The sequence below is a fragment of the Candidatus Kryptoniota bacterium genome (assembly GCA_036567965.1).
Taxonomy (GTDB): domain Bacteria; phylum Bacteroidota; class Ignavibacteria; order Kryptoniales; family JAKASW01; genus JAKASW01.
The window spans coordinates 1-57,671 of sequence record DATCTN010000016.1; the positions used below are offsets into that span (position 1 = coordinate 1).

The following is a 57,671-nucleotide window of genomic DNA, read 5'->3' on the forward strand; positions in this document are numbered from 1 at the left end:
TCACCGCATCCAGCTTGAACTGCCGGTCGTACGTCTTTCTCTTCTTCTCTGTCTCCATTTCCAGTCTCCTCTACGAGGTCGTAGACCTCCTTCACGAAGTTACTGGCTTTTCTCCTTGTCTACAAAACGGGGTAAGGTCCACCTATAAACACCCACTCGCTTTCAGCTCATCAACTAACTTCCATACCGGCATATCAAGGGAGATTTTCAACTTCTTCCCGAAGTGAGATTTGAGTTTACTTCTTAATTCTCGCTCACTTATTTTAAACAAGTCGTAAAGTGTACCATAATCTGACATAAACCACGGCTGTAAGCGAGCATCAGGCTCGATTATCTGTACTAGATTTTTTATCTCTCGCTCGCGTTTGATAACTCCCTTCTGATATTTCGGGTTAGGGTGCTTGTGCAGAATCCCGATACAACGAGCCGTACTTTTACCTCTCGATCGGAACATAAAGACTGTCCTTCCAGGAGAAATTTCCGGATAAATCGTATCCGTTTGTTGAATTCTTGATCCAAAATGTACCGCTCAATCCACGAATGACTTTCACGCTGTCTTTGCCACTCAGAGAATCAGGAAACGAAAATTGTTGCGCAAATCGGTGCGAGTCATTCATGCTCTCCGGACCTATGTAATCGATGATTACGTTTACGCCGTAAGAATTCTTCATGAAAAGCGAAATGTTGTCTAATGCGCCAGGAGAATTTTCAAAGTGATATACCAGTGAAAAGGTCACGAAGGTCCGCAGGTTGTTTGTGCTCGAATCTCTTTTCACGCTCGCATTTGTTCCAATGCTGTCAACGATGAACACTCCTGTTTTTGAAGATGGCGTGATTATGTTATCCCCTTTATTACATGACGTAATAAAGATCGATCCTGCAATTGACAATATGAAGAGGTGTTTATTCATGGGAATCCGATAGTTCAGTTGACCTGCTGTGCACAACTGATAGTATTATTCTTCCTTTTACTTCTCTCCTTGTTGGTTTCACAATGTACTTTCATCGCAGGCATTCGTGTTCAAGGAACATGTCGAATAGTTGATGAAGAGAAGGAAAGCGTCCGCAATTACTGCACTGAAATGAAAAACTTCAGCGAATCGATTGGTGGAACATTCGGCTCCCAACCACGATGTTCGACCATTACTACTAAACATGTTCCTGGCTTCATCGTACGGAAAAAGAAACTCTCGACGGTAAGGCCGCCAACCTGATTCCAGTTACCACTTTTGGGTCTGTAATTTGTGCTATCGATTCTTGCGACGATCGAATCGCTCACTGAATAGTCCCACTGGTAACCGGCATCAGCCGATAGATCCAACTCCAAAAGGAACCTTTGATTAGTACTATATGCAAGGGTCTTTCCACTGATAGTTGAATCCAGTTTCGGTTCAGTTGGAGAAAGAGAGTTACCGCTCTTGTTACAGCCGACGAACGTTATTAAAAGGACTGATACGATTAGAGTATATCGCATAGGACCTCCCAATTACTTGCTGAAGTGGCCACAAATCCCTTTCCACAACTTTAACGGACGCATGAAATTAAGTCAAGTCCGATGAAATGGGTCCCAACCAAAGTCCTTTTACATAAGTGTGCTACCCACATGGGTTTTACATGTAGGGTGGAACAGGTCCAGGCAGATATTCTTTTTGGGAATCTTGAACAAACTGTACGCAGTGTCAAGTTGCAATTTCATAAAGGGTGATGACAAGCTTGATATTTGAGCAATGGGCAGTTAGATTAGCTCGTCAGGCAAAAGGGCTGTACATCTTCCGGAACTCCTCTTTCCAGGGAGTACGAAGATAATTAGGTATCATCTACATGTAAACCAAAACGTGCGGGCGAGAACGATAACCCTTTAAACATACACTCCTGACAAGTTTGGAGTATTTGATATATATGATCAATGACGACACCTTCGTTTTTGGAGAGAGGTTCCCGAAAAATCACATAAGCGTGAAACTTAGAAGGAGGTTAGAAGTGAAGAAGAATCTACTTTGTGCTGCAGCGGCAATTATGTCGCTTTTCGTGTTCTCGTCGTGCACAAACGACAATCCGGTGGCTGCAGCTGACCCCAGTGGCACAATAACCACCAATATCAATTATTATGCAAATCCAACGCCCATTACATTGTACCAGGGTCTAGCAGACGATGGTCCTTATCAGGGTGGTTGGGGAGTACAATGTCCTTATCTCATGATAGTAGCAGGAATGAATGTCTCGTTGAATTTTGTGTTCAATGTTGGCATAAATGGGGTTCTCGATTTTTCAACCAATCAAGGTACTACCTGGTATAGTGGTGGAACTGAGGTGGCGGACGTTGGAAAAGTAAATGGTTTAGGTGATGTTACTACTAAACCAACATCTGGTTGGGCGTCTACTTGCGCCATTCAAGTAGGACACGGCTACGTTATTAGATTTAAGAAATCCAAAAATTATGCAACAGCTAACCTGCCATATTTGTATGCTCGAATATATGTTGTGGAATGGGTGGAGGATGTGTCGAATGAGATTATCGGGGCCAAAATGAAATATCAGGTTCCGTTTTAGAGAGAATTTTTCTCTTGGCTCTGGAAGTTTGTCCGGTATGGAGAGAAAGGGATGAAGAGTCGAGGAAAAGAAAGCCGGTAACTGCGCACTTTTGAAATGGAGACGGGCGCGTATCTCTTTGCGGCGGCGAATAACTATCCTGAGCCTACTACCAGCGTCTGGATACGACCTCTGTTGCAAATGATTACTTCTATCCAAAATGGATTAGCAGGGGAGCCTCAACTTTTTTCGCTTGGGCAAAACTACCCGAATCCATTTAACCCAAACACCGTGATCAACTATCAATTAGTAGAAAACAGCTTTGTGAGGTTGAAGGTTTACGATATTCTGGGCAGAGAAGTCAAATCACTTGTCAACGAACGTCAAACCGCAGGGAGTCACAACGTGACATTCAGCGCGAGCAATCTTCCCAGCGGAGTCTACTTCTACAGGCTTTCCGCAGGATCCTCCGAAGGAGTCCTTCGTGACCTTACGGGACAAGCAGGAACCTTCACACAAGCCAAGAAGATGATCTTGACAAAGTAACCTTAGTTTGATTGACGATTGTAGGAGTTGAGGAGGCGGATCGCAAGGTCCGCCTTTGTTTTGGAAAGCTAGTAGAGGCCCGAACAACTCAACCCAGAACCCCATTTCGCTTCATAAAATCTGCAACGAATTTTGTCCCAAAGATATTTGTGTACGATCGTTGACAGATGCTTGACCGCGTGTGCACTTTCGAGGGCTCCGATATTGGATGGATTCGCATTCGGATCAAATATATCCACGCTCGTTTGATTTTAGAGAATAGAAGGACAATCGTACAATTAACCTTTCCGTTCTGTAGGGTACTGTCGAATTCAGAGTGACACTGCAAGCGTTCTCTACGAATTGACGTGCCCCCAAAGTAATCGAGTGTATTATTAGTGCGAACGTCGGATCACTGACTTCATGTTGGTACATCATTCAGGGGCTGTTCGTGCCGGATATTCCGAAACCTACACGGGGTGGTTACCTCTTTGTATCGCTGTCCGCATTTAGGTGGAGTTGGGTATCGCTTTTGTGGCAGTTTCTTCATCTTTTCTCGGCGCGGGTATTGAAGCATATATTCCAGAAATGTTCGGCGAAGAATGATCTGAAAGACCAAAAGGTCATTTAGTTGATGTGACATGCCGAATTAGTTCTTTAAGCTGTCCTGTCGATCCAAAGAGCGGCGTGCAAAATCCCTCTTAGCTAGGGCCGCGGGTGGATTGGTTTATTAGATTCTGGAATGACATTTGGAACAGGTCAACCCCAGGCAACATAAACGTTGGTGGAATTATCTGACAGGTGTCTATCGGATGATATTCAGGTGAAAATGGTGCGAAGATCGCGGACTTACAGTGTGTTCATAAAAGAATCAAAGGAGTGCGGACGCCATCAAGACGAGTAAACGTGCATTGCTAGTGACGCTTAGACTATCTATCGGAGAATTGTTTAAGCGAGAAGGCCAATTATGAGGAGGAGGCATGATTAGAAGGATTTTCGTTTTTGCATCTCTCCTGGTTATCTTGACTCTCTGTATCTCCTGCCAACAAACGGCATATGGACAAATCAGGACGCCGGAGAAGTATTCGCTTTTGACGGCAGGTTCCGATCAGGAGATAACTTGGAACACACAAGGGGATTCGGCCAGTATTATACTCCTGCAATTCTCGACAGATGGGGGAGCCAACTGGGACTATATCGGCACCTCCGGAGTGTTAGCAGGTACGTATAACTGGGTCATTCCTGTCACAATCAATTCATGGGACTGTATGATCAGGATGGAGCAATACAATGGTAGCCGTTATGAAACAATTGCGTCGACTGGGATCTTCTCAATTAATGCCCTGGATCCAAGTGCTTATGCTCAAGGGGTTTTCTCCCACCATCCGATAATTCATCGCAGTGACATCGTCAGAAGCCACACCCCGAATGGCTGGGGACGAAAGTAGCCTATTGAACAGGGTGTACCAAAAAGCCGAGATAACATCCCTCCACGACACGTGGAAAGCTATTGGTTTCAATCAGAGAGCACGAGTCGTCCGTAACCGTAATAAATAGCAGACCCACACCGACCTTACAGTGACGTCCTGATAAACGCACACCTCAATGAAGTGCGCGCTTTACTACCTTCACATTTGTACTCGAATCGGGGAGAGCTCAACGGGCGGTCGCCTTTCAATTGAAATCCGGGCGACTTCCTGCAAGTACTTAGGGCTGAAGAGTGGTAAGTCCGCGCCTTACAGACAATAATACTCTGACTCGATTTGAATGGTTCTCCATTGTTCACTTTCTTTTGTCATCTTGAGACCCGACGATTCGCAGTCGGGTCGAAAGATCTGGAGCTCCTCAAGGCCAATCAGACTCCATGGCAGGGCATCATAAAGATTGGTACGAGGTACAAGACTCATTCCTTACTTTAGTGCCGTTAGGCACGACCTATTTGTAAACCGCGATAAAAAATCTAATTACAGCTCCGTTAGGAGCGACCTGTAACGAACCACAATCGTTCCGCGACGCTTATCGAACCCTCTTTTCGCGGTAGTATCTCAGTTTATAATCCATTGTCATGCTCCGATCCAAAGGATTCCGTTGGAAAGGAGTCCTTCGGACTGAACTTGTCCCGCCATGCGCCTACGCACCAGAGCGCTTCCGCCTGCACTTCGTTCCGGCGGACGGGCCGGCGCGTAGACGTGTCTCCCGCGTTTTAATTTAACCACAGAGACACAGAGGCACGGAGATTGTACGGAGCTTTAATCAATATTCTTCCCTCCGGTGTCTCAGTGTCTCTTGAGGCTTAACCACAGAGGCAGAGAGGACCCAGAGAATGCACGAAGCTTTGATCATTATTTCTCCCTCTGTGTCTCCGTGCCTCTCGTGGTTTAATTTAAACCTCGCCTCCCTTCTTGTAACAACCCTTCCAGACTTTTACATTACGAAAGAATTTCAAAAGGAGGCTTTGCATGTTCATCTTCTACGCAATCATTGTCTATAGGCATAGCAGGCCTATCATGATTTGCCATGTGTTCAGCCACTCCTGATTTGCAATTGTATCGGCCACTCGATAAAATTCAAAGGTTTTTGATCTAAGGGCGATCCACACAACTTAAGAGGAATTGGGCACTCTGTAGATGACTCGAACGAAGAGAGTGATGTGCAGTAATGAGCTCGCTCTTATCAACGATACTAAGAAATTACTCCAATCGATACTCTCCGGCAAACAATTCGAAGTTGAGTTGAACTCCCTCGTCCATCTCTGCCATTCGCTGGCGATCCCTTATGTTGCAAAGCGGCTGAACAAGGACTCGATACTCAGGGGAACACTCGGCCTCGATGTTTCCGACTTCGCGTACGATTGCATCGCCGACCTCTTCGCGTTTTCGGGAAGCGGACAGTTCCCGCATTTCCATGCATACTTCGCCGCGTTTCCTCTCGCATCCTTGAGCGACGCGGAGGCTGTTTCTCATTTGAGGCGGCTTGTCTTCTCTCATGCGAACCAGGGAATATTTCGTCTCTATAATCAGGTCGATCCGACATTAGGTAAGATCATAAGGAACGTAAAGCTCGCCCTGCAGGAATTCACGAGCCTCGAGTTGGTCGAGCAGTTCGGCGAGCAGCGCCTTGCTCCTTCGGGATGCGATCAACTCATTCAATTCCGTACTCTCGATGCTGTCGAGCTTGAGACGGGGCTCGGCAAGTATCTCCATGGCACGGAAAATATTCCGTTCATGCTCGGCAAGCTGGCGCTTTTTCTTCGGGAGCAGGAATACACTTCGCGCGTCGTTTCACTGACAATCGTGGCCATTGTGTTTCGATCTCTCTACAAACGTGCGGCTGATGTGGACCTGAACCAGGACATGGAGAAGGTGGAGACGGTAAGCGATGACTTGAATGGAGTCATTCGAAAAGCCGTAAAGAGCACAATGAAGAGAGCACAGAATACCTATGCTAGAAAGAAGAATATGGACGTTGGCCTGCTGGAAGTTTATTTCAGAGTGATAGAAAAAAGATTCGTGCTGATTCACTCAGGCGACGGCGTTGAGGTAGGACTGCGGGAATTGTTGAAGGAGCATTTCCCTGACATGTCCGCCGACGAGTATAAGAAGAAACATAGAAGCAGACTGGAATATCTCTCGAGGCTGACAGGACTCGAAGTTGGCAAAGAACTCAGGGAGATCTAGATTTTCAGCGACCTCAGAGACATGAAAGGACTATATAAATAGTGAAACATATCGAAGAACATGTTCTCGAGCTCCTTGTGCTGGGAGAGCCGTCTGCGGTAAAGCTGGAGAAGGAAATTCGAGCACACCTCGATGAGTGTTTGGGGTGCAGAGCAATTTACTCCGAAATACACGCCTACTACGATGATGTGAAGCGAGAATATGCGAAGTCGAATGAACCGCACAAATCGACGGCGAGCGCGATTGTTCCGAGGAAGAGGGAGGTGGAACCGTATCTCGAACCCGTTCACACGTCAGATGTAGTGTTAAGCGAAGTGACGGTGCCGACGATTTGGCGAAGAGTCGGAAATTTTACAAGAAGTCACCCAGCTGTAAGTTTTTTCTTTGGGGTTATGCTTATTACCCTGTTGGTCATCGGTGTTAGGTCCTTTATAAAAGTGTCTGAAAATCCGTCCTACTTCTATTACAACACAAAGACGAATGATGTAGATATATACAGCAGTGACGACAAACTGCTATGGTCTATACCTGCGTATGATGCTGCTATCTATAAGTACAATGACGCCAGCCTTGACCTTCATCAAACGATTTTAGCAGATCTTAATGGCGACGGAAAGAACGAAGTCATTACCACTGCACAACCCCGCAACGGCCAGAAGCCAAGTCATATGAGAATGTATGATTGGAAGGGTAATCTTCTTCAATCGTTCATATTCAAAGTCCGAAATGTCACGTTCAGGGGTGAACATTACTATTCCCCTTTTGAGCCGGACAAGTTACTGTCGATCAGGATGCCTGACGGCATTAACAATCTGTTCGTTTACGCAACCGGCGGCCGATCTCCTTCCTTTCTGGCGCGACTCGATTATAATCTGAACGTCATCGGAAAATACTGGCACTACGGCAATTTCACGCCGTTTTCTATTGACGTAAAGCATCATGGAACCCAGGAGATCGCAATTACCGGGACAGACGATTTGCATGATATGAGCGGGGGTAAGTTTAATTTCCTGGCAATCTTGGACCCTTCGAAGATAATCGGGGATAAGGAATGTCTGGAGACTCCTGGATTCGGATTTGAACCTTCAGAAGCGGAGCTGTACTACATCAGGTTTCCTAAGTCGGACATAGAAACATCACAAGCGGTAGGTGGCAGATCATATGTCATGAGGCAAACCGGCGATAGTCTTATTCATGTCAAAGTCCAATCAGTTCCGGACGATGCCCTTTCCGGGTCATGGGGATTTGAATTCCTCTTTTACGAGGGGGACATGAGCGTCAGGGATGTGAAGTTCGCGAGCCCCACTCCCGAGACTTTTGAGACGCTCAAGAAAGAGGGGAAGGTTCGTGGAGTGTTTGGCATGCACTACCTTCAAGCATTGAAAAAAGGCGTCGAGTACTGGAACGGCGCGAGATGGGTGCATGTACCTACGATGATACAAAGGGGACCGTTCGCCGCTAATTAAAGATAATCTCTCCCGAGCGGTTTCAAATTCCCACTTTTCAGAGAGTCCTGCCATTGAATCCCGATAGCACCGGCTAGCTTCCACTCCTTAACGTTTACCATTTTCAGCAGGGTGGTTTATCTGCAATGACAAGAAGTAAGAATAAGACTCGGGTTGGTTTCACTCAGACGTTGCAGACTATGGACGACTATAAATTCCGTTGTAGCCGATGTGGATCGGGGATCCAACATGCGGACGATCCCATCGTCATCGTTGCACTTAATGAATTGTACAAGAATGCCGAATTTGCGATTTGCCGTGACTGCATGACTCAGGAAGAAAAGGAAAGGGCGCTGGATGTCATCGTGCAAAAACTGGTCGATTACTACGCCTCCCAAGGAATGGAGGCGTCAATAAGAATTGGCCAAGGCGGGCGCCAGCGGTCGAACCAATTGTGAGTACTTGCGACAACTAAACGCTGGTAGCTTCCGCCCATTCATCCATCGGCATGATCGGAAATCCAAACGCAGCTTATCTCTTCAATGGGAGTACAGATTACATTCTGGTTAATAAATCGAGCACTTTTCCTGATAATGCTATCACGATTACCTTCTGGTTCGACAGAGAAGGAATTATCCCGACAGGATTATAGAATTATGTTTCAAAAGAGGACGCGTTTCAATCTTACCTTTATTCAGACTCTACGATAAGCACGGGTGTTTACCTTGGTTCACCGGGTGCCTAGGAAATTCTAAATTGAGGTGGTAAAAATCATTTGAGAAATTTTCAGCAGAGTACTTCCTTTGTTAGGAATAGTGTGTAATGATCTGCAGCAATGTAAAACTAAGGGAGGATTCCGTGAAAAGATTGACAGCAGTTGTTCGGTACCTGACCGCCATAACACTACTTTCATCTCTCGAAACTCTGGCACAACAGACATTCAATGTTGCTGACTACGTGGGTTATGCGGACGTTTATGTTGCGGACTCGACAGATAACTGGTCTCATCTGCTTCGTAGGTTGCAGCAAGACAATGACAATGGGTGGACTGATGGCGCTACATCTTGGTCGAGATTTGAAACATGGAGAAGCCAGGCTGCAAGCGGAGGTACAATGGAACAATTTGTAATAGATGCTCCAACTTCCGATTACGACATAGCCACGGTGGGAGATTTCACCGTTTACGGTCTCAGGACAATTCAAGGTTTCTTTGGTCTGAGAGATGGTAGATCCACGGATTATGCCGATGTAAGATTCGTAATACAAGTAGAGACAGATAGCCTTCATTATGTCACTCTTATTGATAGTACCGTTACTGCTGATGAGCCTGCTGGATGGAGAGCATTTAGCATGGACGTTTCTTCGTACCACTTTGGGAAAGTAAAGCTGAGATTTATTACTGATCCGAATGGCGTCACGTGGGAGGATTGGTCAGAATGGGCTGATGTCTCGGTGTCCGCTGATTCCGTAGTCTGGGGATCTATTGGAACAACTCGAAATGTAACATTCCAAGCTGATATGTCAAGACTTATTGCGGCCGGGTTCAATCCGTCGAATGATACAATAAGCGTGTGCGGAGGCTGGCCACCGTTAAGCTGGTCTAACAACATGCTCATGTCACAGGACTTGTCTAAGCCCAATATTTACAAGCTGACGGTTACGACACATCTCCCTATTGGAGCAAATTTACAGTACAAATTTCATGCGAGCCCGGAAGGGTTGTTCATAAGCTATGGCTGGGATACACTTTCAAATAATCGGTACCTCATTTTCCCGGATTACGACACGACGCTAGCTGCAGTAGATCCTGCAATCTGGTTTCTCGCCGAAACACCTCTTTCCGTTTCCGCCACGAACTTCAGAGCAGTTTCATCAGATGGCTCCGTAGTTCTATCCTGGCAGACTCAATCGGAAATTAATAACCTGGGCTTCAATATTTTCAGAAAAGATTCACAAACTGGCACCTCTTCTCTGATTGCTGGTTACATTTCAAATAAATCTCTGCAAGGTCTCGGTACATCCACGACTGGCAGGAGTTATTTTTATTCCGATGGGCATGTTGCTTCTGGGCACACTTATGAGTACACGGTCGAAAGTGTGGCTTCAGACGGAACCAAGAAAGATTATCCTGCGATACAAGTGACGGTTAATGTTCCAAAGGTTTACGCTTTGTACCAGAACTATCCCAACCCATTCAACCCGACGACAACGATCAGTTATGATCTCCCGAAGGCTAGTCATGTGACAATAACGCTGTATGATATGCTCGGAAGAGAAGTGACGACGATTGTCGATGCACAGAAGGACGCTGGATCATACCTGGCAGTGTTCGGTGGTTCTCGGTTTTCCAGTGGTGTTTACTTCTACAAGATAAGTGCGGGTCCGTTCACGCAAATCAGGAAAATGGTTTTGATGAAATAGCCGCCTCCTTCTATTGCTGACCCTTGGTGCTCAGATCCAGTATGTCCCCTTCTTCAAAACGGGGCTGAGGGCATCTTGAGATGTACGGAAAGCCTTCGCTTCGCAGCAGCGCTACAAACTTATTTCCGTAGAGCACAATAACTTTGAGGAATATAAAGTGAAGATCGCCGGGGCGACTGCAATACTAAAACCAAAAGAAAAACTTCTCAGCAAGCCAGGGCATTTGCAACGAATGGAGATGGACAGGAGTTTACAGGAACTAATCAGTCGAGGAGCATCTTATGAAGATACCAGTTTCAATTCCCTTGTTGGTCCTAGTAAGCATCTTACTTCTATCAGTTAAGTCAAGTGCCTATCGAACCGTCGCCCCTGCCTTCAATAGGAATAACGAAGTATTTTCTACACGACTCCACAGCGGCAAATCCTGTGGCGGAAATATTATTCATCTGCTTCCGACATCGAATTATCCAATTCGAAGATCCGTTCCCAAGCTGGGAGATGTCGTGGGGAATGAACTGAGGGGTAAAATGATCAATCCGGATAAGGCGACGAGCTACACAACTCAACTTTATTTGCTTGACACTGTGGTCGTCTTTTCCACTGACTCGGAACGCTATGCTTACTCATGGGATGGCGGCGGGAAGATTCTTACCGAATCAGACCAAAAGCTGGAAAATGGTCAGTGGGTAGGTATAGCGGATTATTCTTCTACATATGACCCGGATGAAAAATGCCTTACCTCCTGGTATGAACAGTGGCAGGACGGTCAATTGACCTCCTCATCTTATCGTGATACGTATGAATTTTATGCCAATGGGGAAATGCTTACGGAATTGGTTGAGACATGGAACGGCACTCAATGGACCAATGATAGTCTTAAGACCTATAGTTACGATGCGGCAGGCAATCATATTGGAATACTCATACAGTTATGGGAAACAGGTCAATGGGATAATTCGTTTCGGTATACGTATTCATATGACAGCACGGACAAGAACTTCGCGGAGTTGATGGAACAATGGGATGGTGTCCATTGGATCAATAACCGTCGGGATTTCTTCAGTGATTCTACCGACGAAAAAGGTGATTCCATTCATACAGACGTGTATCAGATTCCGGTGGACACCTCGTGGGGTGACACTTCGTGGGTCAATTATTCGCGCTATACCTACACGTATGCTCCCACAGGGACACTGCTCGGGTTCGTTCAGGCATTCTGGGGGACTAGTGGGTGGTTTAACACGGTTACGGGTTCATTTCTTTACACACTTACGTATGATCAGCAGGGCAACATACTTACAATGTTGGACCAGTACTGGACGAGCGGGCAATGGACTGATCTCTCCCTAGACACATACACGTATGATGCCGTGGGACATATGCTTACTGATTCAGAGGCGGTGTTGATGGGGGGAACGCAATGGACTCCGAGGGCAAAATATGTTCAGACTTGGGATTCTAATGGAAATTTGCTTACATGGACATTTGAACCTTGGGGAAACTCACAGTGGACGAACTATGAGCGGGACACTCTTGGTTATGATTCAGATGGGAACCAAATACTTTATCTGCACCAATCGTGGACGGGTTCTTCCTGGTTGACCTCCGTCGGCAGTGGCGCTTACGATTATTCAGAAGTTCTGAACATTAATGGCTATTATTTTCAGTATCATGGAGATAAGGTTACATATAGCTACAGTCTTACAACCGTCACCGCCGCGTCTTCCAAAAGCGACAAGGTCCCGATTGAATTTTACTTAAGTCAGAACTATCCTAATCCTTTCAATCCGACCACTACAATTTCTTATAATCTGCAGAAAGCGGGGCATGTGACCTTGAAAGTGTATGATGTTCTGGGAAGAGAGGTCGCGACACTGTTTGATGGCTTCAAGACTGCGGGAAGCCACACCACATCATTCGATGCTTCCGCGCTGGCGAGCGGTGTATACTTTTATAGAATTGTCGCCGGTCAATTCGTTTCAACAAAGAAAATGCTCTTGATGAAATAACCCATTCTCGACATAACTGTATTAATGAGGGTCCCGCCACATAGCTTGGCGGGACTTTCTTCTTTTTGACTTCCCGGCTTGCTTTGAAATAGGATCCGTATTCTCTCTACATCTCCATAGAGCATCCGTTCGAGCGGATGCTTCACGGTGCATAGAACCCGTCGTGTAACGGACGGGTTTAAATTCTTAAGCTAGCCGTCCGTTTCAACGGATGGCGTGAGAAAGCCTCTCACCTTGCAGGCAGGAGCAGGAGGTTTTTAGGTTTCACCCTCCCAGATTAAACCGTCGTTGCGAAGTCGGCCCGCTCCTCCGGCCAACGGCGGACGACGAAATCCGCTCGACGAGTCCCTACGGGTCTATCGACCCGAAGGGTCGTAGACGAGTATTCGACCTCCGCGGCCAATCCCCCCGGACTTGACCACCAAAGGTAAACGCGCCCGCAATTCGGCAAAGCGTTGGACACGGCTCCGCCTCACTAAGTGCCGTCAGGCACGACCTATTTGTAAACCGCGATAAAAAATCTAATTGTAGCTCCATTAGGAGCGGCCTGTTTGCCTGACTCCATCAACCATCTCACCAGAGTCACATCTGATGTAACATTCGCAGAGGCTTTGAGAAGATTCCTCGTCGTCACCAGGCTGATTCCCACAAGACTCCTCGGAATGACAATTCTTAGTTTGTTTTCTTTCCGCGAAAGGTCCGCCTTGGGTCGAGAGATCTGGGGCTCCTCAAGGCCAATCGGACTCCATGGCAGGGCATCATAAAGATTTGTATGAGGTACAAGATTCATTCCTTACTTTAGTGCCGTTAGGCACGACCTATTTGTAAACCGCGATAAAAAATCTAATTACAGCTCCGTTAGGAGCGACCTGTAACGGGTGACAAGCGTTTCGCGACCCTTGTCGAACCCTCTCTCCTTGTAACAACCCCTCCCGACTTTTACATTACAAAAAGAATTTCAAAAGGAGGTTTTGCATGTTCATCTTCTACGCAGTCATCGTCATCTTAATTCTCCTTATCATGTGGGTAGTCGGAAAGTATAACACCCTCATCACACTTCGCAACCAGGTCACCAACGGCTGGAAACAAATCGACGTCCAGCTGAAAAGAAGACACGACCTGATTCCTAACCTTGTACAGGCAGTCAAGGGAGAAATGCAGTTCGAACAGGATACACTCCAAAAAGTTATAGAAGCCCGCAACTCCGCCATCTCCGCGAAAGGAGTCGCCGATTCTGCGGGCAAAGAAGATTTACTCTCGGGCGCACTCAACAAATTGTTCGCGCTTGTCGAGAACTACCCGAACCTGAAAGCGAACGAGAACGTGAAGCAGCTCCAGGAAGAAGTGACGAGCACAGAGAACAAAATCTCATTCGCAAGACAGTTCTACAACGACATCACCACAAAGTTCAACATAGCCCAGCAGGTCTTTCCGGGCAACATCGTAGCGACGATGTTCAATTTTAAGGCATCCGAACTCTTCGAGATAAAGGCGGAAGCCGACCGCGAAGTCCCGCCCGTCGATTTATCACTTCGCCACTAACGGCGGCTTTAAAGCCGCCGATAATCCGGAGACTATCTGGTGGATGATGTCAGGAACATCTATGAAGAGCAGGCGCACAACAGGCGGGCCACCATTCTTATCATGGCGGCCTTCATCCTTTTCTTAGGGCTCCTCGGTCTCGGGTTCGACGTGTTCTTTCTCGACACGGTGAACGAGGATACATTCTTTCCTATCGGCACCCTTATCGCCATCGCGATCGGTGTTATCACGGCATCGTGGAGCCTGCGAAGCGGCGCAAAGGCGGTACTCAACTCGACTCATGCTGTCCCTGCCGACCCGGCTGATCCCAAACAGAAACAGCTTCTCAATGTGGTTGAAGAGATGAGCATCGCTTCCGGACTGCCGAAGCCGCAGGTCTACATAGTACCCGATCCCGATCCCAACGCGTTCGCGACGGGGAAGGACCCCGGTAACAGCTCGATCGCAGTTACGCAGGGGCTTCTCGATACGCTCAACAGGGATGAGCTCCAGGGTGTAGTGGCACACGAGATGAGCCATATCCGCAATTACGACATCCGGCTCATGACTGTGATCGCGGCATTGGTAGGAGCGATACTTCTCCTCTCCGACTGGGCAAGGCGCGGCATGCTCTGGGGCGGCGGGAGGCGCCGCTCCCGGAGTTCGGGCGGAGCGGTTGCTATTGTCCTCCTTGTGATCTGGATTATCGGGGTCGTACTTGCTCCGCTTATAAGTCAGATCATGGCGATGGCAGTTTCACGCAAGCGCGAATATTATGCGGACGCTTCGGGCGCCGAGCTGACAAGGAACCCGCTCGCGCTTGCAAGTGCGCTTCAGAAACTCGATGACGCTTCCGCGCCGACTGAGTCGATCAAGCGCGGCGCGGCTCACCTGTGCATCGTCGATCCGCTCGGGCGGAGGATGAACGCGAAAGAAGGACGCGCGGCGGATCTGTTCGCCACGCACCCGCCGACATTCAGACGAATCGCTCTTCTTAAGGCGATGGCGTACGAGACGAAGCCGGGCGCGCCGGAACAAAAGCTGGCACAGCCGGGGACACCACAAGCACCCGCTCAGTAAGATATACCTGTAGCCGCGGATGAGCGCCCCGTCTCCCGTGGGCCGGGTCTTCGACTTGCGCCATCCGGCCATATATATTTATTTCGGACCGGACTTGAGGTTTATCCCTCACCTCGTGCGGGGTCCGCGCCTTACAGACAATGATACTCCGGTTCGATTTGCAGGATTCTCTCTTGTCCAATTTCTTTTGGTCGTCCAAAAGTCCCGCAGTATGCCTACGCGCCGGAGCGCTTCGGCGCGCAGGTGCGGGATCCCTTACATATGAAAGTATTACTGAGCGGGAAAAATGGACTGAAAGTCCGCCTAAGGTCGATGACACGTCTACGACCCTTCGGGTCGAAAGACCCGTAGGGACTCGTCGAGCGCATGCACATATGGGGGACATTAGTACCTTCCGGCACCTGTCGCGACCTTAGTGAGGATGTCAAGACAGAGGCAAGTAAAAGAGAATCATCAAGTTTTAGGGCATATTACTTGTCCACTTTCTTTTGCTCGTCCAAAAGAAAGTGGACTGAAAGAAAAGGACGCCCCGCGAAAATGATCCCGACTATCGTCCCGTCCAAATATTTGTGTGTCGGGATGCCGCAAGGCGGCATCGGGACCGTCCCGTGCTCAGTTGTATGCGATTTTTTGAATAGCGATGTCAATACCTACGTTTGACAAAAAATCGCTGTAACCAGTTGTGGAGCTGAAATAGAGTGTTCCCCTTCAACAGGACTTCATTTTCGCAAGGGGATGATATACGTTCTGCGTGAATTAGCAGAATATGACTAATGAATGCTTTCGACATGATACTACGTGTTTGTGGACTGAGGGATTTACTTTACCGCATGGGGTGTCAGGGATCTTCTTGGTTAAGTTGCAAATAATGTTCGAGAAGGCATTCGAAAAAAATGGCGATTAGGAAATTTCCTCCGGTGCTCTAACCTAGCCCTAACAAACAAATCGCCGACGCCGATAGGCGGAGGCTTGATTTGTTTCCAACTCAAGCGGAAATTTCCAGCCATTTTTTCCGAGAGCCTTGACTTTTTCTTTGGTACTTTCTTTTGTGTCAAGACAAAAGAAAGTACATAAGCAATCATCGTGTCAAGTACAGTGTCTCTTGTCCACTTTCTTTTGTCATCTTGAGACCCGACGATTCGCAGTCGGGTCGAAAGATCTGGAGCTCCTCAAGGCCAATCGGACTCCATGGCAGGGCATCATAAAGATTGGTATGAGGTACAAGACTCATTTCTTACTTTAGTGCCCTTAGGCACGACCTGTTTGTAAACCGCGATAAAAAATCTAATTGCAGCTCCGTTAGGAGCGACCTGTTCGCCTGGCTCCATCAACCATCTCACCAGAGTGACATCGAATGACAATTCTCCGTTTGTTCCTCTTCCGGGAAAGGTCCGCCCTTTGGACGGAGATCCGAAGTCGCAAAGGTCGCAAAAGGTAATATATTTATTCTCTGTTTCCTCCGTGCCTCCGTGCCTGCACGCCGGAGTATCATCAGGGTTGGTTCCGGCACGCAGGCGTGTCTCAGTGGTTAAACTGAACCACAAGCATCGGCATCCATTGTCCGCCACATTATTTTCTGGCGGAGGACGCCTCGTCAAATCAGGAAACCCCGAAGGGGTCTACAGATTTTGAAGCCGTCGAGTTCATTCGATGGCAGACCTGCATACACTTATTGTTTATGTTGACGGATTAAGCCAAATTACTTACCAGGGCCGGCTGATATAGTCAACAACAGCGATAGTGGGATTTCCGTTTGCATCGTCCCGCTATTTTCCGAATTCGTACTCCGTAGAGAATGTTCGCCTGGGATCGGATGATCCCGGAAGGCTCTACAGTTTCGCGCGTTTGAAGTCGATGACGACGCCAACGGGATGTCAGGGAGCATTAACCCAGCGTTGTGCTGGTGCAATTCCAGCCTGTAATTAACGCCGCAAAAGAGTGAGGAGGGAACAAACATGAAGAGACTCATACCGGGTCCGGAGTCTACACAGGGGCAATTCACAAGTTTTGCCGAAATCTTAAACCATCTCAGGAGGACACTTCTGAAATCCTCCTTACTATCCTTCGCTATCACAGGTCTGCTTGTTTGTTCTGTTCATGCTCAAACCATCTGGAGCAGCAGCAACGGAACGATCACATTTACGAAGGCAAATTACGCCGATTACACACAGGCGGCTAGTCAAGACCGCATCACAGACAATGTATGGATTACACGTGCGGACAATCAACAGATTTTCAATATCAAAACGGAATCGTCGGCTGATGGCCACGGTGGGAGCTCACCGGCAGGAACTGAATGGGCAATTGGGACAACAGCGGACTTTTCTTCGCTGACGTTTACATCGTGGGGAGATGCGATTACATGGGTTCCACCCCTCATGGTAGGCAAGGACATGGTCGTACATCTCATTGCTGATAATATCTATATCGACATCAAATTCCTCTCGTGGAGCCAGAATAGCACGGGCGGAGGATTTTCTTACGTTCGTGCCGGTGGACCACTTGAAGCGGTATCAATACCGGCGCCGCTCTTCTCAGGGACTTCGGAGACGCTTTCGGGTCAAGTGTTTTCTTCAGGGTCGGCGGCGACTGCATATGTACTCCTTGGAACCGCGAGCGGCAATTATACCGACAGCGTTCTGGCTGCACCGTCATCCATTGGCGCCGGCACCCAGACCACGGTGTCTGCCGATTTCTCCGGTCTTGATTCTACGAAGACCTATTACTTCTGCACATCCGCATCTAATGGCGTATTGTACAAGCGGAGCGCGGAGCTCAGGTTCTCTCACCCAAAAGTCTGGAGCAGCAGCAACGGAACAATCATATTCACGAAGGCAGCTTACGCCGATTACACACAGGCGGCTAGTCAAGACCGCATCACAGATGATGTATGGATCACGCGTGGGGACGATCAGCAGATTTTCAATATCAAAACAGAATCCTCAGCTGACGGTAACGGCGGAATCTCACCGGCGGGAACAGAATGGGCGATTGGGACAACTGCGGATATTTCTTCACTCACGTTTACGCCTTGGGGGAATGCGATTGGATGGCATCCACCCGGCATGTTGGGCAAGGACATGGTCGTACATCTTACTGTTGATAATATCTATATCGACATTAAGTTCCTCTCGTGGACGGGAAGGGCCGCCGGTGGTGGATTCTCGTATGTGCGCGCAGTGGGACCGTTTGAAGTATCGTCCGTGGCTCCGCCGCTCATGACAGGTACTTCAGAGACGCTTTCGGGTCAAGTGTTTACTTTAAGTTCAGCAGCTACGGCTTACATTCTGCTTGGAACCAGCAGCGGTAATTATACCGACAGTCTGCTTGCGACGCCGAACTCGGTTGCTGCCGGCACCCAGACAACGGTGTCTGCCGATTTTTCTGAACTCGATACTACGAAGACATATTACTTTTGTGTTGCTGCATCGAATGGAACATTGTACAAACGAAGCGCTGAGCGAAGTTTCTCTCATTTCGTTGGAACCATCTGGAGCAGCAGCAACGGAACAATCATATTCACGAAGGCAGATTACGCCGATTACACACAGGCCGTCAATCAAGACCGCATCACAGACAGTGTATGGATTACACGTGCGAACAGTCAGCAGGTTTTCAATATCAAGACAGAATCATCGGCTGATGGTAACGGCGGAATCTCACCGACAGGAACAGAATGGGCAATTGGGACGACGACAGATCTGGCTTCGTTAACGTTTGGGACGTGGTATAGCACCGTCTGGTCTATCGGTGGTCCGCTGTCCGCTGTTGGTCACGACATGGTGGTTCACCTCATAGCGGATAATATCTATATCGACATTAAGTTCCTCTCGTGGACTTACGGCAACAACGGTGGTGGATTCTCGTATGTGCGCGCCGGGGGACCGCTTGAAGTATCTTCTACTACACCGTCACATGCGACACGCACTTCAGTTACAGTGGGCGGCAAAGTTTTCTCTTTGAGTTCGACAGCGGTGGCTTACGCATTATACGGAACTACCAGCGGCGCTTATACAGACAGCGTGCTTATGACGCCGTCTCCAATCACAGCCGGCTCCCAAACAGATGTCTCTGCAAATCTTTCAGGCCTGAATAATTCAACCGCGTATTATTATTGTACTGCTGCCTCCAATGGAACACTTTATAAGAGAAGCGGCGAGACAATCTTCGCGACTCAGACTACCGAGAATTATGCGTTGGAGTTTGACGGAACCGATGACTACGTATCGCTGCCGGCAAATTTATGGAATAACAACTTCTCTAATGGTACTGCGATAAGTGTCGAGTACTGGTTCAAAGGAACCTGGTTAAGCTCGCCGTATCGGGCTCAGGATTACAGCGGCAATTACTTCGTTCCAGGTTGGGAAAATACCAACGACGGGAATATCTATCATATCATTTCTAACGACGGCGGCACCACCGATGGGGTTTTGATTGGATCAATTTCGACGTTGAACGACAATCAATGGCATCACATTGCAATGACGTGGCAAAAAGCCGGCCTGTTTACGAGCTATCTTGATGGCGTACAGGTGGCGCAACGCGCTGCAGCAAATGTTGATCTTCCCGCGATGAATGTCACGAATTATTTTGGGGCGTATTTCGGAAATGCTGAATTCCTTAGTGGCCTTCTTGACGAAGTGCGAATATGGAATGTCGTCCGGTCTCAAGTCGAGATTCAGTCCACCATGAACGACACCCTTACGGGCACCGAAACAGGGCTTGTTGGTTACTGGCAATTCAACGAATCAGGAACGACCACGACCGCTTACGAACAGATGGGACTCTACAATGGTACCCTGAATAACTTCGCATTTAGCGGCGACGGCTGGGTCACCGACTCGGACCTCGCGCTTCCTGTTCAAGCCACAGACTTTGTCGCGAAAGCAGATATCGGTTCTGTCACGCTTTCCTGGAAAACCGGCTCCGAAGTGAACAACGCTGGATTTAACATCCTCCGCCGGGACGCCGGCATCGGTGCGTTCATTTCAATCGGAGGCTACACAACCAATGCAGCGCTTAAAGGAATGGGCACCAGCACTACCGGAAGGAGTTACACCTTCACCGACACAAAAGTCAGATCAGGCGCTGTCTACGACTACAAGATTCAGTGCGCAACCGCGGACGGGATTGCCAAAGACGTTACGACACTGACAGGCATCCAGGTTGAAATTCCAAAGGATTATGCTCTCTACCAGAACTACCCGAACCCGTTCAATCCGAGTACCACGATACGTTTCGACTTGAAGGAATCATCTACAGTGACTCTTGAGGTCTACAACATGCTTGGACAGAGGGTGATGAAACAGGATTACGGGACAATGAACGCTGGACGATACAACGAGAATATAAACATGGGTCGGTTTACCAGCGGGGTGTATTACTACCGGATTGATGTGTTGGGATCTGATGGACAGAAGTTTGTTTCGATAAAGAAGATGCTGGAGATGAAATGATTTCATCATTTCATCGGAAGTCCGCCGCGCTTTTTGGCGGAGTGTTGATGAAGTAGAGATTGAACTCACCACTTTTCCCCTCGATGGCCCGCGGCTCGAGCCGTGGGTCCCGCAGGGGGAGAGGTGGCGCAACCCCCATTCTCAAGCAGGAATAAAGACCTGGAGGAAAATGAAAACGAGTAAACGTTTACTTCATCTATTCCTGATTTGGAGCCGACCGGGCGCATCTGCCCGATTCATGTGCGCGAATGCGATGCGGCTTTTGAATCCGTTCATCCTCTCTTTAGGTATCCCGGGTTTGCTGGTATTTTCTGCAGAAGCACAGACTACCTGGAGCAGCAGCAGCGGCACAATCACGTTTACAAAGTCGGATTATGCCGACTGGACACAAGCCGCGAATCAGGACCGGATTACGAGCGACGTATGGATCACGCGTGCCAACAACCAGGCCATCTTTAACATTAAGTCGGAATCGTCTTACGATGCCACTCATAATACCTCACCGGCCGGGACAGAATGGGCGATCGGGACGACGGCGGATATTCACTCATTAACGTTTAGTACCTGGTATAATACCGTTCAGTCGGTGGGAGGTCCGCCATCCTCTGTTGGCAAGGATATGGTCGTTCACCTCATTGCCGATGATGTATATATTGATATTAAGTTTCTCTCATATACCGGTGGCAATAAAGGCGGGGGATTCTCGTATGTTCGTGCCGCTGAGACTCCCCTTCCGGTCCAGGCGACCGGCTTCAAAGCGATTTCGGATATCGGCTCGATCACCATTTCGTGGAGGACGGAATCGGAGGTTGACAATGCGGGATTCGTGGTGATGAAGCAGCAATCAGGTATTAGCAATTGGCAATTAGCTGGAAGCTATAAAGCTGACCAGAATCTCGAGGGACTGGGCACGAGCAGCACAGGAAGAAATTATTCGTTCACCGACAACAAAGTCGTTTCGGGAAGGACATACGGCTACAGGGTCCAGAGTGTATCGACGAGTGGAGTCGTCAAAGGCTTATCCACAATTTCTGTTACAGTAGATGTACCGAAGACGTTTGCACTTTATCAGAATTATCCGAACCCGTTCAACCCGGAAACAGTCATCAGTTATCAGTTGTCAGTCGCGAGTAATGTGAAGCTGGAAGTGTACAATGCGATTGGAGTGAAAGTCGCGACGCTTGCTAATGGAAAACAGGATGCAGGAGTATACGACGTGACGTTCGATGGAGCTGGATTTGCGAGCGGAGTGTATTTCTATCGCATTGTCGCAGCAGGGGACGGCGGACAGACGTTCGTCTCGACAAAGAAGCTTATACTGATGAAGTAAGATTGGGATTCTCTTTCAAGAGAATCTTCCGAACGTCTTTTCCCGAAGGGTCCTGCGGCCAACGCCGGCGCGCTCTCCCAAATCAAACCGTCGTTGCGAAGTCGGCCCGCTCCTCCGGACGGACGCGGTTGAGTGCCTTACGATGCCGACCATGCGCATCCAGAATGTATGGGGTTGCTTCGTCGTCCGCCCCAAACACATTTGGACGGACTTCTCGCAACGACGAATCGCGCAATTACGCAACGCGGGCATGAAGTCCGGTCCGAAACCAATTTATATGCCCGAATGGCGCCCATGGCGATCACCCGCGGCTACAAGAGCGAACGGCGCGGCTGTCTCCCATTGTCATTCCCGTCACCGCCCTGCGGGATCTCCCGCTCTGACATCATAGCCATTCAAATGATGCGGGATCCCGCTTCGCGGTGACCGACATATAGAATATTTCGGTCGGGACGTGCTCTTAACGGGAATCCATTTCTGCTACTACCAACTGCGTCGAAACCTTGCTTACGTGGAATCCTTGCGAAGGTAACTCGGATTTTACGTAGACACCTCGCCGTAGGCGAGTCCGCGCGCGGCGTGACTTCGCAAGGTGGCTCTGCGCACCGAAGCCGCAAACGTCGCAAAAGGCAATGTGTTTATCCATTGCGTCCTCTGCGGTTAAAAGAAGTCGAGGCTCGCCCGGCGAATTGAATCTGAGCCCCTCTGTTTGCACTATTCCAACCCGTAATTATATTCCCTTAACCAGGAGGCTGATATGGGCGATCAAGCCGAAGAAGAGAAACAGGGCGGACAGGTAGCGAAGACTCGCGCCGAACTCCAGCAGGAATTCATGAACGACCTCCAGACAAACGAGAGGTACAAAGCCTTCTTCGAACAGTACACCTCGCATAGTGTGGAATCGTTCATTGAGAGTTACGCCAGTCTTAAATGCGACATCATCGAATACGGGAAGGCAAGCTACAAAAGGGAAGAGGGAAACGCCGAGGACGAGGAAACAACTGCCGCCACTTATCTCTGGCAAATCCAGCAGCGGAAACTCTTCGACCTTCAGTGCCGGTGGCGCGCCGGACTCATAGACCTTCCTGAGATAGAGACGATCTGGGACTTCGATTACTGGGGAGACATGATCCAGGCCTGTCCATTCATACCACCCATCACACAGGAAGAGTTCAATCTCTATCTCGACTATATCATGAGTGACTATTTTGAACCGAGGACGTTTTATTACCACAATTGGCAGAACTACGACACGTTCAAAGCATTGGCTGATGACGATGAATGGGAAGGTTATCCTCAATGGTACGAATACTACGAACGCTTCGCGGGCCCTGCAGACTGGAGGCTTCTTCCGGACGTGCGCGGAGAAAGGGATCACGAATACTTCCATCTTGGAGTATGGGAAGGGTGCGAATCGGTGAGCCACGCCCCGGCCGACAATAGACCGATTCTGGGAACCTGGGACGAAGATCTCCTTGAAGAATTCATAAGAAAGTTCGAGTCGCCGGAAGTTCTGCGATACATGCAGGCATGGAACAGGAAGAGGGACCTAGATGAAGACGATGACCTGGAGATGGCAGTGTACACGCTTCAGCACACTGAAGAGCATGTACCGATGGAGTTCAACGAAAACTGGCGTGATGCAATCATGGCCGCAGCCAGACTGGCCAGGCAGCTCGAGATTACAAAGCGCTGTAAGAGAGCATACGAAGAATACCTCCGCCGCGAGGAGCTTGGGCTCTGCCATGAGCTGCTTCAGGACGAAAAAGATGTGAAGACTCATGAGAAAAGCAGAAGTTACTATCTTGAGATGGTGAGAAAGGGGAGGGAATTGAAGGGGGATAAATCCAAGGACATGTGAGGAGGCTGCGTAGCGGTCGGGGGAAGGCGTACGAGATGAACCCAGAGGCGAAACAGGAGCAGCCGAACTTGTAGCCGCCCTCGCGCATATCTAGTTATTTCGGGCCTGATTTTATGTCCGCTTGGTTGCTGCTGCCGCAGCAATTTGAATCGTGCCGCGAAAGTGGTTATAATGTCAAAAGTCAAGGGATTAGATTTCATTGGAATAGCAGGTGCGGAGTTTCTAATGTCCTTATCGTGCAGCATTCTGGTTCAGAGTTGAACGATGTTATTGCCCGTAAGTCATAACTACCATTATCTCAATACGGATGTGAGCGTTGTTAAAGACGAGAAATTGCTCGCGCTCTTCGGTGAAATTGAAGGGCTTCGGAAAGAAAAGCTTCAAGGCTTTGTTCTGCACTTTTTGACACAATCCCTGCACCCTTTCAGTAAGAACCAGAAGCGGACGCCATTCAAGAAATCCGAATTCTCGACAGAGGAATATTTGAGAAAGAAAGTTAAGGAATTGAAGGAATCAGAGGTCTACAAGTTGTGTATTGATTTGGTCTATTTCTCCCAAAAAGGTCACATAGACGACTATGATGGTACGCAGGTTTATGTCGTGCTGAACAAGACAATCCCTGACATGAAAAAGGGAAGAAAGCAAAGAAAGACAAGCTAGTGGACGGGAAATCTTCAGACGTTAAGCGACAACAACTCGACAGGCTGAAAGTACTCTTTCCTGAAGTCATCTCCGAAGGGAAGATCGACTTTGAAAAGCTCAAGCTTACTTTAGGCGAAGATATAACGGTCGACAACGAACGATATGTGCTCAACTGGGCAGGCAAGTCCGACGCGTTCAGAGCAATTCAGACTCCAACCACGGCGACGCTGAAGCCTCAGCGCGACCAATCAATTGACTTTGACACGACGCAGAACATCTTCATTGAGGGCGAGAACCTCGAAGTTCTGAAGGTGCTTCAGAAATCGTACTACGGAAAGGTGAAGATGATTTACATCGATCCGCCGTACAACACGGGCAACGACAGCTTCATCTATCCTGACAAGTTCAGCGAGAGCAAAGACGAATACTTGAAGCGCATTGGCGACAAAGACGAGGCAGGATACCTTACGAAGGAAGGCTTCTTCAGAAAGAACAGCAAGGAAAATGGGCAATATCATTCCAACTGGCTCTCCATGATGTACCCGCGCCTCTTCCTCGCGAGGAATCTCCTGCGAGAAGACGGCGTAATATTCGTTTCCATTGACGACAACGAGGTACACAACCTGCGGCTCATGATGAACGAGATTTTTGGAGAAGAGAGTCTGATTGCTTCGTTTGTTTGGCATCGAAGGCAAATGGCGGATAGCAGGAATCAGGATCGTGCTTCAACTGACCATGAATATGTGCTTTGCTACAAGAAGGAAACAGGAGTACTTCGCGGAAGGGATATTGACACCGGGAAGTTCTCGAACCCCGACAACGACCCACGCGGGCCGTGGTTCAGTGCTGACTTGACAGGCCTTGCCACGAAGGACAAAAGACCTAATCTGCACTATGATGTAGTGAATCCTCGAACCGGCATAGTTCATCACCCGTCTACGACGCGTGGGTGGTCAGTATCGCAGGAGAAATTTCAAAAGTACATCGAGGAAGATAGAATCCTATGGCCTGCTAAACCAGACGGACGGCCTCGCTTTAAGAAGTTCTTCAATGAGGTTACCGAATTCCAGACGGGCTTCTCTACAATGTTAAAAGTTGGGTTTACAACTGATGGCACCAGAGAGATACAGGAAATTTTCGGAGGGAAAATAATGCCCTTCCCAAAACCCGTGGAGTTGGTAAAAACACTTATACAACAAGCGGCATCGGGAGCCGATATTGTCTTAGACTTCTTCGCAGGCAGTGGGACAACAGCGCAGGCTGTCATGGAACTCAACAAAGAAGACAGCGGGAATAGAAAGTTCATACTGGTACAACTTCCCGAAAAGACGGACGAAGACTCGGAAGCGTATAAGGCGGGCTATAAGACGATTGCGGATATTTGTAAAGAGAGGATAAGAAGAGCAGGACAAAAGATAAAAGGCGAAAAGGCAAAAGAGGAAGGGTTGTTCAAGGGAAAGGAAGTTGATACCGGTTTCAAGGCGTTCACACTCGAACCGTCGAACTTCAAAGTTTGGAGAACGGATACAATGGACAACGGTGATGATCTGGTTAAGCAGATGGACGCCTTTGCCGATCCAACACGTGCAGGCTCAGAGGCAGATGCCATGGCGTGGGAAATACTTGTGAAATCGGGCTATGAGTTGACAACGAAGTTGGAGAAGTTAACCGTCGGCGGTGTCCCAATCTATTCGATTGCTGAGGGCGAAGTTGCGCTTGCACTCGAAAAGATCTCTCGCGACGCAATAGTTGAGATCGGTAAGATGAAGCCAAAGAATTTCATTTGTCTCGACCGCCTTTTCGCCGGGAACGATCAATTGAAAACAAATACCGCATTGCAGATGAAGGATGCGGGGGTGGAGTTTAGGACAATATGAATCGTGATTTACGTGATTCTCATGAATTACATTATTACTTTGATTGTGGAGGATGAATGGAAGACAACGATCTCCAACATATATTCGAGCAGGGGTCTGCGTGGCTCCGTATAGATTTTCATTTGCACACCCACGTAGACAAAGAATTCAAATACAATGGCACTGAGAGTGACTTTATTAATCAATACATCGAAAAACTAAAGAGCGAAAGCATTTCTGTTGCAGTTATTACTAATCATAATAAGTTTTCGCTTTCGGAGTATAAAGCCCTAGCAAAAAAAGGAAGAAAGGAAGGAATTTACGTCCTGCCGGGAGTTGAACTCTCGGTAAATGACGGTGCTAATGGAATCCATACCCTCGTAGTTTTCGATCCAGGCCAATGGTTAGAAAACGCAAACGACCTTATTAACCAGTTTCTCACGACCACTTTTTCTGGAAAAGTTAACTATGAAAACGAAAATGGGAGATCAAACCATGGTCTAACTCAAACCATTGACCTGCTGAACAAGTTTCAAAAGAACTATTTCATTCTAATGGCCCACGTGGAACAGCAGAGCGGTTTCTTAGAAGAGCTTGATGGTGGAAGAATAATTGAGTTCGGAAAGGATCCACTTTTTAGAAAGGCTGTCTTGGGTTTTCAAAAGGTTCGAAGCAAAGAAAAGTTGGATCGCCTAACGCAGTGGTTCAATAATGAGTTGCCAGCTCGTATCGAAGGGTCAGATCCAAAATCGATAGATGAAATTGGGAAGGGTGAAAAGACATTCATCAAGATTGGCGCATATGACTTCGATGTGGTGAAGTATGCTTTGATGGATTGGAAATATCGAGTTGGGAAGGAAATTCCTTTACTGAATCAAGCGTACGTAAAATCTATTTCTTTCATCACCAGCAAACAGGACATCAAACAAATATGTCTTAGCCCTGAAATGAATAACTTAATCGGGATACGAGGTAGCGGAAAATCTACGCTCCTTGAAACGCTTCGTTATGCGCTGGACATAATGTTAGATAATACTCGTGTTGACGAAAAGTATAAGAATGACCTTATTTCAAATTTTCTCGGTAGTGGGGGGAAAACAAGAACAGAAATAGTCGATCACCAAGGCAATTCGATAGTTGCTGAAAAGATTCTTGGAGATAGAACGAACGTGTACGTGAATGGGACGCTAAATCCTAGTTTGAAAATATCCGGCATCTTGAAAAAGCCGCTATATTTTGGGCAAAAGGACTTATCCAGTATCAAGGGATCGAATAGCATTGAAAGTTTGATTAATCAATTAATCGGTGAGAAAGTCAAGGGTCATCGCCAGAGGATCGAAGACAAGAATTCTGAAGTTGTGAATATTCTCAATGATATTTCGCGGCAGAACAGAACCCTTGCTCTTGGACCTGATCTCGAATCCCAAAAAGCAAGTTTGGAACATACGCTGAAGGCGTTTTCTGACAATGAAGTTGACAAGAAGCTGAACAAACAGGTTGAGTTTGATAAGGATGCTAGCCGTCTTAAGAATCTGATAGACTTTGAACGTGATATTATGTCCGGCTTAGAAGAATTCATCTCCAATTATAGCGGTAGCTTTAAATCTTACATTGGCTATCAATCGAAGGAGAACGCCGACATTATCGAGAGTGCCCATCAATCATTTACCAATTTTTCTAACCTCTTCAATCAGTTGTCTGCTCTCCTATCTCAAATGAGAAAAGAACATATAGCCCTTTCTTTGATTGAGAAGCAATTCCAAACGAAATATGAGGATCTGAAGGAGGAGTTTTCTAAGATCAAGAGAGAAATAAACCTACCAAATGTTCAAGCAGATGATTATGTGAAGTTTAGAAAAGATTTGGAAAACACTAATTTCAAATTAGGAGAGCTTGAAAGGGTCAAAGCTAGATACGTTGAGATGCAAAGACAATTGGTAGTCTCTCTTACAGAGCTTCAATCGCTTTGGAACGAGGAATATGTTGTTGTTAGCGAAGAAATTCAAAAAATAAACATGGATCAGTCTTCAATTAGAATTGAAATGAAATTCAAGGGAGATAAGGGTCAGTTCAAAGAATTCTTAAAAGACAACCTACGGGGAACAGGCATAAGAGATACGAACATCCAAACGTTAGTAGAGAGCTACTCTGATCCCATTGAAATTTATCGGGACTTGAACGAAGCATCGAGTACTACAAAAGTGAACAATATATTATCAGGTGGTGGTCAATTGGTCTCATTCAAAACTCGGTTTGAAGAAAATCTCCCAACGTTTTTGACATACCGCGTTCCCGACTACTTTGAGATATTTTATAAAGCCAAACCGCTTGCTGAACACTCTCTAGGCCAGAGGGCTTCTGCCCTGATTATTTTCCTTCTGTCTCTGAAGGAGAATGACATTATCATCATAGACCAGCCTGAAGACGACCTTGATAATCAGACGATCTATGACGACGTGATCCGAGTCTTGCGGGATCTCAAGACTAAAACCCAGTTTATATTTGCGACACATAATCCGAACATACCTGTTCTAGGTGATTCGGAACAAATAATAAGTTGTCGCTACGAAAACAAAAAAATTTCTGCGATCATCGGAAGCATTGACAATATAGACATTCGAAAACACATCGTGATGATTATGGAAGGTGGAGAAGAGGCATTCGAGAAAAGAAAGATGATATACGAACTATGGAACCAATAGAATTACTAGATTTAATAAGCAAAGGTGAGAACAGTAAAATTCAATTCAAAGAACGTGTCCTTGATGCTTACAGCATAGCTACAGAGATGGTAGCTTTTTCCAATTCAGCGGGTGGATTGATAGTCGTAGGGGTAAATGACAAGACAGGTACTTTGAACGGACTGACCTTCCAGGAACTGCAGGTCACGAATCAATTGCTGTCGAACGCAGCTTCCGATAACGTCAAGAGACCAATAACAATCTTCACTGAAACAGTTTCGGTCTCTGGAAATAATTTGGTGGTAGTTCAAATTAACGAAGGAAGAGACAAACCCTACAGGGACAACAAGGGAATTATCTGGATTAAGAATGGCTCAGATAAACGAAAGGTTGTTTCCAACGACGAGTTGCTTCGATTATTACAGAGTAGTGGCAATATCGCTGCGGACGAACAAGCTGTTGAGAATACAACGTTGAACGATATTGATACGGACTTCTTTAAGAAATTTGTCGAAAGGAAAACGGGAAAAAAACTTGATGAGTTAGGTCAACCATTGCCAAAGATCTTAAGCAACATGGGATTTGCATCAGGTGATCAACTTACGCTTGCTGGGTTGCTGTTGTTTGGCAAGAGACCACAGGCATTTAAGCCTATGTTTACTGTGCAGTGCGTTGCGTTTGTCGGCAACGACCTATCTGGCACCGAATTCAGAGACAAGGCAGAGCCGATGGAAGGCAACTTGGATCTCCTCTTTGAAAAATCGATGTCCTTCATCATTAGAAACCTGCGCAAGATTCAGGCTGGAGGCTCATTTAACACTATTGGAGAATTGGAGATTCCGAGAGGTTCAATAGAAGAATTAGTGGTAAATGCTCTGATTCATCGCGACTATTTCATCCGAGCAGATGTCAAGATCTTTATCTTTGACAATAGGATTGAAATAATTAGCCCGGGTAAGTTACCTAATACACAGACTATTGATAAGATAAAAGCCGGAACCTCAATTGTGCGCAATTCGATCCTTTTCTCAAATGCAAGGTATGTCCTCCCCTATGTAGGTATCGGTAGCGGCATACCTAGAGCTTTGAGTTTCTACTCGGATATCGAATTCATTAATGATACGGACAGGGAACTATTTAAGGTAATGATTCAGAGACCGCAACCTGTTTGAATGAAACTCCAATTCGATTCACATCAGGATTTTCAAATACAAGCGATCCAGTCTGTCGTTGACGTATTCGAAGGACAGCCTTTGAGCGCGGGCGACTACGAATTCTCACTTCAACAAGCGGATACAAGTCTTGCATTCACAGAGAATGGCGTAGGCAACGCGATCAGACTCACCGAGCAGGAAATATTAAAGAACGTCCGCTCTCTCCAGAAACGAAATGGAATAGAAGAGTCCTCCCAATTAAAAGGCGTCAACTTCTCCGTTGAGATGGAAACTGGTACGGGCAAGACGTATGTTTATCTTCGCACCATCTATGAACTCAATAAGACTTACGGCTTCAAGAAGTTCATTATCGTCGTGCCGAGCATCGCCATCCGGGAAGGGGTTCTCAAAAATCTCCAGATTACACATGAGCACTTCCAAAGCCTTTACAATCGCGTTCCTTTAACATACACCGTCTATGACTCCAAGAATGTCTCAGCTTTGCGCGGCTTTGCCTTGAGCAATACGATCCAGGTACTCGTGATCAACATCGATTCTTTTGCCAAGGATGAGAATATCATTAACAAGCCGAATGACAAGCTTACTGGGAAGCGACCGATTGAATTCATTCAATACACAAATCCTATTGTCATCGTGGATGAGCCGCAGAACATGGAGACTGACCTCCGGAAGCAGGCAATCGCTAACCTCAAACCATCATGTACTCTTAGATATTCCGCAACGCATCGGGATGTTTATAATCTTGTCTATAAACTCACTCCTGTGAAAGCCTATGACCTTGGATTGGTAAAGCAGATTGAAGTCGATTCGGTAGTCAGCGAGGACAGTTTCAACCAGGCGTTCGTGAAGCTGGAAGGAATAAAAACACAGAAGACGAGGATCAGTGCAAAGCTTACTTTCGACTATGAGGGAGCCAGCGGAGTTCTGCGCAAAACCGCGTACGTCCGTAACGGCGACAACATGTACGACCTTTCGAACAAACGTGAGATGTACCGTGAAGGATACGTTGTCAATGAGATTAACGCTGAAGAAGGCTTCGTCGAGTTCTCAAATGGGACAAGACTTGAAGTCGGACAAACATTGGGCGGTCTGCGGGACGACATAATGAAAGTCCAGATCAGAAAGACGATCGAAGAGCACTTCCGAAAAGAGGCGATCCTTAAACCTAGAGGAATTAAGGTATTGTCGCTCCTTTTCATAGACAAGGTGAAAAACTACAGGTCGTATGATGAAGGAACAACCTCAAAAGGAAAGTTCGCATTGTGGTTCGAGGAGTTGTTCGATGAATACGCGAACAAAGAGGAGTACAACGGGCTCATCCCTTACGACGTGGCGCGGGTTCACAACGGCTACTTTGCCCAGGATAAGAAGGGGATCTTAAAGGACTCTCGTGAAGGCAGAACATCCGAAATCGATGCAGAAGCTTACGAACTGATTATGAAGGACAAAGAAAGGCTGCTTGACTTGAATGAGCCGCTTAGATTTATTTTCAGTCATTCCGCGCTAAGAGAAGGCTGGGACAGCCCGAATGTCTTCCAGCTTTGCACACTCAATGAAACCACCTCGGAGCTTAAGAAGCGTCAGGAAATAGGAAGAGGGCTGCGGCTTGCAGTAAACTCGGATGGGAATAGGGTATTCGACAAGGCTGTAAATAGGCTGACAGTTATCGCCAATGAGAGGTATGAGCAATTCGCAAAGAAGCTCCAGAAAGAAATTGAGGATGATACAGGCGAGAAATTCGAAGGACGAATAAAGAACAAGAACGATAAGAAGAAAGTAACTCTCCGCAAAGGTTACGAAGTAGACCCGATGTTCATTGAGCTGTGGCAGCACATACGTCAGAAGACCACGTACAGAGTGGAATACCAGACCGAGGAGTTGATCCGCGAAGCCGCCAACCGGGTCAGCAAGATGGAGGAGATCCTTCCCCCGCGAATTGTTGCACAACGCACGACGGTTGTCATGGATTCAGGCGGCTTGTCGGGAGAGATCGCCTCAACCAAGTTCTATTCGCCCGAATATGGCACCGTGGCGATCCCCGATATCGTTGGATACATTGAACAAAGAACTCATCTTACCCGGTCAACGATAAGGGAGATTCTTCGCAAGTCTGGAAGACTCCTCGATTGCCTGAAGAATCCTCAGCTGTTTCTTGAAAACACAGTTCACGAGATAAGGACCAAGTTGGAATCCATAATGGTCGAGGGAGTGAAGTACCAGAAGATAGAGAACGAATACTATGAGATGCGGCAATTCGCGTCGGACGAAATCGAGGAATACCTGACGAATCTTTACAGTGTTAAGAACAAAGAGAAGACCATCTTCGATAACATAGAGATAGATTCGCTTTCAGAGACTGAACGCAAGTTTGCAAAGGCGTGCGACGACAGCGATGACGTAGAGTTCTTCTTGAAGCTTCCGCGCTGGTTTGAGATAGAAACGCCGGTTGGAAAATACAGACCCGATTGGGCTTTGATGTTGAAGAAAGAAAAGCGGCTTTACTTCGTTGCAGAAACCAAATCGACGCTAGATAAATCCAAGCGCCTTGAAAGCGAAAACCAGAAGATCGAATGCGGGAAGAAACATTTTGCCCAACTCAAGGAAGTTCATTTTACAGAGGCGACAAAGCTTGAAGACGTAGAAAGGGAGGCGAGTCAGCTCAAGTAGGGCAAGCCGTCGAACAAGCTTATGGCCGCATGCCTGCAATCCAATAGTGGGACCGAAATCAAAGGAGGATATCATGCCAAGTTACACAGTGCGAGTCGAACTGCACACCGGTACTGAGCAGGATTATGAAGAACTTCACGGTTACATGGAAGCGCAGGGGTTTGAGCGCACGATTACCGGTGATGACAAAAAAGAGTGCAAAATGCCACCGGCCGAGTATGTTATGCGAAATGTGGGAATCGGCATTGATATCGTCTTATCGAAAGCGAATAACGCTGCTGCACTTACGTTCAAATCTCACGCCGTTTTAGTTTCAGAGACGACCCAATGGAAGTGGATCAACCTCGACACAGTCTAGCATTACGAGCAATAAAGGTTCGTTCGACAATTTACTGGAGGGAAAAATGCTTTACTCGATCCATGGGCCATATGAGATTCCAAGGCAGAACACAGTCGTAGATCGTAGCGCCGAAGCCTTGACCGACCTCTGGCAAGAGATCGAGGATAACTACGAGGGACTCCCAGAAGGATGCGGTTGCTACCTTTTCGCGTTGAGGGCCGGAAAGGGGATTACCCCATGGTATGTCGGCGTCGCCGAGAAGCAGTCCTTTCAACGAGAGTGTTTTTCACCTCATAAGATCAGTATCTATAACGACGTGCTTGACGAATGGAAGGGGACGCCGCTTCTGTACCTTGTGGCGCGAAATACTCCCGAAGCGCGATTCTCAGCGCCAAGCCGCAGGGGGCATCCATCTGCCAGGTATTTGGAATTAATTCTCATCAGCAGAGCCATGGAGAAGAATCCAGAGCTCATGAACAAGAGAGACACCAAGCTCTTGCGAGACATGGTTGTTCCGACCATTCTCAATTCCCCTCCGGGCCGCCGCACTCTGGATGAAGAAGAGTTTCTATTGGCCTTGCAGTAGGCATGGACTTCTAAAATTGGAGTTGCTGACTATGTGCGGCACATGCGGTCGCATATGGGAAACCGCAATTGCCATGAATCTTGTGGGTGCTCCGCACGTGCACGAGCTGCTGCCAGGAAGCGATCACAACCGAACACACTGTGATAACGGTAGGCCCATCGAAACCATGAACTACTACTTCATCGAGCAGCCACGAACGGGCCAGATTTATTCCTTCTCAGTGCCGACAGAGAGTTAAGTGAAATAAATGTGAAGGCACTAAACGAGCAGATTCTCAGTCAACGAAGTCTACACGGGGTTCCTGATATCCACGGCAAGTTAAGACTAAGTTGGGTGTTCGATCTAAGTAAGGCTTGCTACACTGGCTTGATATCATATGTCTTCAAAGTCAATCGGACAAATCATCGATTTCGCTAAGAGACTGTTTTTGGGTAAATGTTCGTGATAAGTCCTAACCATTTCTCGCGGTGAGTGCTCCTCATTTGATGCTCTCTCTTCAACTCATTGCTTCCTCCTCGCTCCGACTGCGGGGTTTTATCGCATCGCACAGTGGTCTTGTCCGCATCTAGCTTGATATACACCAGCAATGTCTCGTGCTCTTTGCAGGTATCAGTGAGTTGCTACCTAGTACATGGATCCACCGTGAAACTCAAGTACCACAACCTCAAACCCCCAAAAACAATCCCCCTCTCTTTTTTCCAGAGAGGGGGTAGGTCTCCATGACCCGGCTGGATTCGCTGCGGGGGGATACGTATTTACCTCAGCACCGTCTCCGAACCTCTCACCGCGTTCCCATCCGCGTCGAGAGTGACAAGCGCGATAAGAAGCTTCTTGTCGCCATAGCTTTCCACACTCACTCCGTCCTGACCCGACAGGGCGATGTTGAATGTGAGAGGAGCGTTCAGCACGAGCGGCTTCGGCTCGCTTGCACCCGCGACAAACCAGACGTCGGGGTACGACGCATTCGAGGGGTTTGTCAGACTCAGGATGTACGCGAGCTTCGCGTTCGGCTCCTTCGCTATGTCGATCCCCCATATACTCCCGATCGCCGCAAGCTCCACCGCAATGCTGTCTGCCGAAACCGCGGAGCTCGTGCAGTTCACGATGAACCCGCCGTTCGGCGTTATTACCGTGAGCCCCGAAACCGAGTTCGGGTTTACGACAAGGATGTTCTTCTGAATTATGTAGTTGAACGTCGACATCCCCGCCGGCGTCTGGGGCGTCCAGAGCGACAGGAGCTCGGGGACGGACTGGACTCCCTGCGCCAGCTTCGCAGTGAGCGTGAACCGCGCCCTCCTCCCGACCGATCCTTCGTCGTCCGGCGGTGTGTAACGCCGCGGCCGCATCCCGATTACGTTCTTGCCGTTCCGCTGGCGAAACGTTATGTCGCCCAGCGTCCCGGTCACTTTTCCTAGTACCGCTTTGACTAGCTCTGCCATCTTACTTCTCCTTTCTTTGGTTGTTGTTAAATGGCAATTATTTAACTTTGCTGTCAGGAGGCTCTCTCTCTTCCTCTTCATCGGATTGGGTATGCAGGTCCAACAGGGAAGTAAAGCCGACTAAACCGAGAATGAACTGGAAGGCTCTCTCTGCGTGCCTCCTTCCATGTGAACTGTAATGGTCGTGGACCATGATGTTTTGCCGTGAAGAAATATTTTTTATCCGCGGCAAAACCGTCGTCCTCGCGACCATTATATATAGAGCGTTTGGTGCGGCAGGGATCTTACAGAGTTTTCCGCAAACACAAGGAGCAAAGGATATGGGAAACGGAGAGCAAGTCCATAAGGTCTGCCAGATTGAGGCGTTTGTCAGGGACAAATCAAAATCCGGTAAGATAGCCGCCACCATAGACAGGGAGCTTCGGAGCAGGCTGTTTCGAAGAAAGGAGATGGGAATCACGGCGTGGGATATCTCGTCCGACCTGGTGGAAGAAGCGCTGAATTGTCCCGATATTTGGGATGCGACCGAGTATCCCGAATTTGCCGATTGGCTCCTCAAGCGGTTCAGAAATTGCAGGCATAACATCGTACGCAAAGAAAACCGGCACTATAAATGTGAGGACGAAGTGAGAGAAAATCTTTTCGACCCGTCGAATAATCCGGACCACGTCCATGATTTCGAAAATTCAGAACTCGTCAAACAGATTCGAAAGGCCCTCAACGACAAAGACGATTTGGAAGCGCTGGCGGTCTTCGATTGTGTGCTCAATGAAAAGACCAACCAGGAAATGTCCCGCGAATTATGTTTGGATATAAGCAGGGTCGCGAATGCGAAGAAGAGAATCAAGAGGGCCGTCGACTGCTTGCTGCGCGATTTTGACAGCTCAGTCTAACGCTCCTCCTGCATAAATGTTTAATTGCATAGAACAGCGGCGGTTTCACCGCAAAGTGGATTCCGGATCAATGACCCGCTGCTTCGTCAAGAGAGCGCTTGAAGCAAATCGGACATCTGAGACAAGAGATGATAAGCCCGGCCGCCGGGTTTCAATAATAGAAAGGAGCTGCACCATGGATCAGGACACTTTCATGGACTTCTACAGTGACATGAGCGATGAAGATCCGGAGTATATTCAAGAGTACCTCACCAGGCGAGGAATCGATGTGGACAAGTTGCAGGAAAAGCTTCTTGATTTGCTCGCGAAACACAAAGCTGCTCTTCAAGCCGAAAAGGAGTCTGCCGAGAACGATGGCTCCAAGCAGAAACCGAACACCAAAGCCACCCCACATATGGAAGAGGGTGGCTGAGCCCTGGCGGCAGTTGTACTGCCATAGCGCCTGGGTAATTGACACGAGCAGATCGAATGAATCCCTGGAAGAGTTTGTCCCCTCATAAAGACCGCTCGTAATTGAGCAGTGGTTGACCCGGTATTCTCAGTTTACTAACGGTTAGTGCCTGACAGCCTTAAGCGAAGGAATATCTACATGCATACTACACCAATGCTTATAATCCCCTTGCGAAAAGGTCCCGAAGGGATCCCTTCGGGAGAGTCCCGTTGGGTAGGATGAAGATCTGCAGGACTTCTAGCATGGATATAGCGATTTTTTGTTCGGCGAAAGGTTGAGCAGTGATATTCAAAAAATCGCGTACAGCTGAGTACGGGACGATCCCGACGGTCTTCCGTCGGGACCATTTTCGCGGGGCACCCTTTTATTTTTGGTTCTTTTTCTTTTGGGTGAGCAAAAGAAAAAGAACAATAGAGATTTGATGATTCTCAATAATTCTAATGTACTTTCCATTGTCTTGATATCCCGATCTTCCGGACGGACGCGGTTGAGTCCGTTCATCGCAGATGAAAGAACGAAATCCGCCGTTAGGCGGACAATCCCCATCGGACTACCGGCAAACATATGCAGACCGCTTTGGAATATGTGTGCGACTCGATGCCGACTAGAAGCGTCCAACATGTGTGGGGTTGCTTTGTCGTCCGTCCTGGAAATATATGGACGGACTCCTCGCAACGACGAGTGTCTGATAATTGAGCGCTACTAGTTTCGGGGTCTACGGTCGCGAAACAAGGCAGCGCGGGTGTGAAACCCTCCCAATGTCATTCCCGTCCGACCGCGGGAGCAGCGGCCGGATCGTGGGACATGCTCTTAGCGGGAATCTAGTTCTGCTACCCTTATTGGATTCCCGATGCCGCGTTGCGGCATGCCGCACGTGCGCGCCGATCCGTCCGCCGAAACGAAGTGTAGGCGGAAGCGCTCCAGTGCGAAGGCGCTGGGCGGGACGAGTCCAGCATGACGGTGGATTTTAATTTGAGACACCATCAGAGAATGCGGCAGAACGAGGTAAACTACCCATCTGTCATTCCGAGGAGTCTTCCATGCATCGACACGGTGACGACGAGGAATCTTCTTGAGTACTCCTGAATGATTGTCTTGTGGAAAACTACGGAAGATTCCTCACTTCTTTCATCCCGACGATGTCGTGATTCAATCGTTCGGAATGACAAATAATATGAATCCATTTGGGGTTATGCATGCGTCGTCCGCTCACTTGCATGATGTTACACGATGACCCCCGCGCCTTACAGACAATAATACTCTGGTTCGATTTGCAGGATTCTCTCTTGTCCACTTTCTTTTGTCATCTTGAGACCCGACGATTCGCAGTCGGGCCGAAAGATCTGGAGCTCCTCAAGGCCAATCAGACTCCATGGCAGGGCATCATAAAAATTTTTATCAGCTGCAAGACTCATTCCTTACCTTAGTGCCGTTAGGCACGACCCGTCTGTAGACTGTGATAATAAGACCTAATTGTAGCTCCATTAGGAGCGGCCTGTTTGCCTGGCTCCATCAACCATCTCACCAGAGCAACATCTGATGACAATTCTTAGTTTGTTCTCCTTCCGCGATAGGTCTGCCTTCGGTCGGGAGCTCTGGGGCTCCTCAAGTCCAATCGCACTCCATGGCAGGGCATCATAAAGATTTGTATGAGGTACAAGACTTATTCCTTACTTTAGTGCCGTCAGGCACGACCTGTTTGTAAACCCCGATAACGAATCCAATCACAGCTCCGTTAGGAGCGACCTGTTTGCCTGGCTCCATTCCTGACCTTTCGTCAGGACAGGTTTCGCAAGGGGATATTCGCGGTTGAGGTTGAGACACTACCAAGCCGCCTTGCCAATGTCTTATCAAATTACGAACTTTGCATTGGACCATGCAGGTCACTCCAGTTGATGGTCAGGTATTACGAATACAAATAGGTGATCAGATGAGCGCGAAGAGATATGAAGCTGTAGTCAGACAGCTGCTGAACCTCGCCGGAATCGAGGTCAACGGAAACGGGCCATGGGACATTCAGGTACGGGACCAAAGAGTGTACAAGCGGCTCGTTACTGAGGTGGAGCTCGGACTTGGTGAATCATATATGTCCGGCTGGTGGGACGCCCAACATGTCGATGAGTTTATCTTTAAAGTCTTGCGTGCCAACCTGCGTGACAAAGTCAGATCGAACTACAAGATTGCAATCCAACTCGCCGGGTTCCAGCTCACAAACATGCAGAGAAGGAGCAGGGCATTCATCATCGGCAAGAGGCACTACGATCTCGGGAATGAGTTGTTCCGGAACATGCTCGACAAGCGTATGAATTACAGCTGTGCCTACTGGAAAAATGCGAAGACTCTGGATGAGGCACAGGAAAGCAAGCTTCGCCTAATCTGTGACAAACTATATCTCAAACCCGGGATGAAAGTTCTTGACATCGGCTGCGGCTGGGGTGCATTCGGCAAGTATGCCGCAGAAAACTACGGCGTCGAAGTTGTCGGAATAACCGTATCGACCAACCAGGTATCGCTCGGGAAGGAGCTCTGCAAAGGACTTCCCGTGGAGTTTAGACTCCAGGATTACAGGGAATTGAACGAGAAATTCGACAGGATTGTCTCGGTCGGAATGATTGAACATGTCGGCTACAAGAATTACCGTGAGTACTTCAAAGTCGCGAACAGATGTCTCAAAGATGACGGGCTCTTTCTGCTGCACTCAATTGGTAATCTGCTGTCGGTGAAGAGTACGGATCCCTGGACCCACAAGTATATATTCCCGAACGGCATGCTCCCATCTGTCGCGCAACTGGGGAAAGCAATAGAAGGCCTCTTTGTGATGGAGGACTGGCACAATTTCGGCGCAGACTATGACAAAACGCTTATGGCCTGGCACGACAACTTCCTGAAAAGTTGGGACTCGTTGCGCGAAAAGTACGGAGAGACATTCTTCAGGATGTGGAAGTTTTATTTGTTGTCCAGTGCCGGAGCATTCCGCGCGAGGACTAATCAGCTCTGGCAGATCGTGTTGTCGAAAAACGGAGTCATGGGCGGTTATCAGTCCGTCCGGTAACGGGTAATGGATGACAGCCTCCCGTGCAGCGCTTCGTGAAGGTTGATCATTCATTAGCGGCGGTCCTTTCGCCTCATCGCCGGTTCGGCAGTTGCTCGCCGGATTACTAATTTCACTTTGGTTTATGAATTTCGGGCGCGTCACGGGCTCATATCTCTGCAGCATTATCCGACTCTTACTTCTTGTTTGTTGGCTTGCATTCTATTTCTTTGTCATTTAAGATTTAATTACAGGCATTAGTCGTGATGTTATCGGAAGCCTGAAGATTGTGCGACTTTAAAAAGGGGGAATTTATGAGGCGCAGTCTCAGAATCTTCTTATTGGGTGTTGCGGTCGCGGCAATATCGCTGAATTACGGTTGCAGTCATGTGACCTCCCCGGGCGACGGCAAAGTAAATCCACCTGTTACTCAGGTTGAAAAGCAAGTCGAGTCCGCCAACAACTCTTTTGCTGCAAATCTTTTCACCCAGGTAGCTGTGCAGGAGAAGGGAAAGAACTTTTTCATTTCACCTCTCAGCGTTTCTATGGCACTGGCAATGACCTTGAACGGTGCCGACGGTCAAACTTATACCGACATGCAGAAGACTCTCGGCCTCGACGGACTCTCCAATAGCGACATTAACCAGTCGTACCAGTACCTGATGACGATGTTTGCGAACCTTGACCCGGGCGTAACGTTCACTATCGCGAATTCGATCTGGTATCGAAACACATTTCCGGTACTGAGTTCCTTTATCGAAGTCGATTCAACTTATTTTGATTCGGATGTAAAGCCCCTGAACTTTAATGACCCCAGCGCTGCAGGCGTGATCAACTCATGGGTCAGCAACAAAACACACGGTAAGATCCCGGATATTATCACTCCTCCAATCGATCCGAGTGTTATAATGTATCTTATAAACGCTTTGTATTTTAACGGGAATTGGAAGTACATTTTCGACAGCACAAAGACAAAGCCCTATCCGTTTTACTTGTCCGACGGCTCGACGGAATCGGACTCAATGATGGTCATGCGCGACAGTCTGAACTATTATTTCGATGCTAATTTCCAGGTGGTTGAGCTTCCCTACGGCGATGGTGATTACAGCATGCTCGTATTGCTCCCTGTCAACTCAACTTCAACAAATGTATTTGCAAGCTTGAATCAAACTGAAATCAATAGCATCATTCGTGGGTTGTCACCTCAGGATGTCCAACTGACACTTCCGAAGTTCAACGTACAGTACGGCACAAGTCTGAAGGATGTACTATCGCAGATGGGGATGGGGAGTGCATTTGCCGGGAATGCCGACTTCACCAGGATCAGTCCAGCGGGTGGCCTGGCGATCTCGGATGTGCTGCACAAGACTTACATCGATGTCAACGAGAAGGGGACCGTGGCAGCAGCGGTAACGGTAGTCATAATATATGACACCGTTGTAGAACCCATTCACAGTGGACCTATTCTGTTTAATGTCAACCGACCATTTCTCTTCCTGATGAAGGAGAATCATAATAATACAATCATGTTCATGGGAGCGATAAATCAACCGAGCGTCCATATTTCAGAGTAAAGTGCAATAGCTGCAGTAGAAGGGGCTGCACGTCGCAATTAACACGTTATCTGTTTCACGAAATGCATCGCTGGGCAACTGAAGCAAGTAGCCCGGGAATCGTTGGCAACGTGGCTCGCGAAGACAAGGGTCAGATGCTCGTCAACCAGGGTTAAAATTATGGAATGGATAAAGGTAACTAACGAGAACTGGAAGGATGTGGAACGCGACATAATGGAGTCGGGTATTGCCAATGCGACGTCCTACGAAAATGGCGGATTACATACCATCACTACCAAAAAAGGGATCAGGTACGAGTTTTCACAGGAAGTTATAAAGCAGCTTATCGAATCCAGGGCAATGGAAGTAAGAGTTGGAAGGAAAGTTGAGACGAAATAATCTGCATGCGAGTTAAGAAACAAAAAAAGAATTGGGGGCAGGTCAAACCTCTTTCCGAAAACTTGACAGGGATTGCGCCTCGTGTTCCGATTAAGATCCTGATTGGGGATCCTTTACAGGTGCGTGAGCCAAACCTGTACCGCGTCTCGGAATGTCGGTGGAGGTGCCGGCAAAAAGGAGCGACACAATGACACTTGCTCTCAGTGACTCAACACAGGTTCGTCCGATGTCGGTCCTTCACCACACGCACAGGTTTTATAAGTGGCTGGTGCTCTCAAATGTGATGATCGGAACATTCATGGCGGTCCTCGACGCGTCGATAGTTAATGTCGGGCTCCCCACCCTCATGGCTGCTTTCGGAGTGACTGTCGATAAGATCGAATGGGTAGCTACCGCGTATCTGCTTGTGTTGGCCGTAATGCTCCCGACATCCGGGTGGGTCGCAGATCATTTCGGATATAAGCGGACCTACCTCTTCGCGCTTACCATATTTACTACCGGGTCCCTTTTATGCGGGATGGCGTGGAACGAAAATGTTCTTATAGCGTTTCGAATTATTCAAGGCGCAGGGGCTGGCTTCCTGATGCCTGTTGGCATGGCGATCGTTACACGCGAGTTTCCACCGGAGAGACGTGGAATTGCACTCGGTTTCTGGGGAATTGCCGCGGCCGCATCGGTTTCATTTGGCCCGCTGATCGGGGGATATCTCATCGACAATTTTTCATGGCACGAGATTTTTTTCGTGAACGTCCCGATTGGACTTGTCGGAATTTTTGCGACCATGGTCATTCAGCGGGAATACAAAACGGAACATACGCGAAGCTTTGATGTTGCAGGGTTCTTATCTGTGGCGGTATTTCTGACATTCCTCCTGCTGGCATTGGCGGACGGGAATACATCATGGAACACAGGAGGGTGGACTTCAACATTCATCCTGACATGTTTTGTTCTGTCGGGATTAGGGCTGATAATATTTTTGCTTGTGGAATTCAACATAAAGCATCCGTTGATAGAACTCAGGCTCATGAAGGATTTCAATTTCGGAATTACAAATATAGTTCTGTTCATATACGGGCTGGGAATGTTCGGAAGTACGTTCCTGATGCCGCTGTATCTTCAGAACTCGCTGAACTACACTCCATTTCAGGCGGGACTTGTTTTCTTGCCGGTGGGTCTCCTTCAAGGCATGACAGCTCCCGTTGCCGGTTATCTTTCCGACAAAGTTGATGCGAGAATCCCCGCAATCATCGGCGTTGTCCTTCTCAGCATAAGCCTGTATCTGAATTATTTCCTTTCACTGTTCTCGATGCATTCACAAATCATGCTCCCTCTATACCTGAGAGGGTTTGCGATGGGGTTGATGTGGACTCCGCTGAGCGTGCTGGCGCTTACAAACGTTCCTAGACATAAGATGGCACAAGCATCGGGGCTGTTTAACGTTATTCGTCAGGTCGGCGGAAGTTTCGGTATCGCTCTCTTTGCAACTTTGCTCACTCGGAGAGTTATGTTTCACAGCACAAATTACGGTGATGGCGTGAGCCAGTATTCGCCTGTTTTCAAGAACGCCATGTATAAACTTGAATTGTTCTCACAGCATGCCGTCGGGGGTTCGATGTATCAATGCGGCGTTCGCGGGAAAGCGATAATTATCAATCACGTGATGCAGCAAGCTTTTGTGTCCGCCGTAAACGACGATTTTCTAGTTGCCGGCGCGATTTCGATTGTCTGCCTCATACCAATATTGTTTCTCCGCCGAAGAAAAGTCTCTCATAACGGCAGCGGAAATATACCCTCAACAGTTTGAACAACGGCAAAAATAACTGCCAACTGCAGCTGCCTGATTGTTAGATCCAAGATCTTCCCGGATAAAAGCGGGTGAGAAATTGGGAGATGGATTTGAGCGGATTAGTGATCAAAAGAGAAGAGCTATTGCAGAGAAACAGGACAAGACTTCGGCAGCACAACTTTCAGAATGTCCGAAGCGGTCACCGGCTTTGCATTGGTACATGAAGTGGCGAAAAATTATCCGGACCTTTGATGCTTTTGAATTACAGTGCTCCCGGAAGACAAATAAGCCAAACTGAAGGCTGAAATGAAAACAACATTTGCGGCTTTGTCGTTGTTGATGCTCGCCGGACGATGTCCCGCTCAATCTCCCGAAGTCGGAGCCAAATATAAAAGTGGGGGTGCAACGGTCGAAGTAGTGGAGAACGGTGCCTCGTGCCGTCTCGAATACAAAAGCCAGGATGTATTACTCGACGAAACGAACCAGAGGGCAGACATTGAGATGTGGGATCCAGAGAAAACTGAAGAGGAGAGATCCGCAATCCCGTTAGGCGGTTGCATTATCGTTCATGTTTCTGACAGTACAATTGACGGTGCAAATACTAAATACTGGGAATATGTCCTTCAAACGACCAGAGGGAAAAGGATACTCGTTCAAAGGGGCAAGGATGAAATTCCAGAACACACCGTAATGGGATCTGTAACGATATGGTGGAATATCGACACTGTATATCTATCTGATAAGTTATCTTCCTCAATAAAGGTATTTGTAATTGATAATCTGAGGCAGAAGAGGAGCGCTTTCATAATCTCTCCGCAATAGGTGTGGGCGGCATCTAATCATAAGTTGCTCCTCACAAACGATCCACTGTTACATTATCCTTCAATTCGAATCACCGACTCTGCGAGAATTTGGTAGTGGGCTACTTTCAAAGAGGTGTGATATCGACAAGTTCTCTCACTGTCATTCCCGTCACCGCCTTGCGGGATCTCCCGCTCTGACATCATAGCCATTCAAATGATGCGGGATCCCGCTTCGCGGTGACCGACATATAGAATATTTCGGTCGGGACATGTTCTTAGCGGGAATCCATTTCTCAAGATAGAACCATCTTTCAAATTCACGTGATTCTAGATACTTGAAAGGTGGATTCCCGCGTTCGCGGGAATGACAGAGGAGGAGGTGGGCACCTGCTGGAGTTGATGCCGCGTGAGCGGGACAGTTGTGTTTGTTTTGAACGCGGTAGAGTATTCAACGATGGGACATTTCAGTAGCGTCGAAGAAGCCCACTACCGAGAATTTCTTCCAATTGACTCCCTTCCCGGAAATCGACTTCCCGTAATTGTACTCCAAAACCAGACGCGCGAAAGATCTTCGAATTCCATTAACGCGATCGGATAACGAGCTCTGCAGTGGTACACGATATAGTGGCAGGTCAAGATTGGCCAACCTTGGCGAAGCCTCCTGCCCATCTGGCAAGTTGTGAATTGAGACTCAACGTTCCAACCACTCCGCTGATGTAGTCCCCAAAGCCAAGGATCGTTCTATTATCAGCTCGAACAATATTGATATTTCGTTTCTCATCATTTTCACTGAGAGTATTACAATCCCGCCCATAACGGGTTTGCAGTTCTTTTGCAGCATTAACGGCGGAGCCTTGTTGATGAGGGGCACGCTGTATAAGCAATTGACTCGTTAGTCGTTTTTCACTCTGAACCAAGGAAGAAAAATTCCACATATGGCCTTCGGAAAAAATGGCGAGTAGGAAATTTCCAATGTGGGTTTAAGTCCCGCCATGCGGGATGCCGCATCATTATTGACACCTATAATGACGAAGCGGCAAAACAAATACTGTTCGACGGCGCCGTAAGGCGCCTAGTTTATCCCGCTCATTAATATTAAGAATGGATAATGCGGGATGCCACAAGGCGGCATTTGTTTCTTCACAGCGGAAATTTCCGGCTCAACGAGTTGAGTTGTCAACCATTTTTTCCGATAGCCTTGATTTTTCCTTTGGTACTTTCCTTTGTATCAAGACAAAGGAAAGTACATAAGAGTCATTGAGATTCATCAACTCGTAGTTGTTCACTTTTCGCGCTCCATTTGTGTTTACAAATGCGCGCGATCCGCAAGGCGGGCTTTTGCTCACCCAAAAGTCCCGCTCTACGCCCGCGTGCCCTCGGGCTTCGGGGTACAAGTATGGGATCCCGTTCATATACAATAATTGTGGAATGGGAAAAGTGAACCGAAAGTCCGCCTTCTGCGGATGCGCCGCATGAAAAATAATCGGAGGCGCAAAAAGGGTGCCCTGCGAAAACGGTGCCGACTAGAGCGGTCGGGATCGTCCCGCACTCAGCCGAATGCGATTTTTTGAATAGCTATTCCAATTCATTCACCTAGCAAAAAATCGCTATAACCAGGTGTTGAAGCTTGAAAACACACTTCCCACCCAACGGGACTCCGTTTTCGCAAGGGACATAATCGCGGTTGAAGTTGGGACACTACCGCATTGTTGTATTCATTCCGCGCCTATTTTATATTCCTGTTGGGACGCAACGTACCCGTAAGGGCATCGAAAGAAAGGTCGTGAGTCGTGCAAGTGTCGAAGCGATACAAGTGGATGCACAAAGTCTCGACAGGGCTTCTTTCACTATTAATCGTGGTGGTAACTGGTGGACGCGCGCGCGCCCAATCCGATAGCGTTTGGGTGGAAGCCCGGGGAAGGTGCTACAGCACAGAAGTAACTCCGGAAGAGGGGTGGAAGCGTGCGCTTCACGATGCCGAGGCGAATGCAATAAGAAGCTCTCTCGGCGTGAGCATTACCTCCCAAACCTTTGGCGTAACATCCGAGTCTGTCAACTCCAGGAATCAAAGCGACTACCTCAGCACTTTCTCCGAACTCAATACTTCCACAACCTGCGGTAAGGTAACCTCCGAAGAAATTCTCGATAAAAAACTCAGCAGCGAGAACCAGATTCCTGTTTATCAAATCACCATCCGCGCCCTCGTGGTCAAGGACAGAGGAGTACCTGACCCGAACTTCAGGGCGGAAATCCATTTGGATAAAGACACATACTATGACCGTGGTGCCATTGATCGCAATGACGCGGTGAAATTTTCTGTGTCGGTCAATCAGGACTGTTATCTGTACCTCTTTGACATCATGGCAAACGACTCGGTAATGATTTTGTTGCCGAACGATTATCTCAAAGACAATTTCTATCCCGCTGCTGAAGGCCCGGGCGCGTTCGATAAGAAGATTGCGCGTCTCCCCATCAACCTCACAGTGGGCTTGCCGCCTGGAAAAGAAACGACGACAGAGATGTTTTATCTGGTCGCTTTGAAGAAGAAGGTGGATTTCTATTCACAGACAATGACCCACGAATCCGTGGGAATAATACCGACATACCAGAGCGCAATTCTTGATTTTCAGAAGTGGCTCGTGTTAATTCCACAGGACTTGAGGACAACTGCATCTGCAACCTTCATTATAAAGAGGTTAAGATGAAACAGAGAACATTTTTCATGATTTGTCTTGGGAGCGTGGCGTGCGTGGCGCTCAGCAGTAAACCCATTTTTTCTCAAGAGATAACTCTCACGAATGTCTCATATTCGATGAGAGACAGCGACGTAGTGGTCCATTATGATCTCAACGGGCCGACGGATAAGCCCTACAAGGTTCAGCTTGTCCTGAGAAGAGAATCGCAGCCTTTCTTCAAGATGCTTCCAAAGTATATTTCGGGTGACGCCGGCACAGGGTCATTCTCCGGTAACAATAAAGAGATCGTCTGGCATCTTTATGATGAAATTCCTTACGGACTCGACGGGGAGGACTTTTACTTTGAAGTCAACGCTACTCTCATGGGAGTAGCAAAGGGTGGGGCATCCTGGATGTACTATGTGGGAGGCGCTATCGTTGTAGGCGGGGCAGCTGTCATATTTGGCCCTGACATATTCAAAAAGGCCGGCGGAGGAAACCAATTCCCCGTTCCGCCAGCAAGGCCTTGAGAGGATGGAGATGATTCTATGAAGCAAATTCTCTTTCTATGTGTAATGTTTTTGACCGGCGCTGCTTTTGGACAGACTGCCACCGGCAGAACCCAGGCAGGATCTCTGAAGCCCGTAATTCAGACTACAAATCCGGGTGAAGCGGCGAACGTGAAAAATCAAATAAACGCCTACAGTCCCTTCTTAACTGCCGATATCACATTCAAAGATTCATCAGGTGATAATGTTTTGGGTGCCGATGAAAGCGCAGAGGTCATTGTCTTGCTGAAAGACATTGGTGGAAAGCCAGCGCAGGAATGCAAGGTGGAGCTGGTGGCTTCGGCGGAGAACTCAAGCATCGACGTTCTTAATCCACCCGTTATTCCGCGCCTTGGGTCCAACGAGGAGACGTCGACGCGTGTGCTCTTGAAGGGTTCTCACCACATCTCCACAGGTAATGTTGAGTTTACGCTCAAGGTGCTTGAGAAGAACGGATTTGACCTCGACCCCGAAAAGGTGCTCGTTGTCCCGACCCAGGCATTTCAGCCGCCGAATGTGGAACTGGCCGACTATAGTATTCAGGATCTCAACAGAACCGGGAAGATCAAGAAACGTGAACAGGTGTCTGTGACTTTGAGGCTTCAGAACAAAGGTGGAACTACAAGTTACGGTACCGTCGCATCGCTTACTCTCGGGCAAAATATTATGTCGCTCGATTCCGCTGCCGTGGAACAGGATAAAATTTTCCATTCAGCTTTCAAGATAGGTGACTTGAAACCGGGGGACTATAGGGACGTGACCACGAGCTTGATTACGAACGACCGTGCGACCGAAGTGCGCATAGAGATTGCCGTTGATGACCGGAGCGGAGAATTTACCACGTCCAAGACGCTCGACCTTCCGTTCGATGCGCCACTGGCTAAACCTCAGATGACTGTACTTGCAGCCAGGAAGACCGAAGAAGCGAACATCCCCGACGTGGCCAACCTGAAACTTGATATCGGCGAGAATCTCCCTGTTGCAGCGCGGGTGAAGTCTGATGCTTTTGCTGTAGTTATAGGAAACAAAGATTACAGCAAAGCACCATCTGTGGACTTTGCAATAAACGATGCGGCATTAATGAAGCGATACCTGACCACAACCATGGGCTATCAGTCTGACAACATCATTTATATAGAGGATGCTTCGCAGTCTGACATGACCCGCGTATTTGGAAATGAGACAAATTACAAGGGCCAGCTGTACGACTATACCGCGAAAGGTGGCGAAGTCTTCATTTATTACAGCGGACATGGAGCTCCTGAGACCGACTCGAAGGAAGGTTACATCGTTCCGGTGGATTGCGATCCGGCACATGTTGCCCTTAATGGTTACGCGCTGAAAACTCTTTACTCCAATCTTGACAAGATCGACACAGAAAAGGAATTGAAACACGTGACAGTCGTTCTGGATGCGTGCTTCTCCGGGAGTTCAGTTAAAGGCACCCTTCTTGCCAACGTTAGCCCAATTTATGTCACTGTAAACAAGAATGCGATGGCCTCCAGCAATGCAACGATCATAACAAGTGCGAGCGGCGACCAGGTGAGCACCTGGTATCCAGATAAACAGCAGAGTCTGTTTACATATTTCTTCCTCAAGGGTCTCCAGGGCGGAGCTGACTACAAGCACAACAACACTGTGACCGCGAAACAGTTATACGAGTTCACTGCCGACGAGCTGAATGGAGTCCCGCGATGGTCAAGACGCCTTAGCAGCAAAGACCAAACACCAACATTTTATGGAAGCGACTGGGTGATTTATGAAGGAGCTAAGTGATCGACGTATTGACGGGTGCACTCCTGAGAAGCGGTTTTCCGGATCGTCGATTCGATTGGGAGATATGACGATGAGAAGGTGTCGAGTATACACGGCAGTCCTTGCCGCATGCCTGACTATGATGACGGCTTTTACGTTACAGTCTTACGCCGGTGGTAACACTCCGATTAAGATTCACAAAGGCGAGAAAACCGTACTTTCCACGGTTCTCAAGAATATGGTCCCACCAAACGCTGCGGAGAAAGTTGTCATGAATCCCAAAGTGGGAGGATCGAAATCGCGGGTGACGAGCGATTTAGGCAAGCGGGTGTCGGCCGACTCGGTTTCCTGGGTGCAAACGAATGGTCCATACGGAGGATTGGTAAACGCGCTTGCCGTAAATTCCTACGGGTACATTTTCGCAGGAACCTATGCAGGAGGAGTCTTTAAATCGACAGACAACGGGAACAGCTGGACTCAAGCCGGCTTGACAAATACCTACATCTACTCGCTGGCAGTCAACTCCACTGGATACATTTTCGCAGGCACTGAGGGTGAGGGACTTTATCGATCGGAAGACAACGGCAACAGCTGGGCGCAGCTGACCGGCGGTTTGAGTGCTACCAGTAATGTCTATTCATTGGCAGTCAATGCATCGGGGTACATTATTGCCGGAGTCGATACCGCGGTCTACATCTCCAAAGACAACGGGAGCAGTTGGACCCTGATTGGACACGGACCCCGGGCTTATGCACTGACGTTTAACGCATCCGGATACATTTTTGCCGGAACGAGCGAGGAGATAGCGTATACGACGAACAGCGGCTCAAGCTGGACGAATCTTCATGGCTTGAGCAGCGGTGTTTCTTCGCTCGTTGTTAGTACCTCCGGCTATATTTTCGCCGGGACCTGGGGCAGCGGCGTTTATCTTTCTACGAACAACGGAGCAAGTTGGACTCCTTTAACCAATGGATTATCGAATAACGTTGTTAACTCGCTTGCGATAAATTCCTCGGGCTACGTTTTTGCCGGCACAACCGGAGGCGTGTTTCTTTCGACAAACAACGGATCCAATTGGACCCTGGTGAACGCCGGGTTGGCTAACGGCTATGTTGCATCGTTGTCGGTCAATTCTTCCGGATATGTTTTTGCCGGATCGTGGGGTGAAGGTGTCTATCTTTCAACTGACGACGGAACTACCTGGACACAGATGAACTCCGGGTTTACATCAAGCAATATCTGGTCGCTTTCGGCAAATTCGTCCGGTAATATTTTTGCAGGAGCCGATGGAGGAGGGATCTATGAATCTTCAGATAGAGGGAGCAGTTGGGCATTATCCGGTTTGATAGGGAAGACAGTTCGCTCTATATCATTCAATTCGGCAGGCAACATTTTTGCAGGGACAAGCGGCGGTGTATTCATCTCGTCAAACAGCGGTACAAGCTGGACTCAGTCAAACACCGGCCTGACTGATACCACTGTCTATTCGTCAGTAATCAATTCATCCGGCCATATCTTTGTCGGAACGGATACTGAAGGCGTATATCGTTCGACGAACAACGGCGCTGCCTGGACGCATGTGAACAGTGGTTTGGGAGATAGCTCCATCACATCACTGGTCATCGATTCCTCCGGCCATATTTTTGCAGGAACGTGGGGAGATGGTGTGTACCTTTCGACAGACGACGGTACGAGCTGGTCGCGGAGTGGCCTGGCGAATAGTGAAGTCTATTCGTTTGCCATTAATTCATCCGGGAATATTTTTGCCGGGACATGGGGAAATGGAGTTTACATCTCAACAAATGGAGGCGGAAGTTGGACTGCTGTGAGCACCGGCCTTGCAAATACTCATGTCCAGTCTTTGGCAATTAATTCCTCAGGCTACATCTTCGCCGGGACGTGGCTCGGTGGAGTTTACGAATCGACGGATAACGGCGCCAGCTGGAGCCTGACAGGTTTGAGCGGTGATGACATCCAGTCGGTGGCACTAGATTCGACCGGTTATCTATTTGCAGGAAGCCTGGGTGGAGGAGTATATCGTTCGAGCAACTCGACCATTGTTGTGCCGTCCAAGCCGTCGCTTGCAGGTCCGGCAAATGCTTCGTCATACGTCTCTATCAATCCTACGCTGACATGGAATGTCACGACCGGAGCAACGAGTTATAGACTACAGGCGTCAACCGATTCAACTTTTGCCACAACGATTTACGATGCAAGCGGATTGACTGGCACATCCAGGAGTCTGAGCGGCCTGGCGTATTCGACGAAGTATTACTGGCATGTAGATGCGAGTAACTCGGCAGGTACCGGTGCATGGTCGGCAACCTGGAGTTTCACCACGGCGAGTGCATCACCTCCTGTGCCGACGCTTGCCAGCCCTGCAAATGGATTGACAGGAGTGGGGACCAAACCCACATTTACATGGAACGCTTCTCCAGGTTCTACAAGTTACGAGCTGCAGGTATCGAAGGTGTCCGCGTTTTCTTCCACCGTTTTTGACAGGTCTAATATCGCTTCGACTTCACAGAGCGTGAGCGGACTATCCAGAGGGACAACATATTACTGGCGGGTAAATGCAAGCAACCCGAACGGCACGAGCGGCTGGTCGACCGTAGACGTCTTTACAACGTTCACATACCAGTCTTCGATTCAGGTCTCAACGCAGTACACTCCTCCTGCCACTATAGATTCTTCACATTACCGGATGATTGGCCTGCCTGGAGATATTGATGTTCTTCTATCGAATGTTGTTACGGGTACGCAGCGAAAGGATTGGAACGCATATTGGGACAATGGCGACAATCAAAACTATTTGGAGGAGTACGACGGCAGCGGGAAATTCTATTTTCTTCCAGGCACAGCCTTTTGGATACTTAGCAGGGATTCTTTTTCTGTATCACAAAACGTGACAACCGTGACTTTGGACACGGCCGACTGCTTTTCGATAACCGTTCACAGCGGTTGGAATCTTATTTCAGATCCGTTCGAAAAGAGCGTCGACTGGTCGTCGGTACAAAGCCTGAACGGCACGTCTCAGCCAATCTGGGCCTTTTCCAGTGGTTCTTATTCTCAATCGTCGACACTCGATCCATATGAAGGGTATTACTTCTTCAATGACATCGGAGCCTCTCAGCTTAGAATCCCTTACGTTTATTCTCCGACGGTTACCGGTGTAGCTCGCCTGGAAAAGGTCGAAGACCAGAATCTTGCCATGACGTTATCGGAAAATCAGATTAGTCTGTCTTCAATTACGGTAGGGGTGAGACCCATGTCGGGAGGAGGAAACATATTCGCCCCGCCTGGTAATTTCGAGCGGGCGAGAATCTGTGTCGTTGACTCCACTGTACATGCCGGGTGGAAGGAGCTCGTAACAGATTACAGGGACACGATCGGGACAGGTCAGGAGTTTGATTTCTATGTGAGAAACAGGACAGGTAAATCTCTGAAGTTATCTTCTACCACAGGGATCAGCCAATACGAGGTTTACCTGATCGATAAGGATCTCAACAGGTCGTACAACCTCAAAGGCTCGACGGGGATCGCGATCCCATCATATAACAAGATCAAGAACTACTCGATTCTCATCGGTGACAAACCGTTTATTGACGCCAAGCTTGCAGAACTCCAGCCCAAAGATTTCCTTCTCTACCAGAATTATCCTAACCCGTTCAACCCGGTTACAGTCATTCGATTTGAAGTTCCGAGGACAGAGCGGGTGTCATTGGCAATCTATGATGTGTTGGGGAGGATGGTAAAGAGTATAGTGGACGAAAACATCTCGCCGGGTTATTATGAAGTCCCGTTCGACGGGACAGGTCTGTCAAGTGGAGTATATTTCTACAGGCTCTCTGCCGGTCCGTTCACGCAAGTGAAGAAGATGGTATTGCTCAAATAGTCTGCGGATTTGTGTCGATAAAGAAGCGAGAATAACGGAGAGCTCACCTCATCATCATCGGGGCACACTTGCGCGCCACGAACTTCAGAGTATTCGCATCCCAATCGGACTGCCATCGATTGAGTCGGTTGCAGAACTTTTGGTGTGGTATCGGTTTCAAATGCTTGAATCGTGCACGACCGATGCAGGAGCAGGTACCAACCAACAGCCTGTCATTCCCGCGTGCCCTTAGCGGGAATCCATGTTAAGCTCTGTCCCGGTTTTCCGATAGGAGTCCGGTAATGACTAGTGCCGGTAGAGCGAGGCGCCACGTAATTTTAGTGATACATAATTCGTAAATTGCTTCAGCTGCTCTTCCCGTCAAGTGAAGATGCATGAAACTTGTTGATGACCGACAAAACCTGTAAAGCATGAGGCAACCATGGCGAGACACACACCGGTAGAAAAAAGAAAACTCTCTCCTTCGAGGATAATGGATTCAGTATTTGCCTTTCGAGAGGCACGCGTTCTGTTGACTGCCTTCGAGCTCGATCTTTTTTCTATGTTAGGCGACGGGCGGAAGTCTTCTGAAGAAGTGGCACGAATGGCGGGAACGAACCCACGGGCAACCGACAGGCTGCTGAATGTCCTAAGTGCTTCGGGATATCTTGTCAAGAAGAAGGGTGAATTCTCAAACACTCCGCTCACATCACGTTTTCTCATAAAGGGAAAACCTGAGTACCTCGGCGGGCTGATGCATCAGGTCAGTCTGTGGAATACCTGGAGCACCCTTACAGATGCTGTGCGCGTGGGGTCATCAGTAGCCCGGCGCGAACCAGTGAGCGGACACGCGGTGGATTGGTTGGGGGCTTTCATAGCAGCGATGCATATGCGCGCGATCCGCCAGGCTCCGGCTATTGTAAAGCTGATCGACCTCAAAAGGGCAGGACGCGTCCTGGATGTCGGAGGCGGATCTGGAGCTTTCTCAATGGAATTCGTTCGCGCGAAGAAAGGAATGAGTGCCGTAGTTTTTGATTTGCCGAATGTTACGAAATTGACGAAGGACTACGTCGGCAAAGAGAATCTCGACAGATCGATAACCGTTGTTGGAGGCGATTACACGGTGGACCCTCTGCCGGGCGGTTTTGACCTGGTGTTTATGTCAGCGGTCATCCATAGCAACTCCTCGGATATAAATAGGCAATTGTTCAGGAAGGCGTTCGAAGCCTTGAACCCGGATGGACGTCTCGTCGTCTTGGACTATATAATGAATAGCGAGCGGACCTCACCCGCGGCGGGGACCTACTTCTCTCTCAACATGCTGGTGAACACGCTTGGAGGCGATACATACACTGAATCGGAGGTGCGTGACTGGATGCAGAGTGCCGGGTTAAGGAAGATCAGCAGGACGAAAACCCGGTTTGCAACAGAACTTATGATCGGGAGGAAAAAACTCTAACGGCTGCTACTCTTTCACTGGAAATATTTTCTTTGATTTTCCACCCACGAGTTTCTCCTTCAAACCTCGAACGCACGGCATTCAAGTTCGGTCTTAGAATGTCTGAGCGTAATATGCTTCGCTAAATCTTTTTCTTCGCGCGAAAACGACATTCCTTAAATCGACTCATCATCGAGGGCGCGCGATTGATCTCAAAGTTGCCAATGCCGGATGGGGTTACTATCTTGGCATTGTTATGCAAAATGGGGTTCGTTCAGGATATTTGCCTGATAAAATCAAATCACTTTATGAAAATCAGGAGGTCATGAGGCAATGAAAATCTTCGATGAATTCAAGGAGTTCGCCGTAAAAGGTAATGTTGTTGATATGGCGATCGGCATTGTCATCGGTGCGGCTTTCGGAACGGTGGTGAAATCATCGGTGGACGATATAATCACGCCTCCTCTGGGGAGGATCCTCGGGGGAATGGATTTCAGCAATCTCTTCGTCAATCTATCCCCGGGTACGTACAGCTCACTGGCCGCTGCAAAGGCGGCAGGCGCGGCGACGATAAATTACGGGATATTTCTGAACAGCATCGTTTCGTTCCTGATCGTCGCCTGGGCACTCTTCATGGTCGTGAAACTTATGAACAGACTGAAGCGCCAGCAGCCGGCACCGGTATCCAACACCAAGATATGCCCTCATTGCCAATCGAGCATCAATATCAAAGCGTCGAGATGTCCGTTTTGTACATCCCAGCTTTGATATACAAGCATGCGGGAGTCTGGAGACCGGAGGCCGCACGAGGATAACAGCCGGTAGGATAAACCTGGTTCTGGATCATCGCTCGGTTTCCGCGAACAGAGTGGTTGTTCGGATTTCTGTTCAAGTCCGCAAAGACAACATTTCACGCTTTTCAAAACTAGGGAGTTCAGCCATGAGAAGATTTGCCTTTTTGTTGTTTTCGGTTTGCTGCGCCTTGGGATTGCAGGAGACTGTCGCAGCTCGGCCGGCAGCGGCCGATACTCTTAAGAAGGATTCAATCAACGTATGGGTTCCCACCATGGTCACCGGGATAAACGTCAGTCAAATTGCGTTCAGTAACTGGACGCAGGGAGGCTCGAACGCACTCGCGTGGACCGTGACCGCAAACCTGGGTTACGATTACAGGGGAGAGATCTGGGGACTTCAGAACCATCTCAAAGCGGCTTACGGGAGCACGAAACTTGGGAGTCAGGGCACCATTACGACCGACAACACACTCTTCCTGGAGAACGTATTGACATGCAAGGTCGGCTGGATTGTCAGGCCGTACTTCAGTAACGCTGTGATCACCACCATCACCGCGGGATATTCATACGGCGGTCCCCAGCCAGTTTTGATCGCAGACTTCTTCGACCCCGGGTACGTTACGCAAAGTCTCGGGTTCAGCTACAACAAGTTGAGTGACTTATCGACCCGGCTGGGGGTGGCAACGCAGGAGGTGTTTGCCAACAAGTATCGCCAGTACACCGATGACCCGAACACAACGGACAAGGTGGAAGCTTTTAAACTGGAGATCGGATTGGAATCTGTCACCCAGGCGAAACTCCAGATTGCCGACAATATTCTTCTGACGACGGGCCTTACCCTTTTTACTAGGTTCAACAGTCTGGAAGTCTGGGATGTCAGGTGGGACAATATGATTGCGGCGAAGGTTAATTCCTTTATCAACGTGAACTTCAACTACTTGTTGGTGTATCAGAAGGATCAATCTCTTACGACGCAGATGAAAGAGGGACTGCAGCTTGGATTGGTGTACACGATATTCTGATAAAGCTCCAGTATCTCCAGAGTCTCTCATCGGTATCTGCGAGAGGGTGTTTCTGTCTGTTTCTTTTGGAAGTTCAAGTATTAGTGAGATCAGTTCTGCCCGGTTTCCTCATTCAGCTCAAGAGCCGGTTTCCACGGAGTCACATGTTCGTCATCTTCTCACTCCTGGTATGAGCACCACCCGCGCGAAGCTTGATAATCAAATGTCGCGCTCATGAGGTGCCCCCAAAACAATCCGGTGTTGTAGCAGTAAGTCTTAGGCGAGCGTATAAAAAAATGCCCCGTGCATACTGACGGGGCAATGAAGTGATAATAATCAGGATTAAAAGGACCAATTGACGATCGGGAACACTGGCATGAATCCGCCAGTCTTGATGATGTTTATGATTCCAATCTGGAGACCTTTCATGCTCCCGGCATAGTTCACAAGGCCGAGCTGAAATCCGCTGACATGAGAACCAGAATTGAACCAGCCCCACTGTAGTCCCTCAACGTTTTTGTCGGTCAGGTTCAGGGCGCTGCCCTGGAAACCGACGAAGTCCCCGTCACAAATATTCACGAAGCCAAACTGCAGTCCGGTGAATCCGCCCGTGCCGATACCGTTGACCAGCCCCCAATCCAATCCGACCATTGATACATTGTTGCCATATATGAGATTCAGGCGTAGGCCCGCGATCGAATTGCTCTCCGGAAAAATCTGGATGGGATTGAACAAAGCGATGTTGATCGGCCTGGTCTGCGCAGCACTCAAGGATGGCAAAATAAGGACCGCGATTAGGAGGGCCCCAAAGACTCGAAAGAACTTCGTCTTCATGATTTTCTCCTTTTGCTATTTACACATAAATATACCAGCCGAAAGGACGTTTCACAATCTGAGTGCTTTAATGTCCATCCCATCTTGCTGGAGCCTCCACGCAGTGCAGGGTTCACCCGGCAGGGTGCAGTAACTGCCAATGTTCTTTTCGCTAAGTGTCGCCCAGCGAAGAGACCTAGTAAAAACTTGAATGCGTCGCACCTTCTCGTGGCAATATTTCCGGAGCATGGGCACTGCATCTGTTTCCCTTTATTTTCGGGAAAACGACTTCTTGTCATTCTGCTGAATGTCGATGCCACGCGCTTGATCTTCGAGTTGCCAATGCGAAATCGGACCGCTAACATTTAACGTCCCTCCAAGAACCGAGCGAGTGTTATATTAGTGAATTAAGAATCACCTGGTCCAAGGAGACAACAATGGGCAAGAAGGCACAAAGTAAAAGCAAGGCTCCGATACCACAGAATGGGAAATCTTCACTCAAGCCACCGTACATCAAGAAAGTCGGAGAACGAGGAATGATTGCTATCTGGGTGGTCGACGGGACTTACGTGAGGACACATCTCGATGAAGAGTTTACAAACTTCGGCCAACACTAT

Annotated in this window: 40 protein-coding genes (1 of these 40 running past the window's edge); 36 read left to right on the top strand and 4 right to left on the bottom strand. The window is 48.3% G+C overall.

The annotated features are described in order from the left end of the window. Positions 1 to 227 (top strand): hypothetical protein (locus VIS48_05895; GenBank protein HEY9165677.1); only part of this gene is annotated, 227 nt, incomplete at its 5' end. Positions 228 to 434: 207 nt separating this feature from the next. Here VIS48_05895 and VIS48_05900 read toward each other — a convergent pair. Together VIS48_05900 and VIS48_05905 are read right to left on the bottom strand one after the other, a co-directional pair. Continuing rightward, positions 435 to 911, bottom strand: coding sequence for a hypothetical protein (locus VIS48_05900; GenBank protein ID HEY9165678.1), 477 nt, complete (start codon positions 909 to 911; stop codon positions 435 to 437). Positions 912 to 1,069: 158 nt separating this feature from the next. Then, positions 1,070 to 1,474 (bottom strand): protease inhibitor I42 family protein, encoded by a 405-nt coding sequence (locus VIS48_05905; GenBank protein HEY9165679.1) that lies wholly within the window; start codon positions 1,472 to 1,474, stop codon positions 1,070 to 1,072. 506 nt (positions 1,475 to 1,980) lie between these two features. On the opposite strand from VIS48_05905, the gene VIS48_05910 reads away from it, so the two are divergent. The 20 genes from VIS48_05910 (at position 1,981) to VIS48_06005 (ending at position 33,801) form a co-directional block, all read left to right on the top strand. Beyond that, positions 1,981 to 2,550 (top strand): hypothetical protein, encoded by a 570-nt coding sequence (locus VIS48_05910; GenBank protein ID HEY9165680.1) that lies wholly within the window; start codon positions 1,981 to 1,983, stop codon positions 2,548 to 2,550. 180 nt (positions 2,551 to 2,730) lie between these two features. Further along, positions 2,731 to 3,075: a T9SS type A sorting domain-containing protein gene (locus tag VIS48_05915; protein HEY9165681.1), complete on the top strand. Its 345-nt coding sequence runs from the start codon at positions 2,731 to 2,733 to the stop codon at positions 3,073 to 3,075. A 959-nt stretch (positions 3,076 to 4,034) separates the two neighbouring features. Further along, positions 4,035 to 4,502: a hypothetical protein gene (locus tag VIS48_05920; protein HEY9165682.1), complete on the top strand. Its 468-nt coding sequence runs from the start codon at positions 4,035 to 4,037 to the stop codon at positions 4,500 to 4,502. Positions 4,503 to 5,681: 1,179 nt separating this feature from the next. Then, entirely contained in the window at positions 5,682 to 6,731 is a 1,050-nt protein-coding gene (locus tag VIS48_05925; GenBank protein ID HEY9165683.1) for a hypothetical protein, read from the top strand. A 41-nt stretch (positions 6,732 to 6,772) separates the two neighbouring features. Then, on the top strand, positions 6,773 to 8,197 hold the full coding sequence (locus tag VIS48_05930; GenBank protein ID HEY9165684.1) for a hypothetical protein: 1,425 nt from the start codon (positions 6,773 to 6,775) through the stop codon (positions 8,195 to 8,197). Between the two features lie 125 nt (positions 8,198 to 8,322). Continuing rightward, positions 8,323 to 8,634 (top strand): hypothetical protein, encoded by a 312-nt coding sequence (locus tag VIS48_05935; GenBank protein ID HEY9165685.1) that lies wholly within the window; start codon positions 8,323 to 8,325, stop codon positions 8,632 to 8,634. A 400-nt stretch (positions 8,635 to 9,034) separates the two neighbouring features. Next, positions 9,035 to 10,597, top strand: coding sequence for a T9SS type A sorting domain-containing protein (locus VIS48_05940; GenBank protein ID HEY9165686.1), 1,563 nt, complete (start codon positions 9,035 to 9,037; stop codon positions 10,595 to 10,597). 503 nt (positions 10,598 to 11,100) lie between these two features. Further along, positions 11,101 to 12,606 (top strand): T9SS type A sorting domain-containing protein, encoded by a 1,506-nt coding sequence (locus VIS48_05945; protein ID HEY9165687.1) that lies wholly within the window; start codon positions 11,101 to 11,103, stop codon positions 12,604 to 12,606. Between the two features lie 981 nt (positions 12,607 to 13,587). After that, positions 13,588 to 14,148: a LemA family protein gene (locus tag VIS48_05950; GenBank protein HEY9165688.1), complete on the top strand. Its 561-nt coding sequence runs from the start codon at positions 13,588 to 13,590 to the stop codon at positions 14,146 to 14,148. Between the two features lie 39 nt (positions 14,149 to 14,187). After that, positions 14,188 to 15,207 carry a M48 family metallopeptidase gene (locus VIS48_05955; protein HEY9165689.1) on the top strand — a complete coding sequence of 340 codons (1,020 nt, stop codon included), beginning with the start codon at positions 14,188 to 14,190 and terminating at the stop codon, positions 15,205 to 15,207. 1,955 nt (positions 15,208 to 17,162) lie between these two features. Continuing rightward, positions 17,163 to 20,663: a LamG-like jellyroll fold domain-containing protein gene (locus VIS48_05960; GenBank protein HEY9165690.1), complete on the top strand. Its 3,501-nt coding sequence runs from the start codon at positions 17,163 to 17,165 to the stop codon at positions 20,661 to 20,663. A 169-nt stretch (positions 20,664 to 20,832) separates the two neighbouring features. Continuing rightward, positions 20,833 to 21,993 carry a T9SS type A sorting domain-containing protein gene (locus VIS48_05965; protein ID HEY9165691.1) on the top strand — a complete coding sequence of 387 codons (1,161 nt, stop codon included), beginning with the start codon at positions 20,833 to 20,835 and terminating at the stop codon, positions 21,991 to 21,993. A 757-nt stretch (positions 21,994 to 22,750) separates the two neighbouring features. After that, positions 22,751 to 23,854: a hypothetical protein gene (locus tag VIS48_05970; protein HEY9165692.1), complete on the top strand. Its 1,104-nt coding sequence runs from the start codon at positions 22,751 to 22,753 to the stop codon at positions 23,852 to 23,854. A gap of 264 nt (positions 23,855 to 24,118) precedes the next feature. After that, positions 24,119 to 24,514: a hypothetical protein gene (locus VIS48_05975; protein HEY9165693.1), complete on the top strand. Its 396-nt coding sequence runs from the start codon at positions 24,119 to 24,121 to the stop codon at positions 24,512 to 24,514. Then, the gene (locus tag VIS48_05980; protein ID HEY9165694.1) at positions 24,514 to 26,373 is read left to right on the top strand and encodes a site-specific DNA-methyltransferase; all 1,860 of its coding nucleotides are present in this window, start codon (positions 24,514 to 24,516) and stop codon (positions 26,371 to 26,373) included. Before VIS48_05975 ends, VIS48_05980 begins: the two co-directional genes overlap by 1 nt. Positions 26,374 to 26,429: 56 nt before the next feature. Further along, on the top strand, positions 26,430 to 29,054 hold the full coding sequence (locus VIS48_05985) for a histidinol-phosphatase (protein ID HEY9165695.1): 2,625 nt from the start codon (positions 26,430 to 26,432) through the stop codon (positions 29,052 to 29,054). Beyond that, a complete protein-coding gene (locus VIS48_05990; protein ID HEY9165696.1) occupies positions 29,042 to 30,205 on the top strand; it encodes an RNA-binding domain-containing protein in 1,164 nt (387 codons plus the stop codon). Before VIS48_05985 ends, VIS48_05990 begins: the two co-directional genes overlap by 13 nt. Then, positions 30,206 to 32,875 (top strand): DEAD/DEAH box helicase family protein, encoded by a 2,670-nt coding sequence (locus tag VIS48_05995; protein ID HEY9165697.1) that lies wholly within the window; start codon positions 30,206 to 30,208, stop codon positions 32,873 to 32,875. It begins immediately after the preceding gene. A 73-nt stretch (positions 32,876 to 32,948) separates the two neighbouring features. Continuing rightward, entirely contained in the window at positions 32,949 to 33,233 is a 285-nt protein-coding gene (locus VIS48_06000; GenBank protein ID HEY9165698.1) for a hypothetical protein, read from the top strand. Positions 33,234 to 33,279: 46 nt separating this feature from the next. Continuing rightward, positions 33,280 to 33,801: a hypothetical protein gene (locus VIS48_06005; protein HEY9165699.1), complete on the top strand. Its 522-nt coding sequence runs from the start codon at positions 33,280 to 33,282 to the stop codon at positions 33,799 to 33,801. A 755-nt stretch (positions 33,802 to 34,556) separates the two neighbouring features. Here VIS48_06005 and VIS48_06010 read toward each other — a convergent pair. Beyond that, positions 34,557 to 35,240, bottom strand: a complete 684-nt coding sequence (locus VIS48_06010) for a hypothetical protein (protein HEY9165700.1) — start codon at positions 35,238 to 35,240, stop codon at positions 34,557 to 34,559. Between the two features lie 320 nt (positions 35,241 to 35,560). Between VIS48_06010 and VIS48_06015 the strand changes: the two genes are divergently transcribed. From VIS48_06015 to VIS48_06080, 14 genes are all read left to right on the top strand, one after another. Next, entirely contained in the window at positions 35,561 to 36,133 is a 573-nt protein-coding gene (locus tag VIS48_06015) for a hypothetical protein (GenBank protein ID HEY9165701.1), read from the top strand. A gap of 175 nt (positions 36,134 to 36,308) precedes the next feature. Further along, positions 36,309 to 36,545 carry a hypothetical protein gene (locus VIS48_06020; GenBank protein HEY9165702.1) on the top strand — a complete coding sequence of 79 codons (237 nt, stop codon included), beginning with the start codon at positions 36,309 to 36,311 and terminating at the stop codon, positions 36,543 to 36,545. A gap of 1,969 nt (positions 36,546 to 38,514) precedes the next feature. Continuing rightward, positions 38,515 to 39,636 (top strand): cyclopropane fatty acyl phospholipid synthase, encoded by a 1,122-nt coding sequence (cfa, locus tag VIS48_06025; GenBank protein HEY9165703.1) that lies wholly within the window; start codon positions 38,515 to 38,517, stop codon positions 39,634 to 39,636. Between the two features lie 293 nt (positions 39,637 to 39,929). Further along, complete coding sequence (locus tag VIS48_06030) at positions 39,930 to 41,189, top strand: serpin family protein (protein HEY9165704.1); 1,260 nt, start codon at positions 39,930 to 39,932, stop codon at positions 41,187 to 41,189. Positions 41,190 to 41,348: 159 nt separating this feature from the next. Next, on the top strand, positions 41,349 to 41,567 hold the full coding sequence (locus tag VIS48_06035) for a hypothetical protein (protein HEY9165705.1): 219 nt from the start codon (positions 41,349 to 41,351) through the stop codon (positions 41,565 to 41,567). A gap of 187 nt (positions 41,568 to 41,754) precedes the next feature. Continuing rightward, positions 41,755 to 43,371, top strand: coding sequence for a DHA2 family efflux MFS transporter permease subunit (locus VIS48_06040; GenBank protein ID HEY9165706.1), 1,617 nt, complete (start codon positions 41,755 to 41,757; stop codon positions 43,369 to 43,371). Between the two features lie 288 nt (positions 43,372 to 43,659). After that, the gene (locus VIS48_06045) at positions 43,660 to 44,175 is read left to right on the top strand and encodes a hypothetical protein (protein HEY9165707.1); all 516 of its coding nucleotides are present in this window, start codon (positions 43,660 to 43,662) and stop codon (positions 44,173 to 44,175) included. 1,777 nt (positions 44,176 to 45,952) lie between these two features. Next, positions 45,953 to 46,861: a DUF4384 domain-containing protein gene (locus VIS48_06050; GenBank protein HEY9165708.1), complete on the top strand. Its 909-nt coding sequence runs from the start codon at positions 45,953 to 45,955 to the stop codon at positions 46,859 to 46,861. Then, the gene (locus VIS48_06055) at positions 46,858 to 47,361 is read left to right on the top strand and encodes a hypothetical protein (protein HEY9165709.1); all 504 of its coding nucleotides are present in this window, start codon (positions 46,858 to 46,860) and stop codon (positions 47,359 to 47,361) included. Before VIS48_06050 ends, VIS48_06055 begins: the two co-directional genes overlap by 4 nt. A gap of 18 nt (positions 47,362 to 47,379) precedes the next feature. Beyond that, the gene (locus tag VIS48_06060) at positions 47,380 to 49,155 is read left to right on the top strand and encodes a caspase family protein (GenBank protein HEY9165710.1); all 1,776 of its coding nucleotides are present in this window, start codon (positions 47,380 to 47,382) and stop codon (positions 49,153 to 49,155) included. A 70-nt stretch (positions 49,156 to 49,225) separates the two neighbouring features. After that, on the top strand, positions 49,226 to 53,029 hold the full coding sequence (locus tag VIS48_06065) for a T9SS type A sorting domain-containing protein (GenBank protein ID HEY9165711.1): 3,804 nt from the start codon (positions 49,226 to 49,228) through the stop codon (positions 53,027 to 53,029). A 421-nt stretch (positions 53,030 to 53,450) separates the two neighbouring features. Beyond that, positions 53,451 to 54,467, top strand: coding sequence for a methyltransferase (locus tag VIS48_06070; GenBank protein ID HEY9165712.1), 1,017 nt, complete (start codon positions 53,451 to 53,453; stop codon positions 54,465 to 54,467). A gap of 312 nt (positions 54,468 to 54,779) precedes the next feature. Further along, the gene (mscL, locus tag VIS48_06075) at positions 54,780 to 55,214 is read left to right on the top strand and encodes a large conductance mechanosensitive channel protein MscL (GenBank protein ID HEY9165713.1); all 435 of its coding nucleotides are present in this window, start codon (positions 54,780 to 54,782) and stop codon (positions 55,212 to 55,214) included. Positions 55,215 to 55,386: 172 nt separating this feature from the next. Beyond that, complete coding sequence (locus VIS48_06080) at positions 55,387 to 56,262, top strand: DUF3078 domain-containing protein (GenBank protein HEY9165714.1); 876 nt, start codon at positions 55,387 to 55,389, stop codon at positions 56,260 to 56,262. A gap of 321 nt (positions 56,263 to 56,583) precedes the next feature. Here the strand turns inward: VIS48_06080 and VIS48_06085 are convergent, their stop codons facing one another. Continuing rightward, positions 56,584 to 57,075, bottom strand: coding sequence for a hypothetical protein (locus VIS48_06085; protein ID HEY9165715.1), 492 nt, complete (start codon positions 57,073 to 57,075; stop codon positions 56,584 to 56,586). Positions 57,076 to 57,491: 416 nt separating this feature from the next. Here VIS48_06085 and VIS48_06090 point away from each other — a divergent pair, with 416 nt between their 5' ends. Continuing rightward, positions 57,492 to 57,671 carry the beginning of a hypothetical protein gene (locus VIS48_06090; protein ID HEY9165716.1) on the top strand. 561 nt of this gene lie beyond the right edge of the window, so only the first 180 of its 741 coding nucleotides appear in the window; it begins with the start codon at positions 57,492 to 57,494; the stop codon falls past the right edge of the window.

What these genes read in the sequence shown, in the direction of transcription:
- VIS48_05900 (HEY9165678.1), bottom strand. Translation starts at nt 911, where the DNA reads ATGAATAAACACCTCTTCATATTGTCAATTGCAGGATCGATCTTTATT.
- VIS48_05905 (HEY9165679.1), bottom strand. Translation starts at nt 1,474, where the DNA reads ATGCGATATACTCTAATCGTATCAGTCCTTTTAATAACGTTCGTCGGC.
- VIS48_05915 (HEY9165681.1), top strand. Translation starts at nt 2,731, where the DNA reads ATGATTACTTCTATCCAAAATGGATTAGCAGGGGAGCCTCAACTTTTT.
- VIS48_05920 (HEY9165682.1), top strand. Translation starts at nt 4,035, where the DNA reads ATGATTAGAAGGATTTTCGTTTTTGCATCTCTCCTGGTTATCTTGACT.
- VIS48_05925 (HEY9165683.1), top strand. Translation starts at nt 5,682, where the DNA reads ATGACTCGAACGAAGAGAGTGATGTGCAGTAATGAGCTCGCTCTTATC.
- VIS48_05935 (HEY9165685.1), top strand. Translation starts at nt 8,323, where the DNA reads ATGACAAGAAGTAAGAATAAGACTCGGGTTGGTTTCACTCAGACGTTG.
- VIS48_05960 (HEY9165690.1), top strand. Translation starts at nt 17,163, where the DNA reads ATGAAGAGACTCATACCGGGTCCGGAGTCTACACAGGGGCAATTCACA.
- VIS48_05965 (HEY9165691.1), top strand. Translation starts at nt 20,833, where the DNA reads ATGAAAACGAGTAAACGTTTACTTCATCTATTCCTGATTTGGAGCCGA.
- VIS48_05970 (HEY9165692.1), top strand. Translation starts at nt 22,751, where the DNA reads ATGGGCGATCAAGCCGAAGAAGAGAAACAGGGCGGACAGGTAGCGAAG.
- VIS48_05975 (HEY9165693.1), top strand. Translation starts at nt 24,119, where the DNA reads ATGTTATTGCCCGTAAGTCATAACTACCATTATCTCAATACGGATGTG.
- VIS48_05985 (HEY9165695.1), top strand. Translation starts at nt 26,430, where the DNA reads ATGGAAGACAACGATCTCCAACATATATTCGAGCAGGGGTCTGCGTGG.
- VIS48_05990 (HEY9165696.1), top strand. Translation starts at nt 29,042, where the DNA reads ATGGAACCAATAGAATTACTAGATTTAATAAGCAAAGGTGAGAACAGT.
- VIS48_05995 (HEY9165697.1), top strand. Translation starts at nt 30,206, where the DNA reads ATGAAACTCCAATTCGATTCACATCAGGATTTTCAAATACAAGCGATC.
- VIS48_06000 (HEY9165698.1), top strand. Translation starts at nt 32,949, where the DNA reads ATGCCAAGTTACACAGTGCGAGTCGAACTGCACACCGGTACTGAGCAG.
- VIS48_06005 (HEY9165699.1), top strand. Translation starts at nt 33,280, where the DNA reads ATGCTTTACTCGATCCATGGGCCATATGAGATTCCAAGGCAGAACACA.
- VIS48_06010 (HEY9165700.1), bottom strand. Translation starts at nt 35,240, where the DNA reads ATGGCAGAGCTAGTCAAAGCGGTACTAGGAAAAGTGACCGGGACGCTG.
- VIS48_06015 (HEY9165701.1), top strand. Translation starts at nt 35,561, where the DNA reads ATGGGAAACGGAGAGCAAGTCCATAAGGTCTGCCAGATTGAGGCGTTT.
- VIS48_06020 (HEY9165702.1), top strand. Translation starts at nt 36,309, where the DNA reads ATGGATCAGGACACTTTCATGGACTTCTACAGTGACATGAGCGATGAA.
- cfa (HEY9165703.1), top strand. Translation starts at nt 38,515, where the DNA reads ATGAGCGCGAAGAGATATGAAGCTGTAGTCAGACAGCTGCTGAACCTC.
- VIS48_06030 (HEY9165704.1), top strand. Translation starts at nt 39,930, where the DNA reads ATGAGGCGCAGTCTCAGAATCTTCTTATTGGGTGTTGCGGTCGCGGCA.
- VIS48_06035 (HEY9165705.1), top strand. Translation starts at nt 41,349, where the DNA reads ATGGAATGGATAAAGGTAACTAACGAGAACTGGAAGGATGTGGAACGC.
- VIS48_06040 (HEY9165706.1), top strand. Translation starts at nt 41,755, where the DNA reads ATGACACTTGCTCTCAGTGACTCAACACAGGTTCGTCCGATGTCGGTC.
- VIS48_06045 (HEY9165707.1), top strand. Translation starts at nt 43,660, where the DNA reads ATGAAAACAACATTTGCGGCTTTGTCGTTGTTGATGCTCGCCGGACGA.
- VIS48_06055 (HEY9165709.1), top strand. Translation starts at nt 46,858, where the DNA reads ATGAAACAGAGAACATTTTTCATGATTTGTCTTGGGAGCGTGGCGTGC.
- VIS48_06060 (HEY9165710.1), top strand. Translation starts at nt 47,380, where the DNA reads ATGAAGCAAATTCTCTTTCTATGTGTAATGTTTTTGACCGGCGCTGCT.
- VIS48_06065 (HEY9165711.1), top strand. Translation starts at nt 49,226, where the DNA reads ATGAGAAGGTGTCGAGTATACACGGCAGTCCTTGCCGCATGCCTGACT.
- VIS48_06070 (HEY9165712.1), top strand. Translation starts at nt 53,451, where the DNA reads ATGGCGAGACACACACCGGTAGAAAAAAGAAAACTCTCTCCTTCGAGG.
- mscL (HEY9165713.1), top strand. Translation starts at nt 54,780, where the DNA reads ATGAAAATCTTCGATGAATTCAAGGAGTTCGCCGTAAAAGGTAATGTT.
- VIS48_06080 (HEY9165714.1), top strand. Translation starts at nt 55,387, where the DNA reads ATGAGAAGATTTGCCTTTTTGTTGTTTTCGGTTTGCTGCGCCTTGGGA.
- VIS48_06085 (HEY9165715.1), bottom strand. Translation starts at nt 57,075, where the DNA reads ATGAAGACGAAGTTCTTTCGAGTCTTTGGGGCCCTCCTAATCGCGGTC.